49 protein-coding genes and 1 riboswitch (2 of these 50 only partly in view) are annotated in these 57,671 nt (G+C 64.4%); of the genes, 32 read left to right on the forward strand and 17 right to left on the reverse strand.

Annotated elements, in window-relative coordinates:
- The 4 genes from AC20117_RS20400 to AC20117_RS20415 all read left to right on the forward strand — a co-directional run.
- Positions 1–816: the 3' portion of an IS256 family transposase gene (locus AC20117_RS20400; protein ID WP_418202253.1), read on the forward strand. It extends 435 nt beyond the left edge of the window; 816 of the gene's 1,251 nt are visible here — the last part of the coding sequence; its start codon lies off the left edge, out of view; it ends in the stop codon at positions 814–816.
- Positions 817–897: 81 nt separating this feature from the next.
- Positions 898–1,611: a hypothetical protein gene (locus AC20117_RS20405; protein ID WP_139186824.1), complete on the forward strand. Its 714-nt coding sequence runs from the start codon at positions 898–900 to the stop codon at positions 1,609–1,611.
- A 300-nt stretch (positions 1,612–1,911) separates the two neighbouring features.
- Positions 1,912–2,115, forward strand: a complete 204-nt coding sequence (locus AC20117_RS20410; RefSeq protein ID WP_074701955.1) for a cold-shock protein — start codon at positions 1,912–1,914, stop codon at positions 2,113–2,115.
- A gap of 178 nt (positions 2,116–2,293) precedes the next feature.
- On the forward strand, positions 2,294–2,836 hold the full coding sequence (locus AC20117_RS20415; protein WP_158300491.1) for a hypothetical protein: 543 nt from the start codon (positions 2,294–2,296) through the stop codon (positions 2,834–2,836).
- A gap of 68 nt (positions 2,837–2,904) precedes the next feature.
- Here the strand turns inward: AC20117_RS20415 and AC20117_RS20420 are convergent, their stop codons facing one another.
- The 3 genes from AC20117_RS20420 to AC20117_RS23660 all read right to left on the reverse strand — a co-directional run bounded on the left by AC20117_RS20420 (position 2,905) and on the right by AC20117_RS23660 (position 5,718).
- Entirely contained in the window at positions 2,905–3,234 is a 330-nt protein-coding gene (locus tag AC20117_RS20420; RefSeq protein WP_074701953.1) for a helix-turn-helix domain-containing protein, read from the reverse strand.
- A 380-nt stretch (positions 3,235–3,614) separates the two neighbouring features.
- Positions 3,615–4,424 carry a GmrSD restriction endonuclease domain-containing protein gene (locus AC20117_RS20425; RefSeq protein WP_236777383.1) on the reverse strand — a complete coding sequence of 270 codons (810 nt, stop codon included), beginning with the start codon at positions 4,422–4,424 and terminating at the stop codon, positions 3,615–3,617.
- A gap of 316 nt (positions 4,425–4,740) precedes the next feature.
- On the reverse strand, positions 4,741–5,718 hold the full coding sequence (locus tag AC20117_RS23660) for an excalibur calcium-binding domain-containing protein (protein WP_074701951.1): 978 nt from the start codon (positions 5,716–5,718) through the stop codon (positions 4,741–4,743).
- 493 nt (positions 5,719–6,211) lie between these two features.
- Here AC20117_RS23660 and AC20117_RS20435 point away from each other — a divergent pair, with 493 nt between their 5' ends.
- From AC20117_RS20435 to AC20117_RS20450, 4 genes are all read left to right on the forward strand, one after another.
- Positions 6,212–6,466: a hypothetical protein gene (locus tag AC20117_RS20435; protein WP_074701950.1), complete on the forward strand. Its 255-nt coding sequence runs from the start codon at positions 6,212–6,214 to the stop codon at positions 6,464–6,466.
- A gap of 117 nt (positions 6,467–6,583) precedes the next feature.
- On the forward strand, positions 6,584–7,423 hold the full coding sequence (locus tag AC20117_RS20440; protein ID WP_139186823.1) for a hypothetical protein: 840 nt from the start codon (positions 6,584–6,586) through the stop codon (positions 7,421–7,423).
- 1,722 nt (positions 7,424–9,145) lie between these two features.
- Entirely contained in the window at positions 9,146–13,177 is a 4,032-nt protein-coding gene (locus tag AC20117_RS20445) for a hypothetical protein (RefSeq protein ID WP_139186822.1), read from the forward strand.
- Positions 13,177–14,595 carry a hypothetical protein gene (locus AC20117_RS20450; protein WP_074701946.1) on the forward strand — a complete coding sequence of 473 codons (1,419 nt, stop codon included), beginning with the start codon at positions 13,177–13,179 and terminating at the stop codon, positions 14,593–14,595. Before AC20117_RS20445 ends, AC20117_RS20450 begins: the two co-directional genes overlap by 1 nt.
- A gap of 94 nt (positions 14,596–14,689) precedes the next feature.
- On the opposite strand, the gene AC20117_RS23425 is transcribed toward AC20117_RS20450, so the two are convergent.
- The 3 genes from AC20117_RS23425 to AC20117_RS20455 are packed head-to-tail and all read right to left on the reverse strand — an operon-like array spanning position 14,690 to position 15,445.
- Positions 14,690–14,830 (reverse strand): low molecular weight phosphatase family protein, encoded by a 141-nt coding sequence (locus AC20117_RS23425; RefSeq protein ID WP_158300492.1) that lies wholly within the window; start codon positions 14,828–14,830, stop codon positions 14,690–14,692.
- Positions 14,831–14,845: 15 nt separating this feature from the next.
- Complete coding sequence (locus tag AC20117_RS23430; RefSeq protein ID WP_158300493.1) at positions 14,846–15,016, reverse strand: low molecular weight phosphatase family protein; 171 nt, start codon at positions 15,014–15,016, stop codon at positions 14,846–14,848.
- Positions 15,017–15,055: 39 nt separating this feature from the next.
- On the reverse strand, positions 15,056–15,445 hold the full coding sequence (locus tag AC20117_RS20455) for a MerR family transcriptional regulator (RefSeq protein WP_074701945.1): 390 nt from the start codon (positions 15,443–15,445) through the stop codon (positions 15,056–15,058).
- Positions 15,446–15,534: 89 nt separating this feature from the next.
- On the opposite strand from AC20117_RS20455, the gene merA reads away from it, so the two are divergent.
- Together merA and AC20117_RS20465 are read left to right on the forward strand one after the other, a co-directional pair.
- The gene (gene merA, locus AC20117_RS20460; RefSeq protein ID WP_074701943.1) at positions 15,535–16,926 is read left to right on the forward strand and encodes a mercury(II) reductase; all 1,392 of its coding nucleotides are present in this window, start codon (positions 15,535–15,537) and stop codon (positions 16,924–16,926) included.
- A 146-nt stretch (positions 16,927–17,072) separates the two neighbouring features.
- Complete coding sequence (locus tag AC20117_RS20465) at positions 17,073–18,281, forward strand: MFS transporter (protein ID WP_101632659.1); 1,209 nt, start codon at positions 17,073–17,075, stop codon at positions 18,279–18,281.
- Positions 18,282–18,386: 105 nt separating this feature from the next.
- Here the strand turns inward: AC20117_RS20465 and AC20117_RS20470 are convergent, their stop codons facing one another.
- The 5 genes from AC20117_RS20470 to AC20117_RS20490 all read right to left on the reverse strand — a co-directional run bounded on the left by AC20117_RS20470 (position 18,387) and on the right by AC20117_RS20490 (position 21,771).
- A complete protein-coding gene (locus AC20117_RS20470; protein ID WP_074701942.1) occupies positions 18,387–19,034 on the reverse strand; it encodes an arsenate reductase/protein-tyrosine-phosphatase family protein in 648 nt (215 codons plus the stop codon).
- Positions 19,035–19,116: 82 nt separating this feature from the next.
- Complete coding sequence (locus AC20117_RS20475) at positions 19,117–19,530, reverse strand: arsenate-mycothiol transferase ArsC (RefSeq protein ID WP_074701940.1); 414 nt, start codon at positions 19,528–19,530, stop codon at positions 19,117–19,119.
- Between the two features lie 73 nt (positions 19,531–19,603).
- Positions 19,604–20,578, reverse strand: a complete 975-nt coding sequence (gene trxB, locus AC20117_RS20480) for a thioredoxin-disulfide reductase (protein ID WP_074701939.1) — start codon at positions 20,576–20,578, stop codon at positions 19,604–19,606.
- A gap of 28 nt (positions 20,579–20,606) precedes the next feature.
- Positions 20,607–21,026 (reverse strand): arsenate reductase ArsC, encoded by a 420-nt coding sequence (locus AC20117_RS20485; RefSeq protein ID WP_074701937.1) that lies wholly within the window; start codon positions 21,024–21,026, stop codon positions 20,607–20,609.
- Positions 21,027–21,087: 61 nt separating this feature from the next.
- Positions 21,088–21,771 carry an arsenate reductase/protein-tyrosine-phosphatase family protein gene (locus tag AC20117_RS20490; RefSeq protein ID WP_074701936.1) on the reverse strand — a complete coding sequence of 228 codons (684 nt, stop codon included), beginning with the start codon at positions 21,769–21,771 and terminating at the stop codon, positions 21,088–21,090.
- A gap of 46 nt (positions 21,772–21,817) precedes the next feature.
- Here AC20117_RS20490 and AC20117_RS20495 point away from each other — a divergent pair, with 46 nt between their 5' ends.
- Both AC20117_RS20495 and AC20117_RS20500 read left to right on the forward strand, forming a co-directional pair.
- Positions 21,818–22,537, forward strand: coding sequence for an aquaporin (locus AC20117_RS20495; protein ID WP_074701934.1), 720 nt, complete (start codon positions 21,818–21,820; stop codon positions 22,535–22,537).
- A 418-nt stretch (positions 22,538–22,955) separates the two neighbouring features.
- Positions 22,956–23,369, forward strand: coding sequence for a hypothetical protein (locus AC20117_RS20500; RefSeq protein ID WP_074701933.1), 414 nt, complete (start codon positions 22,956–22,958; stop codon positions 23,367–23,369).
- 596 nt (positions 23,370–23,965) lie between these two features.
- Here AC20117_RS20500 and AC20117_RS20510 read toward each other — a convergent pair.
- Entirely contained in the window at positions 23,966–24,769 is an 804-nt protein-coding gene (locus AC20117_RS20510; RefSeq protein WP_074701932.1) for a hypothetical protein, read from the reverse strand.
- 225 nt (positions 24,770–24,994) lie between these two features.
- Between AC20117_RS20510 and AC20117_RS20515 the strand changes: the two genes are divergently transcribed.
- From AC20117_RS20515 to AC20117_RS20540, 6 genes are all read left to right on the forward strand, one after another.
- Positions 24,995–25,441, forward strand: a complete 447-nt coding sequence (locus tag AC20117_RS20515; RefSeq protein WP_074701930.1) for an SRPBCC family protein — start codon at positions 24,995–24,997, stop codon at positions 25,439–25,441.
- A gap of 645 nt (positions 25,442–26,086) precedes the next feature.
- On the forward strand, positions 26,087–26,302 hold the full coding sequence (locus tag AC20117_RS20520) for a heavy-metal-associated domain-containing protein (protein ID WP_074701929.1): 216 nt from the start codon (positions 26,087–26,089) through the stop codon (positions 26,300–26,302).
- Positions 26,299–27,270, forward strand: a complete 972-nt coding sequence (locus AC20117_RS20525; RefSeq protein WP_074701927.1) for a DUF8832 domain-containing protein — start codon at positions 26,299–26,301, stop codon at positions 27,268–27,270. Before AC20117_RS20520 ends, AC20117_RS20525 begins: the two co-directional genes overlap by 4 nt.
- 58 nt (positions 27,271–27,328) lie before the next feature.
- A complete protein-coding gene (locus AC20117_RS20530; RefSeq protein ID WP_074701926.1) occupies positions 27,329–29,650 on the forward strand; it encodes a heavy metal translocating P-type ATPase in 2,322 nt (773 codons plus the stop codon).
- Positions 29,651–29,677: 27 nt separating this feature from the next.
- Positions 29,678–29,917, forward strand: a complete 240-nt coding sequence (locus AC20117_RS20535) for a YHS domain-containing protein (RefSeq protein WP_074701924.1) — start codon at positions 29,678–29,680, stop codon at positions 29,915–29,917.
- Positions 29,918–30,202: 285 nt separating this feature from the next.
- Positions 30,203–30,403, forward strand: a complete 201-nt coding sequence (locus AC20117_RS20540) for a hypothetical protein (RefSeq protein ID WP_074701923.1) — start codon at positions 30,203–30,205, stop codon at positions 30,401–30,403.
- Positions 30,404–31,715: 1,312 nt separating this feature from the next.
- Here AC20117_RS20540 and AC20117_RS20545 read toward each other — a convergent pair.
- On the reverse strand, positions 31,716–32,423 hold the full coding sequence (locus AC20117_RS20545; RefSeq protein WP_158300494.1) for an AfsR/SARP family transcriptional regulator: 708 nt from the start codon (positions 32,421–32,423) through the stop codon (positions 31,716–31,718).
- A 267-nt stretch (positions 32,424–32,690) separates the two neighbouring features.
- On the opposite strand from AC20117_RS20545, the gene AC20117_RS20550 reads away from it, so the two are divergent.
- The 11 genes from AC20117_RS20550 to AC20117_RS20600 all read left to right on the forward strand — a co-directional run bounded on the left by AC20117_RS20550 (position 32,691) and on the right by AC20117_RS20600 (position 46,775).
- On the forward strand, positions 32,691–34,094 hold the full coding sequence (locus AC20117_RS20550) for an aspartate kinase (protein ID WP_236777384.1): 1,404 nt from the start codon (positions 32,691–32,693) through the stop codon (positions 34,092–34,094).
- 27 nt (positions 34,095–34,121) lie between these two features.
- A complete protein-coding gene (locus AC20117_RS20555; RefSeq protein WP_074701919.1) occupies positions 34,122–35,504 on the forward strand; it encodes an aspartate aminotransferase family protein in 1,383 nt (460 codons plus the stop codon).
- A 1,364-nt stretch (positions 35,505–36,868) separates the two neighbouring features.
- On the forward strand, positions 36,869–37,987 hold the full coding sequence (locus AC20117_RS20560; protein ID WP_074701917.1) for a glutamate--cysteine ligase 2: 1,119 nt from the start codon (positions 36,869–36,871) through the stop codon (positions 37,985–37,987).
- Positions 37,988–38,279: 292 nt separating this feature from the next.
- Entirely contained in the window at positions 38,280–38,624 is a 345-nt protein-coding gene (locus tag AC20117_RS20565; RefSeq protein WP_074701915.1) for an NADH-quinone oxidoreductase subunit A, read from the forward strand.
- Positions 38,615–40,126, forward strand: a complete 1,512-nt coding sequence (locus tag AC20117_RS23990) for a hypothetical protein (protein ID WP_236777385.1) — start codon at positions 38,615–38,617, stop codon at positions 40,124–40,126. Before AC20117_RS20565 ends, AC20117_RS23990 begins: the two co-directional genes overlap by 10 nt.
- Positions 40,127–40,130: 4 nt before the next feature.
- Positions 40,131–41,069 carry an NADH-quinone oxidoreductase subunit H gene (locus tag AC20117_RS20575; protein ID WP_074703363.1) on the forward strand — a complete coding sequence of 313 codons (939 nt, stop codon included), beginning with the start codon at positions 40,131–40,133 and terminating at the stop codon, positions 41,067–41,069.
- A gap of 3 nt (positions 41,070–41,072) precedes the next feature.
- Entirely contained in the window at positions 41,073–41,636 is a 564-nt protein-coding gene (locus AC20117_RS20580; protein ID WP_074701914.1) for an NADH-quinone oxidoreductase subunit J, read from the forward strand.
- Positions 41,633–41,935, forward strand: coding sequence for an NADH-quinone oxidoreductase subunit NuoK (locus tag AC20117_RS20585; RefSeq protein ID WP_074701912.1), 303 nt, complete (start codon positions 41,633–41,635; stop codon positions 41,933–41,935). Before AC20117_RS20580 ends, AC20117_RS20585 begins: the two co-directional genes overlap by 4 nt.
- On the forward strand, positions 41,932–43,845 hold the full coding sequence (locus AC20117_RS20590) for a proton-conducting transporter transmembrane domain-containing protein (protein ID WP_074701911.1): 1,914 nt from the start codon (positions 41,932–41,934) through the stop codon (positions 43,843–43,845). Before AC20117_RS20585 ends, AC20117_RS20590 begins: the two co-directional genes overlap by 4 nt.
- Entirely contained in the window at positions 43,842–45,338 is a 1,497-nt protein-coding gene (locus AC20117_RS20595; RefSeq protein ID WP_236777386.1) for a complex I subunit 4 family protein, read from the forward strand. Before AC20117_RS20590 ends, AC20117_RS20595 begins: the two co-directional genes overlap by 4 nt.
- Before the next feature lie 3 nt (positions 45,339–45,341).
- On the forward strand, positions 45,342–46,775 hold the full coding sequence (locus AC20117_RS20600) for an NADH-quinone oxidoreductase subunit N (protein WP_170837963.1): 1,434 nt from the start codon (positions 45,342–45,344) through the stop codon (positions 46,773–46,775).
- A 146-nt stretch (positions 46,776–46,921) separates the two neighbouring features.
- Here the strand turns inward: AC20117_RS20600 and AC20117_RS20605 are convergent, their stop codons facing one another.
- From AC20117_RS20605 to AC20117_RS20620, 3 genes are all read right to left on the reverse strand, one after another.
- Positions 46,922–47,824 carry a C40 family peptidase gene (locus AC20117_RS20605; RefSeq protein WP_074703361.1) on the reverse strand — a complete coding sequence of 301 codons (903 nt, stop codon included), beginning with the start codon at positions 47,822–47,824 and terminating at the stop codon, positions 46,922–46,924.
- A 4-nt stretch (positions 47,825–47,828) separates the two neighbouring features.
- Positions 47,829–48,004: riboswitch (cyclic di-AMP (ydaO/yuaA leader) on the reverse strand.
- Positions 48,005–48,507: 503 nt separating this feature from the next.
- Positions 48,508–49,065 (reverse strand): DUF305 domain-containing protein, encoded by a 558-nt coding sequence (locus AC20117_RS20610; protein ID WP_074701908.1) that lies wholly within the window; start codon positions 49,063–49,065, stop codon positions 48,508–48,510.
- 428 nt (positions 49,066–49,493) lie between these two features.
- Complete coding sequence (locus AC20117_RS20620; protein ID WP_211482314.1) at positions 49,494–50,600, reverse strand: cytochrome P450; 1,107 nt, start codon at positions 50,598–50,600, stop codon at positions 49,494–49,496.
- 599 nt (positions 50,601–51,199) lie between these two features.
- Between AC20117_RS20620 and AC20117_RS20625 the strand changes: the two genes are divergently transcribed.
- The 3 genes from AC20117_RS20625 to AC20117_RS24155 all read left to right on the forward strand — a co-directional run bounded on the left by AC20117_RS20625 (position 51,200) and on the right by AC20117_RS24155 (position 56,612).
- Positions 51,200–51,814, forward strand: a complete 615-nt coding sequence (locus AC20117_RS20625; RefSeq protein WP_074701905.1) for a recombinase family protein — start codon at positions 51,200–51,202, stop codon at positions 51,812–51,814.
- A gap of 1,184 nt (positions 51,815–52,998) precedes the next feature.
- On the forward strand, positions 52,999–53,922 hold the full coding sequence (locus tag AC20117_RS23435; protein WP_158300495.1) for a WD40/YVTN/BNR-like repeat-containing protein: 924 nt from the start codon (positions 52,999–53,001) through the stop codon (positions 53,920–53,922).
- Positions 53,923–54,566: 644 nt separating this feature from the next.
- The gene (locus tag AC20117_RS24155; RefSeq protein ID WP_158300496.1) at positions 54,567–56,612 is read left to right on the forward strand and encodes a copper resistance CopC/CopD family protein; all 2,046 of its coding nucleotides are present in this window, start codon (positions 54,567–54,569) and stop codon (positions 56,610–56,612) included.
- Positions 56,613–56,761: 149 nt separating this feature from the next.
- On the opposite strand, the gene AC20117_RS20645 is transcribed toward AC20117_RS24155, so the two are convergent.
- Positions 56,762–57,671, reverse strand: the 3' portion of a protein-coding gene (locus AC20117_RS20645) for an IS256 family transposase (protein WP_418202253.1). The gene runs 341 nt beyond the window's last position; only the last 910 of its 1,251 coding nucleotides appear in the window; its start codon lies off the right edge, out of view; the stop codon is at positions 56,762–56,764.

Below are 57,671 nucleotides of genomic sequence, written 5' to 3' on the forward strand. Positions count from 1 at the left end.
ACCATCAGCCGGATTACGGAGAAGGTCGCCGGTGAGCTGGCTGAGTGGTCCGCCCGCCCGCTGGATCCGATCTACCCGGTGATCTTCGTCGATGCGATCGTGGTCAAGGTCCGCGACGGCCAGGTACGCAACACCCCGTTCTACGTCGTCATGGGCGTGACCACCAATGGGGAGCGGGAAATCCTGGGCATCTGGGCCGGCGACGGCGCCGAAGGCGCCCGGTTCTGGCTGCAGGTCTTCTCCGAGCTGAAGAACCGGGGTGTGGAAGACGTGCTCATCGCCGTCTGCGACGGGCTCAAAGGGCTGCCGGAGGCGATCACGACCACCTGGGAGCGAACGGTGGTGCAGCAGTGCATTGTGCACCTGATCCGCAACAGCTTCCGCTACGCCGGCCGGCAGCACCGCGACGGGATCGTCAAGGCGCTCAAGCCGGTCTACACCGCACCCAGTGAGCAGGCCGCGAAGGACAGGTTCGACGAATTCAAAGCCGAGTGGGGCCAACGGTATCCAGCCATCGTGCAGCTCTGGGAATCCGCATGGGCGGAGTTTGTGCCGTTCCTGGAGTACGACGTGGAGATCCGGCGGGTGATCTGCACGACGAACGCGATCGAGTCGATCAATGCCCGCTACCGGCGGGCGGTGAGGGCGCGCGGGCACTTCCCCAACGAGGCCGCTGCTCTGAAATGCCTCTACCTGGTCACCAGGTCTCTTGACCCTACCGGCGGAGGCCGGGCACGCTGGGTGATGAGGTGGAAGCCTGCGCTCAACGCGTTCGCGATCACCTTCGCGGGTCGGTTCGAGAGAACCTCCAACTAATGAATACCGCCGGACCCCACACACCGTCTATCGGACAGTCCCTCGACGGACAGCCGGTTCGCCAGTGGACCGGGCAGTGGCATGACGTCATGGGAGAGAATGCGCTCGTGGCTGGGAGAAGAACTGAGGAAGCACCAGAAGGCTGCTGCTGAATGCAGCTCTGCAGTCGGCATGGCCGCTGCGGATCGCGCCGGTAAGCTCGCAGGTGATCTCACTGTTGTCTACGCCTTGCTTGACGATATGGCACAGTACGTAAATCTCGGCGACGAATACCGGAAAATTCTGGCCTTCGAGACGGGACTGCCGCAGAGGATTCGCTCACTGACTATGTCAACTGCCGCGGACCATGCCAAAGCAAGCCCGGGCCAGGCACTCGCACAAGCCCTTGGCTCTGCACTTGCAGCCGGGTACTGTCATCTGATTGACGGGACTGATCCCGCCAAAGCTCCCGAGAGTTGGCATGCGCTCGGCTGGACCGTGGGCCACAACGAACGCCCTATGCCCAAAGGAATCTGCGTCGGCCGCATCTACGTACATGAGGGGCGAAGCGTTGCCTTGTTCGACCCCATAAGTGCATTCAAGGTCGCCGAGGAAAAGTTTCCTGCCCTCATTCCTCCTGGCCAAAAAGGCCCCAGTTCGTGGAGGTCGATGTGGGATGAAGGCCTGATGGCTAAGGGCGTTACCAGGCAGAAGGAGCTCAACACTGCTCGACTACTGAGCATTAAGGAACGCCCCTCAGGAGTGCCAGTGGCGATCGACCTACTTCTGAACGGCGGTGAGCCTCTCGAGTCTTGATCAGGTGGCGCTGCTATCGCGCCATCGCCCACCCGTTACAGGGCGGGGCTTCCACCCGGCAACGGCACGGCAACGGGTGGAGTCTTCAGTTCCGGAGGTGCCCCCGTTACCCGGTTCATGAACTACCTTCGCGGTCGGGTGCAGGGCGCTGCTTGCAGCGCAGCGCCCTGCCCGTAATAACCCAAGTCGGTTGGCGCTTTGTCCTTGCCGTCGGCCCGGTTGACACATAGCGTTTCACCTAGGCAGCGGGAACGGTGTTTGCATATGGAACACGCGAAGCAGGCCTAGAAGGAATGCAACATGGCAACTGGCACTGTGAAATGGTTCAACTCGGAAAAGGGCTTCGGCTTCATCGCCCAGGATAACGGAGGCGAGGACGTCTTCGCGCACTTCTCGGGCATCAGCGGAGGCGGCTACAAATCCCTCGATGAAGGCCAGAAGGTCGAATTCGAAGTCACCCAGGGCCAGAAGGGCCTGCAGGCGGTCGACATCCGTCCGCTCTAGGACAAAATAATGAGAGGTGCCCGGGCGCAGCTGGCAGCAGTCAGCCCCGCCCGGGCATTCGTATGCCCGGGCATACGTACGGACAGCCGCAGCCCTGCCCCTCTCCATGCAGAGCAGGGCTATCCGCCTACCGCTTCCGAACTAGACTGAAGTGCAGGAAGCACAGGAAGAAGCGGCCGTGAACACCGAAATCCACCACCGGGAAGACCAGCCGGGAGCCAACTCAGCCGCGGTGCAGGACTCACTCGTGAACCTGCACCGCAGCCTGGACGCCATCCGCCCCGCCCTCGCCTCCCTCCCTCTGCCCGTCAGCCCCGAAGTCATGGCCGGCATGCAGGCGACCGAAAACGCGTGGCGCGCCATGGAGGCCGAATTCGGCATGCTCACTGGAAGCCAGGTCGGCGAACTGCTCGGCTCCCGGGCCTCCGGCCGCAGCTCCTACCCATCAGGCAAACGGAAGGCCGGCAAGCTCATCGGTGTCCGGCGCCGCAACGCCGTGGTTTACCCGGGCTTCCAGTTCGACCAGGATGTCGGCCGGATCCGGGACGTCATCCCCGGGCTGATCGCCGTCATCCGTAAACACGGGCGCACCGAAGAAGACCTCGCCCAGTGGCTGTGCAACCCCAGTGGCTATCTGGACGGTGACCGCCCCGTCGATCACCTGGGCGAACCAGAGCGGGTGCTGGGCGCGGCCGAAGGCCACTACGGGGTCGAGTGGTGACCTCTGATGCGTGCAGCCGGCTCGAGGGGTGCTCCAAACTCTGACGTGAACGCGCGGCGATCCGGCCGTCACTTCCGCGGCGACGGGTTCCGCCGCCTGGCCGCATACTTGGAGCCGTCCTTACCGGCCCGGACCGGCCCCTCTGGTTCCGGCGCACCCTCGCCGTACTTGTTCAGATAGCGGTACAAAGTCGCCTTCGACCAGCCTAGGGTTTTGGCGGTCAGGGCCGCGGACTTGCCTTCGGCCATCATCCGGCGCGCGTTGGCCACCCGCTCCCGGGCGATCGCCTCGTCCAGCGGGGCGGGCCCGAACCGGACCCCGCGTTTCTGGGCCGAGATCACCCCGGCCCGGACGCGTTGGATGATGAGTTCCCGCTCGTACTCGGGCAGCGCCGCCATGGCATCCCTCCATCCGGGCGTCGGAATTTCTCGAGCAGCCTTCGGTTTCAGACGTCGGGCCTACTCACTCTCGTTGCGGTTCTTGCGTGCCACGCCTCGATCACCTCGGCGAGGTCGGGCTGAGTTTTCGCTAGGGGGACCCGACCTTTCCCCAACGCAACCTCGCACCACGTCGAGTGTGACTTCGAAAAGAACGTCTTCCTGGTTGTCTTGTCAATGGCGTCTTACGTACGTGTGCGTGCACTCGCCACTGCCCATACAATTACTCCGCTGAATTCGGACTGAATTCTATAGTCCAGCCTCCCGGGACAGTTTGTCCGATGGCCTCCCCCGGTTGGGGGGATTCGCGGAAGCTGCCCGGACGACAACTGCCCACAGCGCTACTCACAGCCCACGCCGTCGCTGTCTCTGTCGAACTTGGTATCCCATCCAGGATCCCCAGCACGTATCGGGGCAGCACCAGCGGCTCGCACCGCAGAACAGTTCTGATAGAAGACGTCCGTTCCGGTCGACAGCTTAGGGACAGCAGCGTCCTGCGGTCGGGTCGGCGCTTCAGCGGCGGGGGCAGGCTCAGCCGCCACAGGAACAAGCACTCCCCCATCATCTGCAGGCACAGGCTGGTCGGGACAAGAAGCGATAAGGATCCGGCGGATCGCGTCGTGTTCCGCCTGTGTCATCCATAGCCCGTACTTGGCTTTCACTGCCGTCTGCAGACCGACATATTCGCACTGGAATGACTTATCTGATGGCAGCCAAGTGGCAGCGTCACCGTCCCCCTTGGAGCCGTTGGTTGGCCCATCGACTGCCAGCAGATTTAGAGGGTCATTTCCGAAGGCTTCACGCTGATTCGGCGCTAACTGCTGAGCGCCTTTCTGCCAGGCATCGGAGAGGGCGACAACATGGTCAATCTGCACTTTAGTACTCGTCGCGTTGCCGCGAACGAAGTTGATCGTCGTTGCTGTAAAGGGATCAGCAAGGACACCAGAAGTAACGACACAGCCCTGAGTTCCTGGCTTGTGCGCCTTTTCCGTAAGATCGCGGTTGAGCATGTCGTTGCGCGCATCGCAGCCGTTGCGGTCAGGGTCCTTCCATCCGTTGCCAAACAGGTCACGGTCGTACCCTGTCTTCGGCGCACGGCCCTTGATCGGAATTGTTTCCAGTTGGGCAAGAACAGTACCTGCCGAAGCCACAGCTGTACTGGGCTCCGCGGAAGGGCTCGGTTCCTTGGTCTTCGTCGGCTCGACATCCTCGGCTACCGGCGACGGTGTGGTGGCCGATACGGAAGGGGGCGGCGACGCGGATTGTGTGCTTTCGGCTACTAGCGGCGTTGCATTTACCGTTTGCGGTTCGCAAGCTGTGGCACCCAGCAGGACTAGGGCAGCGGTGAATGACGTTACGAGGCCATTCCGGATGTTATTCATGATGGGAGTGCTTTCCTATGCTGCTGCCTCCCGATGGCTATTGCGGATCGGGAGGCAGCTACTTCAACGGCGGGCAGGTCAGCCGCTATTCGCAGGCGACTCCGTCGCCGTCGCGGTCAAGGTGCGAGCCGTACCCGGGGCCGCCGCGGTATACGGGAGCCGCGCCTGCAGCGCGTGCATCAGAGCAGTTGGAGAAGTAAGCGGCTGGCGCTGGGGCGGGCTCTGGAGCGGGGGCTGGCTGCTCTTGGGGTAGACCGCCGGAGCTGGAGCCTGGAGAACCGCTCTCACAGCCGATGCCGTTCAGGTCGTGGTCCAAATGGGTGCCGTATCCGGGCGAGCCTGCCTGGATATTGTAGGCTCCAGCCGCTGCGGCGGCGCTGCAATTTTCATAGGCACCAGAGCCTAGATCAGTTTCCGCAGCTTCTTCTTCAGCCTTCTTCTTCGCGGCTGCCTCTTCGCGACGCTCCTTTGCCGCTTCCGCTTTCTTTGCTGCTTCTTCTTTGGCTTTCTTTTCGGCCGCGGCCTTCTTAGCTGCCTCTTCTTCTGCCTTCTTCTCAGCAACGGCCTCCTTCGCCGCTTCTTCCTTCGCCTTCAACTCCGCTGCCTCTGCTGCACGATCAGCAATGATCTTGTCGTGGGAATCTCGATCCATCCACACGAGGACTCCATCCTCGTCCTCAGTGCAGAAGAAGATTTCCGATTGGAATCCGCGCCGCATATCTTCGTCATCGCAGGAGGTCAAGGCAATGCTGCTGGCACTCGGCGACGGAGTCGCCGTCGCCGTCGCGAAAGGTTCATCTTCGTCGACAGCAGTGGCTGAAGTACCGGAAATAGCTAACCCGACGACAAGAACAACAACGCCACTCCAAATGGTCGTCTTCGCGCCCTTGCGATTCTGCAATCCAATCCAAGACCTGCGTTTGAAGATCAGCGCAAACAATCCGGTAATGAGCGCAATAATGCCCAGCAGAGTAAGGAATACGCCAAATCCACCCAGTCCCGCGGCAAACAGAAACAAGATCAACAGGAGAAAGAGGATACTCGCAGTAATCCAAAAGGACACTGTCGGAGCCCACTTCCGATACTGAATTTGGGCAGCGTAAGACTGATGGCCTGACATATTTCCCCCAACAAAGACACAAATGATGAAGCGTTTATTCGCTATGCGAATCGTAGCATCGGACTGCTCAAACTGGCACAGAGCATGCGGGAATAGAATTTATGTCGTGGTGTGGGACAGCGGCTCCTACGAGCCGCGTAAATCTCTACACGCACCACCTAGGCGATAGGGCTGGAAAGCGGCGCCCGTGACTGCGAGTGATAGTAAGTTTCGCCCTGCACGCTCCCATGACCCATGACCTATAACAACGGCGGCCGTACGGTAGTCGTCCTGTCCTCAGGACACTCAGGAAGCGATAGGCGGCCTGCCTTGGCGAGGCATTAGCTGGTTAGCCGCGTATCCGAGTTAATGTCCCTTGCACACAGATACCTGCTTGCGCCTTCCTTTCTGTAGGTTTAGTAAGGTTAGGAAACTACTACAAAAGGAATGCATCAGCATGAAGTTTGACCCCTCGGTTTCGGACAAAATCACAGCCGGCCAGTTGACGGCCCGGAAGCTGGGACACAGTGTCACGGCTGTTGAGAACGGCACTGTGATCATGGGTGAGCTGCGGGAATTAAGGTTTAGCGACCTGCGGGCCCAAGGCAAGTTCGCTGGCACCTTCAGCGTCGACTTGATGATCGGCAACTTCAGGGTCAGCGTCACCTCCGGCGACGAAGTTTGGGTGACCAAGGAACCCGTGAACGCGTAGAACATCTAGTGGGCCCGTGGCTCGCAGCTGGCATCTAGCCGGGGGGCGACATGGGTCGCTGAGCAGCTGCCGTGACGGGACCTGCCGGCTGCGCTGCGGGAGTCTACAATCCATGACATGGGGAAAATGAGCCGGATTGAGCTCGCGATGCTTGGCATCCTGGCAATCGCTGTCGGCGTTGCACTTGCATTGGGCGCGGTCTGGCTGACCAGTCCGGACGAAACGGCAAACAACCAGGCTGCGCAGACCTCGATTGAGGCTCCGGCCTCGTCGGCTCCCACTGCATCAGCAGCAGCGAAGAAGGCGACGCCGGCCCCACTAGAGTCCGGGCCGGCTGCCATGCCCGAGCAGCAAACGCCGGCGCCCGCTCCGCCAAGACAACAACATCCCGAACATGTCCAGCCGCCGCTTCCCGCACCTAATGCGCCACAGCCTGGCTCCGCCCCGTTCGAGGAGCATGCCGCTCCGGCTGATGACCCGGACCCGTTCGAGTACAACGACTGGCCGGAGATTTCATGCCCGGCCGGCCAAGCAACGCTCGTCCTGGAAGACGTCAATGTGATCGCCGAAGGCGACTCGGAAGTGACGCGCGTTGTGGAAGTCTCCGGGCATCTGACCAATGACACTGTTGCCGCCGTCGAGGCCTACCTGTGGAATTCGGTAGCCGTCATTGGAATCGACCGTGACGGTGAACGTGTGGCCAAATTCCGGCCAGAGTACAAGTACGAGACCGCGCCCGGCGAGCTGCGGCCATTCCACATCTCGCTTGAGCCCGGGGCCACCCTGCAGTTCGATTCACCGTTGGACGTCTACTCCAGTGAATGGGAGTCGATCACGCACTGGATGCTTGATCCAATTTTCACCGACCCCACCCTGCAGTTCACTGAAGATAACTTTTGCGATGCGCCGGTGGTGCTGACGGGAGAGCCTGTTCCCGCCGGCAGCCACCTCCCCTGAGTCATCCGGCAGACCGGCTGTAGCCGCAAGCCCAGGCCAAGCGAACGCGCTGGCCGAACGACGGCGATAGCCGCAGGACCGGGGTCGGAAACCAAACGGGTGTCACGGCCGCACCATCGGGAAATTTTTGTAAGCCGGAGGCAGCGAAGTCCCATATGTTAAGAGGGTTCGGCGCTGGCGCGCCTCACCCGAAAGCGAACCGTCCCGTGTTGCTGTGCGGGTCGCGATGCGTTCACCGTTGTGACTTCGCCTGGCGGCTTGTCGGCCTGTTTGGTGAACTGGCGGCTGCGCCGCCGGGTCTCCTCCGCTTTGGTCGCTGGCGCTCCCGTCGCTTTGGCGACCCCGTGCATCGTGACGCCTCCGCGCTGTGGTGACGGTTCGCTTTCTTAGCCCGCTGCGCGGGCGGTCCGCTTCGTTTCCCTTCTCGTTTCACTCCCCGGTTTGCTGTGCGTATGACGTGCGGCTGCGCCGCATGGATGCTTCCTGGTTGCCTTTGCTCCTTGCTGGCCGTGCCTGTTGTTGTCTCGGGCTTCGCGTTGATTCGGGCAGCGGCCTGCTGCGCAATTAGCGGTGCCTCTTTGTGCAGAGAGTGTCTGCACGATTGGCGTGGCTCTATTTGTCCAGACGGTGTCTGGACTATTGGCGTCCTTCTCGAATTGTCCAGAGAACTTTGGACCATTGGGCGATCCCGAAAGTGCCACGGCTTGTGGCACTTTTAGTGCCCTCGAATAGTGCAACGGCCTGTTGCACTCTTGACGGGGAATCTCCCACAACCTGTGGGACATTTACGCCGCACGTAGTGCGGTGCTTCATGGTGTCTTGCGGCTTCGCCGCAGGGTGGGTGCGTGGCCGGGAGTTGTACGCAGGTGGCAGTGTTGCACGGGGTGTTGCGTGCTCCGCACGCAGGGGACGCTGCTCGTTCCCTCATCGTGTTGCTGCGCGGTGTCACGGCGAGGCGTGCATCGACAGCTTCTGCGAAGCAATGCTGGCGGACAGACGACGATTCATTGTCGTCTGTGGGCTGCGCCCTGCCGGATCGTGATGCTGCTCGATGGCAGCCGGTCCGTCATCCGGGTCGCAGACCGTTCCGGTCGTCGATGAGACGACCCCTCACTCACGTGGCCGAAGGCCAGACAGCCAAGTGCGCTTTCCTGCAGAAGACGACCACTGCCCCGTGCACAAGTGCACCCTCTTCTCCGACTCCGTCTTGGCCGACACCCACACGCCAGGCAGGACGGAACCTGAGCGTTGCGCAGCAACCGAAGGTGCAGTCCGCCGCACAGCTGACACACCAACCAGGCCGCTTGCGGCCGGACCCACAACGGTCCCGCGGCGCAGCCGCCCTTACGGCGTAGCCGTACAGAGAAACTTTGTGCTTTACATGATGCCCAGCTGCAAGCTGGACGATTGACAGTTTGTACACCCTCCCGAAAATCCCGGACAAAGTCCGCGCAAACCCCTCCGCCCACCGCCCCGGCCGCACACACAAGATCAGAGCCCCGAAATGACCAGGCAGGGACCGCCCCCGGCAAGGTGAAGTAGGTCCTCGCGGCCGCTGCACGTGATGACAGAGAAATGCCTACTGAAGGGGCCGGGAGCACCCAAACCCGGCTTCCGGGGATTTCCGGGCCTCATATCCGGGATTCTGCCGGATTTCAGGGCGCGAATCGCCCATACGGGGTCTGCAGGGCGGGGAGACCCCGTCTACGCATGTTCAAGGGTATGGAACAGCGCATTTTCCGGATGGCCCGCGCCGGCGGGATCGACACCAACCCGACGACCTTCATGCAGCGGGCCAACACCTTCGCCTCGGCCGCCACCCAGTACGGAACCACGACCATGCTGACCCGGCGCGAGCAGACCGGGCTCAACGGGTACGTGATCATGCCAGCCGAAGCCGCCCGGGCCAGGGCCGCCCTCGCGCTGGCGCACACGGTCGGCGCCAAGTCCGAGGAGACGCAACTGCCGGACGACCTTGGCGACACCCCGGTCATCGGAACGCTGACCTTCCGCCCGTCGCCGGTGCTGCGCGAAACCCAGAACGGCATCGACCCCTCCGAGTTCCCGAAGCTGCTGGCCAACACGATGCCCGAGGGCTCATGGGTGGCGGTGTCGCTGCGCAAGCCGTCGAACAGGGAGCGCAAGTTCCACACCAAGTGGCACAACTACCGGCTGGGGAACGCGAGCCCTCAGCACCACTCCTACTCGCCGAGCGCGATCATGATTTCGGTGACCGCCGGCGGCGCCAGCCAGGACGAAGTCCGCGCACTGCTGGGCCAGTTCACCTCCGGGATGCCGGGCTTCGACCTGGACACCGACGTGCGCTTCCCGAAGACGAAGCACAGCTCCTGGCTCGGCGTCCCGGCGGGCCTGCTGCTCGCGGCCGCGACACTGTTCGGGCTGCCGCAGATCCCGCTCGACCTGCCGGCCTTCACGGCACCGTCGTTGTTCGCCGTCGCCGGGCTCCTGCTCCTCACCGGGATCGCTGGACTCACCGGCCGTATGCGCTCCCCCGACGTGAAGCTGCGCGCCAAGCTGGCGGCCGCAGGGTTCCCGCCGCCGCCGCACCGCCGGACCAAGCCACGGCCGCCGCACAAGGAAGAGACGATCAAGCGGACCATCAACGAGGGCGGCGAGAAGAAGACCGTCGAGAAGCACATCAAGGCATTCGACGGCGACTACCCGTTCGCGCCGGATGTGTTCCTGGTCGGGCCGACGGTCGTCGTCGGCATGGTCTCCCCGCACGCCGGCGCCATCTCAGGTGAGACCGTCTCGCGCGAACGCGCCACCCCGCCGGCGATGCTGCAGCCGATCGGCCCGCTCATTGGAACGAACCAGGACGGCAAAGCCTACGTCAGCGCATCAGCCCAGCTATTTGGCACGGCTATCGTCGGCAGACCAGGCACCGGGAAAGCCGAAAGCCTCGACTCCCCAATCCCGGTTCCTGTCTCCGGCAAGTTCCCTTCCAGATGGGCACTCAACCGCGAACTGTCCGTCGGCGACAAAGTGTTCACACCGTCCGGAGCCGTCACGAAGATTGCAGGATTCTCAGAGGTCTTCGATGGCGACATGTATGAGATCACGTTCAGCGACGGGCAGAAGGTCAAGACAGATGCCGGCCACCTCTGGGCCGTCTCCGACCGCGTCACCCGCCGTCGGGATGGGTCCGAGCATTCACTCGCAAAGATGGCCGACGTTGATGAACGGGCTAAGACTGAGGCTCACCGCCTCCGCGCAGTAGCCGACAACATCGAGCCGGGCACCCTGGCGACCGGAAACGACCTTAACCGGATCAGCGGCGTCGGCGTCGGAGTCCTGCTGCGCTTCGTTCGTGCAGCGGGAATTGATCCGGTGCAGGCGTCGGTAGTGACTCATGAAGGCGGCGTACGTGAGATTAGCCGGCCGCGCGTGCGCTTCGACGCAAGCGAATCACACCAAGCCCTCATGCAGATGGCGACGCACCCTTCGGCCGCGGCTGTACGCAAGCTGAATCTCACCGGACTCAAGGGTCAGGAGGGGTCCCTGCTTACCGCCAAGGAGATTCTGTCCTTTGTTGGCGTAAGTGATCCGTCCCTGATGGAATGTTCTACGATGAATGCGCGGCTGAAGCGTGCTGGCGTAGCGGGAACGCGCGACGTTGAAACGAGGATGCTCTCCACCAGGTCCACTATCCGGATCCACGATGTTTACCCGGTTCGCGAAGTGCTCTCTCGTTACGCAGACCAGGTGGAAGCTGGCAAGGACCGCGCACCCAGAGTGCAGCTGCGCACGACTGCGCAGCTTGCGCGCAAGGTCCGAGTGACTGCGGAGGGTGCAGCCAACTGGGCGGTCGACACCACTGCGCCGATCGCCGGGGCCGCGACCGATGCTCCTCTCGACCCGTATGTCCTCGGCGCCTGGCTAGGCGATGGCAACACTAACGGGCCGGCCATGACTTGCTTCGACCCAGAGATAGTCACCGAGATGACTGCAGCCGGTTATGTGCTTCGCCCGCACAAGGCTCCTGGCCGCTACGGGATTATTGGCGCCGTCGAGAAATTCCGGGCGTTGCGACTGCTCAATAACAAGCACATCCCCGCCATCTATCTCCGGGCTTCCTTCGAACAGCGGCTGTCTCTGCTGCAAGGACTCATGGACACCGACGGCACCATCGATCAGAACGGTGCCTGTGAGATCAGCCTCTGCCATGAGCGCCTCGCTAACGATGCGCTTGAGCTCATTCGGTCGTTGGGCATCAAAGCGTCGATGACCTCCGGCCCTGCCGGCTACTTGAAGAATGGCGTCCGTACCATGACCTCCACCAGGTACCGCATTCACTACACTACGTCGCTGCCTGTGTTCCGCCTGTCGCGTAAGGCTGAACGGATCCCGGCGACAACCCGGCCGACACAGGATCTTCTTTACATCGAGTCCGTGGAGCCAGCCGTGTCGGAAAAGGTTCGCTGCCTGAAAGTAGAGGCGGCTGACGGAATGTACCTCACCCACGGGTTCATTCCTACCCACAACTCGCTGCTTACCCGCACATTGTTCGGCTGGCACTGCCTGGAGCGCGTCGCACCGTCCGGCCGTCCCGGCTTCCCCGGGCGCAACAACACGCTCATCGCGTTCGAGTCCAAGGGCGACGGCGTCGCCAAGTACCGGGCCTGGGCGCACAGCATGGGCGACCGCACCCTCGTCATCGACGTCGCCGACCCGAACACCCCGGGCATCGACCTGTTCGCCGTTCCCGGCAGCAACGAAGAGAAGGCGCTCTTCTTCACCAACGCGATGACCTACACGTTCGGCAAGGACGCCATCGGCTACCGCTCGGCCACCACCCTGAAGGCGGTGCTCAACGCGGCGCTGGCCGTCAACGACGAACTCATCGAGTCCATCGAAGGCCGCAACCCGGCGGTCATCCGCACCGGCATGTCCCCGATGTACTACGCCTACCTGCTGCTCGCCGGCCGCTCCGACAAAGTCGGCGTCGAACTCGCCGAAGGCATCAAGGCGCGCGCGGTGAAGCTGCGCGAACGAGGCAACCCCGACCCGGTGATCGATGCCGGCTGGGCCGCCATCGCGTTCCTCTACGACGGCACCACACCGTCGAAACGCGCCGGCCTGACCGAAGCCCCGTTCTCCAAGATCGAAGACCTGCTCGCACTCGAACAGTGGTGGTCGCCGTCCCGCCGCAAGGTCACCTGGGACCAGATCATCGATGGCCACAAGTCCGTCGTCATCAACACCGGCACGTCAGCGACCGGCGCCGTCCTGGACGACTCCGTCAACCACGCCATCTCATCGCTGCTGATGTTCTCGCTGCAGAACGCGCTCAAGCGCCTGACGTCCGGCTGGCTCGAACAGCAGCGGTACGTGACCATCTTCGCCGACGAACTTTCGCTGCTCTCCGGCTCCAGCCCCGAGGTGATCGGATGGATCCGCGACCAGGGCCGTTCCTATGGCATCCGCGCCATCCTCGCGACGCAGCGGCCCGAGCAGCTGGGCCCGCAGCTGCGCTCCAACTTCCTCACCTACGCGACACTGATCTCGTTCTCCCAGACCGACGTCGGCACCGCCCAGGAGATCGCCGCCAACCTCGGCGGCCACGGCGAATGGACCCAGGAAGACATCCAGTTCCTTGAACCGTTCCACGTCGTCATCCGCTCCGAAGTCGACCAGAAGCGGCAGTCCGCGTTCATCGTGAAGCTGCCCAACTTCGAAGCTAACATGGCCTCCTACCCGGCGGCCCAGGGATACACGGAGGCGGCAGCCTGATGACCACCATTGCCCTCGACGGGCGCAAAGTTTCCGCGGTCGCACCGTTCCGCCGCAAGCCCGAAGGCGTGCTGCACGCCGAGATGATTCCTTCGGCCTGCCCGGATCCGGCACTAGCGATGGACTCACGCCGCGACCCGTACTGGGACCGGCTCTGGGCACCCGGGTCGCAGGCCGTCTGGACAACCGCAGCGATGGCGAAGCAGCGCATCGCCGACGGCGCCGCCGCCCTGCGCAAGGAAATGCAGCTGACCTCGCACGAAGCCCTGGAGAAAACCCTGCACGGCTACAACTGGAAGGAGAAGCTCGCCTGCTGGGCCGTGCTCGATTCCTGGCGCACCGTCACTGCCGAGCAGATGGCCGCGATCACCGGGCGAAGCTACCTCGCCGACGAGAACGGCTCCACCGTGGCGGCATCCTTCGCGCTGGGCCTGATGGACATCGGCGCGTTCCCGAATCCGCTGGCCACCCGTACCGCCCAGCGTGCAGCCGTGTACCGGCCCGGCAACTCCGAGGCGTTCGACGTCATCGCCCAGCACCTGACCTGGCCCGAACGGCTGTCCGTCACCGGCGGCCAGGAATGGTCTGCCCGCGGCCTGCACGACAGGCACAATGTGCTGTCCACCGAGCTGTGCCTGCGCGCCGCCGAATACCTGCCGCTGGGCGCGGTGCTCGGAGAAAAGTTCGCGACCACCGAGCTGCTCGCCGGCTCCGGCCTGGGCAAAGAACTCAAGGGCACCTTCAACCGGCGGGCCGACGGCGTCCTCGTCCGTGAAGACGGACTGCGCATCGCCATCGAACTCACCGCCTCGACAGGGCCGGCGTTCAAGAACAAGGTCCGCAAGTGGGCGGAGCTGATGACGCAGCGGCCGCTGGAAACCTCCGGCCTGACCGTCCTGTTCGTCGCCGCCCCGCACCCTGACCGCACCGCCGGAGGAAAAGATCCGCGCGCCGGCATCTACCGCACCCTGGCCGAAGTGCTGCGCTCCTTCCCCGGCACAGGCGAAGACTCCCCCGCTGCCCGCATCGGCGTCGCCAACTGGGAGGAATGGTTCCCCGGCCGGCACCTGATGAGCGAAGCATTCTTCACCCTGAAGGCCGACTTCGCCCTCAACGACGCCAAGGGCCCGGACAAGTGGGCCTCCCGCGAACTGCTTGGCGACTACCCGTTCACGCCCTGGGAAACCTTCGACGCAACCGCGGTCATTGAGAACGCGCCGCTGCTCGCGGCAACCCCGCACTGGATGCGGACCGGCGACCACACCGGGCTCATCGGCTCACCATCCTCCCGCGCCGGATCCCGGCTCGTGCACAAGGACCCGGCCCGGCCGGAAAAGACGAAGGGCCGGGCACTCGGCGAAGCGGTCGGCGCCGCCGGCAAGGCCAAGCTGCCGGACCGGCTGCGCATCGAGGGCTGACCGGCTTTCTCTTGACCTTCCCAAGCGCCCACGTACGGCGGTCACGGTCTGGGCACGCAGCCAAGTGCCGCTCGGGCAAAGGTACCGCCGCATATTAGGCCGACAGGTCGGCGAGCAATTCCTTGACGCGTTGGTCGAGCTGGTCCCTGATGATTAGTACATCCTGCAGGGTACGGCCTTCGGGGTCCTCGATTTTCCAGTCTTCGTATCGTTTCCCGTTAGATGGAGCAGGCATCGCCGCAACCCATGATCACCACGACGTCTGCGGCACGGACGACGACGTCAGCGGTTTGGGAAACTCGTGCTCCATATTGATGCCAAGGTCGTTCATGACGGCGGCGGCGTTTGGCAGGAGATGTTCGGCGGGCGTGGAGCCGGCCGAACTGACGTTGAAGGCTTCTCCGGCGTGATGTTGGGGCAACTAAGGCCTGAACTGAATGTGCGGCGTAGGCCCTGGTGATCAAATATAACGACAGACTTGATCAGGCCGGCACAATGACGAGTCTGGGGAGCGGCTGGATTCGTGGAGTTTCGCGACTGTTTCGCGGAGCTCCAACAGGTCGCTTATCTGACGATCGAGTTCTTTCAGCCGCTCGGTCAGGAGGGTCTCGACGTGGGCGCAGGGTGAACGCCCTTCATCGCGGAGATGAAGAATTTCAGCGATTTGGGCCAGAGATAATCCCGCGCTCTGGCCCCTGCGGACGAAATCGAGCCTCGAAACCATATCGTCAGAATATTCGCGGTATCCATTCGGGCTCCGGCGAGGCTGCGGAATCAGGCCGGCAGACTCGTAAAACCGCAGTGTTTTCGCCGTTGTCCCGGCGGCAGCGGCCAGTTCGCCAATCCTCACTAACGGTCCTCCGGTCCTTTTCGTTCTTGACCTTCCATCGTACTGGAAGGTTCATGCTGGGGTGGAGGCTGTTCGAAAGGAGCTATCCAATGGAAACGAATTACGAGTTTGACCTGGCCGTGGTGGGTTCCGGCGGGGCGGCGATGGCCGCTGCAATCACTGCCCGGCAGGCGGGCAAGACAGTGGTGCTGATCGAGCGCGGCACCGTGGGCGGCACCTGTGTAAACGTAGGGTGCGTACCGTCCAAAACACTGCTGGCCGCAGCGGGCACGCGCCATGCAGCACTAACCAACCCTTTCCCGGGAGTGCCGACTTCGGCCCAGAAAGCGGATCTGGGCTCACTTGTCAGCCAGAAGGACAAGCTGATCGACCAGCTCCGTGGAGCGAAATATGCCGATGTCGCCAAGGCCTATGGATTCGAAATCCGCAGCGGCGAAGCGTCCTTCTCGGATGCCGAGACCCTTGCGGTCGATGGTAAGGCCGTCTCGGCGCGCTCCTTCATCATTGCAGCCGGCGCGGAACCGGCAGCGCCAAACGTCGCCGGACTCACGGACTTGGATTACCTGACCTCCACCACTGCCATGGAGCTGATCCGGCTGCCAAGGTCTATGGCCATTATCGGCGGAGGCTACGTAGGCGTCGAGCAGGCACAGCTCTTCGCGCACCTGGGAACCAAAGTGACGATCATCGGGCGGATAGCGCCCTCCGCGGAGCCGGAAATGGTCGCCGTCCTGCGCTCGGTGATGGAGCAGGACGGAATCACCATGCTCGAGGAGCATGCAGTCTCCGTCACCTTGAAGGACGGCCGGACGACGGTCTCCACTGCTTCAGGTCGGAACGCCAGCGCGGAAAAACTGCTGGTAGCCACCGGCAGGACCGCCCGAACAAATGGCCTGAACCTGCCGGCAGCAGGGGTCGCCACGGATGAACGGGGATTCATCCTGGTCGATGACAGCCAGCGGACCACCAATCCTCGGGTTTTTGCTGCCGGAGACATTACCGGGGCACCGCAATACGTCTATGTGGCTGCAGCGACCGGAAAGGCGGCAGCCACCAATGCGCTACGGGACAATCTCCGTGTCCCCGCGGGCAGGGTCGATTACGCCGGTTTGCCGGCAGTCATATTCTCCTGCCCCCAACTCGCCACTGCCGGACTGACCGAGGCCGAAGGCCTCGCCGCGGGCTACCGGTGCGAGTGCCGGGTGATGAGCTTCGAGGACGTGCCGCGCGCTCTCGTCAATCAGGACACCCGGGGTGCCATCAAAATGGTCGCCGAGCTTGGCACCGGGAAAGTTATCGGCGTGAGCGCCATCGGAGACCATGCCGGGGAAATCATGCTCCCGGCCACCTACGCGATCAAGGCCGGCATGACCACCCGGCAAATCGCGGATACCTGGGCACCGTACCTGACCATGTCGGAGAGTCTGCGCCTGGTAGCGGGCATCTTTCACAACGAAATGCCAACCTCCTGCTGTGCCTGATACCGCTGCCAAACAACCTTGTCCCCGGCTGAGGAAAATGCCTGCGGGATCTGCTCATATTCGACGATCTGGTCACCGTCAGGCGTTGGCCGCAGTGGACCGAAAGAAGTGGGGCCAGCGACCATGATCCTATTCCAAGCAACCGCATGAAGTCCCGGACCTCGTTCACGTCATTGATGCGGCAGCAACCGTATCGCCGTCTGTGGATTGCGCGGACCGTTTCGCAGTGGGGGGATGCGTTCAACACGGTCGCGCTGGCCTTGCTGGTGTATTCGCTCACCGGTACGGGCCTGGGGGTTTCCGGGGTGGTGATTGCGGAGATCATTCCGGTGTTGTTGCTGGCTTCTTTTGCAGGTCCTTTGGTGGATCGGTTTCCGCGGGTGACAGTGATGATGGCTGCGGACCTTGTGCGGGCTGCTCTCGCATTTTCGCTGCCGTTCATGGCTGGAAGCGTTTTTGCCGTGTACGCTGTGGCTTTCGGTCTGTCTGCCGGCGCAGTGTTCTTTAATCCGGCGTCACAGTCGGTCCTTCCCTCCCTGGTCCGGGAACGGGACCTTGTCGCGGCCAACAGCGGGCTATGGACCGCAGCGGTAGTTTCGCAGATTGTGCTCGCTCCGCTGGCCGGCGTCGTGGTTGCCGCATTCGGCTACGACTGGGCGTTCTGGATCAACGGGGCCAGTTACCTTGCCTCTGCCGCTGTGTTGTTGCGCTTGAATGTCCCTGCCGGCATAGCTCCGGCAGGGCGTTCCTCGTGGTATAGGGAGGCAAGGGAAGGTTTATCAGTCCTTACCGGGCACCGGCTGTTGCGGGCGCTGGCCGGAGCACAGTTCCTCGGCGCGCTCTCAGCGGGAGCCACCGGGGCCCTGCTGGTTGTCCTGGCCCGGGAACATTTGCAGTTGGGCGAGGCGGACTATGGCCTTTTGCTCGGTGCCATTGGGGTTGGTGCTGCGATCGGCCCGCTCATCCTTTCCCGGCTCACGGACAACCCCCGGCAGGCAGGGTTTGTGCTGGGTCCTTTCGTACTGCGCGGAATAGTCGACGCAGCACTCGCAACGGCCGCCGGCCTTGTCCCGGCGATCGCAGCGCTGGTCGCGTACGGACTCGGGACCTCTACCGGAGCAGTCACCTTCAATTCCCTCCTGCAGGCCGAAACCCCTGAACGGCTGCGTGGACGGATATTCGCGACCTTCGACATGCTGTGGCAGTCCGGCCGTCTCATCTCACTCCTTGCCGGCGGCCTCATCGCCGACATCTTCGGCATCCGCGCCGTTTTCTACATTGGTGCCGTGCTGTTGTTTGCAGCAGCCTGGGCAGGCTGGCACGGCCTCAGAAAGGACCGCGCCAACAGGCAGTAGGCCGTCGCTCCGTCGTACCTCCAACAGCAGTTCGCATCCGACTGCCATGCGCCGCTCAGCTCCACGAATCGGCGGCCGCGTATCGGGTAGAGGTACCGCCGTAAGTCAGGCTGGCAGGCCGGCGAACAATTCCTTGACCCGGCGGTCGAGCTGGTCCCTGATGGTGAGCACTTCTTGCAGGGTCCGGCCGTCGGGGTCGTCGATTTTCCAGTCTTCGTATCGCTTCCCAGGGTAGATGGGGCAGGCGTCGCCGCAGCCCATTGTGACCACAACGTCTGCTGCGCGAACGACGTCGTCGGTCAAGGGTTTCGGGAATTCGTGTTCGAGATTGATGCCGAGGTCGTTCATGACGGCGGTGACGTTGGGCACGAGGTGCTCGGCGGGCATGGAGCCGGCCGACCGGACGTTGACGGTTTCTCCGGCGTGATGTTTGAGCAGTGCCGCGGCCATTTGGGACCGGCCTGCGTTCTGCACGCAGACGAACAGTACTTCGGGTTTGCCGCTGGGGCGGGTTCCCTGCGAATGGGCCAGGGCGGTGAGCCGGTCATAGGCGAAGTGCCGGGTAATGGAGGGCAGGTAGGTTTTGATCCGGGCGGTCCGGGCCAGAGCGGTGTAGGACTCGAAGACGTAGCGGTCCACCATTTCAGCGGTGAAGACACCGTCGAACTTGGCGGCGAGCTCCCTGCTGATCCTGCCGAGGACGTGCTCTGCGTGGTTGAGGCCGTTGGCCCGAGTGCCGTGTTCGTTATCCATGCTGTTCTCCTTTAGCTCCGATGGTTGCGCGTGCTGGCCGTGGGCTCGCTTCAGGGTGTCGCTGGGGTGGAAGCCGACCGGTTCAGGTGCCGGTGAGTTCGGCGTGGAGCGCCTTCACCCGTTGGCGGATGTCGTCGCGGACGAGGCGCATCCGTTCGATGCCTTCGATGCCGCGTTCGGAGGGCTCGTCAGTGTCCCAGTTCTCGTAGCGCGTGCCATCTGGCGCCGTGATTTTTGCTTCGCTGCCGAGGGTCACGACGACGTCGGCAGCCTGCAGCGCTTCCTCGGTGACGGCTTTCGGCTTTTCGGCGCTGATGTCGATGCCGAGCTCGGCCAGGGATTCGGCCGAGAGCGCGTTGATGGCATTGCCGGGTTTGGTACCGGCCGATTGCACCTCAATGGTTCCGCGGGCGAGATCGCGCATCAAGCCCGCGGCCATCTGGGACTTGCCGCCGTTTTTCACGCAGATGAACAAGACACGGGGTGTGGCGGGCATTTGCTGCTCCTTCTCTGCAGGGCGCCCCTGGGCCGGCCCCGACGACGGGAACTGACCGCTCCCGGCGGTGTGGTCAGGCATGGGTGCTCTCCTCAACGAGTGCGGTGGCGATGCTGTCGCTGTCTTCCAAGGCCGCGAGGTAGCGTTCGGCGTCCAGCGCCGCGGCGCAGCCAGTGCCCGCGGCGGTGATGGCCTGCCGGTAGCGGTGGTCGACGGCGTCGCCGCAGGCGAAGACGCCCGGGAGGTTGGTCACGGTGGTGGGCGCGTCGACCTTGATGTAGCCCTCCTCGTCCAGGTCGACCTGGCCCTTCACCAGTTCGGTCCGGGGCAGGTGTCCGATGGCGACGAAGATCCCGGTCGCCGCCAGCTCACGTGTAGCCCCGGTGACGGTGTCGGTCAGGGTGACGCCGGTGACCTTAGCATCGCCGTGGATGGCGGTCACGGCGCTGTTGTATTCGAACCGGATTTTGTCGTTGTCGCGGGCCCGCTGGGCCATGATCTTTGAAGCGCGCAGGGTGGCGCGGCGGACGACGACGGTGACGGTCTTGCCGAACCGGGTCAAAAAGAGTGCTTCTTCCATGGCGGAGTCGCCGCCGCCGACGACGATGATGTCCTGGTTGCGGAAGAAGAAGCCGTCGCAGGTGGCGCACCAGGACAGGCCATGGCCGGAAAATTTCTTTTCCTCGGGCAGGCCGAGCTCCTTGTAGGCGGAGCCGGTGGAGAGAATCACTGCCTGGGCTTGGTAGCTCTTGCCGGAGCCGGTGGTCACGCGCTTGGAATGTCCGGCGAGTTCGACCTCGGTGACGTCCTCGTACTCGATGACGGCGCCGAAGTTTTCGGCCTGCTTCTGCAGGCTGGCCATCAGGTCCGGGCCCTGGATGCCCTCCGGGAACCCGGGGAAGTTTTCGACTGCGGTGGTGTTCATCAGCGCGCCGCCGGCGGTGACAGACCCGGCCAGGACAAGGGGTTTCAATCCTGCGCGGGCGGCATAGATGGCAGCGGTGTAGCCGGAGGGGCCGGAGCCGATGATGATGAGCTGTTCAGGCATGGGAGGTTCTCTTTCGCGGGGTGTCGGGTTACTTGGCGGGCAGCAGCTCGGAGATGAGCTTTTCGATACGGCCCTTGATGTCGTCGCGGATCGGCCGGACGGAGTCCACGCCCTTGCCGGCCGGGTCTTCCAGCACCCAGTCCTCGTAGCGTTTGCCCGGGAAATACGGGCATTCGTCGCCGCAGCCCATGGTCACCACAACGTCGGAATCCTTGACGGCCTCGGTGGTCAGGACCTTGGGCAGTTCGGCTGAAATGTCGATCCCGTCCTCGCGCATAGCCTCGACGGCGGCGGGGTTGACCTGCTCTGCGGGCTGGGAGCCGGCGGAACGGACTTCAATGGCGCCCGTGGCCAGGTGGGTGAGGTAGGCGGCAGCCATCTGGGAACGTCCCGCATTGTGGACGCAGACGAAGAGGACGGAGGGCTTCCTGGTGGTTTCGGCGCTCATGATCGTGGTACTCCTTAGAGGGTGGTCTGATGTTGGGGCCGGGGCCGACCCGTCACGGCTTTCAGTTGGTGGAGGCCGCGGCCAGGAGCGGGGCGAAGGTCTCCACCCTGCGGCTGAGCTCCTCGAAGGCCCGGTCGAAGGCCTCGGGAGTGCCCGCGCGGACCGGATCCGGGATCGACCAGTGCAGGTCGGCTCCGAGGCCCGGCTCCTCATGGGCCCTGTCGCACACGGTCACGACCAGGTCGCTGTCACAGCGGACATCGCCGACGCGTTGGGGACGCACGCGCGGCAGAGCCAGGTGGTGACGGCCGGCTGCGGCGACGGCACCGGGGGCGATCTCCGCTGCCGGATGGGTTCCGGCCGAGACGGCCGGCACCTCGCTGGCCTGCCGCCACAGGGCCGCAGCCAGGTGCGAGCGGGCGGAATTGGCCGTACAGACGAACAGGACGCGGGCAGCCGGGCGCGGCGCCCCGGGCTGCAGCACATCCAGTGCACTGCGGATGATCTGCAGATAGGAACGCCGCCGGTCCCCCTCGGACTTGCTGCGCGTTACCAGGCCGGCGCCTTCCAGGACCTTCAGGTGGTGGGTCAGCAGGTTCGAGGGCATGGACAGCAAGCCCGCAAGCTCGGACGGCGACGCGTCACCGACCAGCAGGGTGTCGACGATGCGCAGCCGTGCCGGGTCGGCCAGCGCGGCGTGCAACGCAGCCCGCCGTTCCAGCCCATCAGTTAGTTCAATTTCCATTGAGTCAATATTGACTGAACTATCTCTTTTCTGTCAATTTGGTTCCATGACAACTTCTGAAGCGGCAGTCGTGCCCTCGCTGGCCCGGCGCCTGTTTGCGGAATTCCTGGGCACGGGAATGCTCGTGGCAATCGTAGTCGGGTCGGGCATCGCCGCCCAGCGGCTGTCTCCCTCCGACACCGGACTGCAGCTGCTGGAAAACTCGATCACGACAGCCCTTGGCCTGGCCGTACTCATCGTGGTGCTCGCCCCGGTCTCCGGGGCACATTTCAACCCCGTCGTCTCGCTGGCCGACTGGCACTTCGGGCGGCATCTGCGCCACGGCCCGACTCTGTCGGTTGCGGCCGCTTATATCGGTGCGCAGGTACCGGGCGGCGTTGCCGGCGCCTTGCTGGCGAACCTCATGTTCGACGTTCCGACAGCGATCTCCACGAAGGTGCGCAGCAGCCCCGGGCTGTTTCTGGCAGAAGCCGTAGCCACCGCCGGACTTGTCGCGGTGATCTTCGCCCTTGTCCGCACCGGCCGTCCCGGGCTGGCCGGACCCGCCGTGGGCGCCTACATCGGGGCGGCCTACTGGTTCACCAGTTCAACCTCATTCGCCAATCCCGCTGTCACCGTCGGCCGCGTCTTCAGCGACACTTTCGCCGGCATCGCCCCCGGTTCTGTCCTGCCGTTCGTCCTGGCGCAAATGCTCGGCTGCGCCATCGGGATCGCCGTTGTCGCCGCCCTCTATCCGACGCCGGCCCGGCACGCGGCAACAAAATAGCCCGCACAGGACAGTCTCCACGCGGCAATGGCGAGCCCGATATTTGACGCTAAGGCAACCGATCCTCTTCGCGGAATTCCAAGTCCAGCGTTCTCGAAATTCGTCGAAACCTTGGCGCTCCAGAATTCTTGTTGCGGTGATCGGCCCGCTCCCGTTCGTTTCCTGAAAGGCAATCCCATGTCCAAGCGTTCTGCCGCCACATTTGCCACCTCACAACGGCTTAGACGGGCGCGCTGAGGGACCGGCTATTGGGTCAGGCTAAGCCTTGGCCCCGAAGAGGCGATCCTGCCCCTGAACACTTGCGATAGGTATCTGAGATGCTCTACCTAACGAACCTATGAATAGCAAAGCTGCTGGGAGCTAAGCGGTGCGAATACTCATTGGATCTAGCAGCGCGCAAAGTCTCCATACTGTCGTTGTGACAACAGCCGTCGAAAAGGCTCCGTGGCTGACCGGGATCGCCCTTCTTCCAGAAACTCCCGACGGGATTGCGTTGTCGACCGATGCAGACTTGCTGGGCTCAGCTTCAGTGCGCCTGGCCAGTTTGAGTTTGGTGCAACTCGCCCGCGCATCGGAGTCCTCCCTGGCTGTTCCGATGGGTCCCGTTGGCGAGCAGAAGCACTTTCAAGCTCCCTTGTCGATCAGAGCACGTGAGTTTGCAGGATCTCTGCACGTCGATTTGGAGTTGCCGCGCCAAGCGGCAGGTGACAAGACTGACGAGCCAGCCTCCTGGGAGGAAGTGCCTTCAGGCGCTCATATTCTCTTAGTGGATACCCACATTATGGGCAGGGCAGAGATGCACATCTCTTGCCTGCGTTTTCGTTATGTGTGAGAGCAGTTCAGTGGCTGGCGTTGCGCCCCGGAACGTCTGTCCATTGGAGGATCCCCAAACTGGCCGGAAAGGCCCCAATGACTGCCGGTCGTGCAAAGAATCACGGCATGGATGACCAGGAGCGGCAGACGAAGGAAGAAGTGATGACCCTCGAGGCTCTTGTACAGGCGCTGGATCGGCGGGACTAGGTGTTCCAGGTGATTGAGGATTCAGAGGACATAGACGAAGCAACCGGTCGCGTGGGTCAGCTGTTGGGTGTGGGAGAAGCGAGCAGCCGGGCAGTCCTCGACCTGCAGGCCAGAAGATTCACCCGGGACCAGCGTCATGCCATGGTTTCCCAGACAGAAGAGCTTAGATCAAAGCTGCCCGATGAGCGCTGAGCTGGTTCGATCCGCTCACGGTTGCTCGTCCTGGCCGCGCTCCCCCGGTTTCGGCTCCTTGGCCTCGCGCATCTGATTCACTATGGTTCGGCGATAACCGGCTCGGTATAGCCACCCGCTATGGCAAATATGCCACGGCCTTCCTCGGCGGCGTGCCGCTGACGCAGTCTTGACGTTCCACAGCCACTGCAAATCAACAGACACGACCCAGGCGGTCTACTGCTCGGCGGCGGCCGCGTCCAGCAGCTTGGCGAATCCAAGGTAAAAATGGGAAAGCCCTATTAGGGAACTGTGAAACCGGTACTCGGACAATGCGCCTACTATCGAGTCCTGAAACAAGGCCTCGTGCTCGGCGCGTTTGTTTCCCCAGTGGATGTATTCTCCATAATTGAACAATGAGATCAGCTGAACCGGACTGTCCGCCCGCTTGATCTCGACCAGCTCAGCTGCTGCTCCGCGCGATTCCAACATCTTCGACTGTACGAGATCGTGCAGCGTGAACTGGAGGAGCTTGGCGCGTGCCCGGCTCCATTGTTTGATGTAGTCCATTCTGAGCTGGCTATGACTATCGTGGGCGGACCGTGAGGCCTTGGCCAGGATGTCTTTTGTGGCCTTGAAGCTGGCGGGGTCGTCTGAGTGCATCTGCCGGAACAGAACGGCGAAACCGCGCAAGGCCTCCTTAGGCGGGTTGTCTGTCTCTAGACGCGTCCCCTGGCCTTCTATCCAGGAGACGGTGAGCCCGCCTTTGTGATGCAGCAACGAGTAGGTGGCCAGTTCTTCACAGGCGCTCACGTATCTTCTAATGACCCCCAGCTCGTCACTATTCAGCTTTAGGGGCAGCGGCGGAAACTTATACGGGTCAGGGAGTGCAAAGGCAAATTGGATCTGGCGCCACTGGAACTGGAACGCTGTAGGATCTGCGGCGAGTTCTTCGTAAGGCGCCGTGTAGCGAAGCTGCGCTTCCTGCATGATCCGGAGGTCGTGTTCGTCGCATTCTTCTATCTGCGCAGCATCTGACATGCCGCCATATTAGCCCTCGGTTACACGTTCCAACGTGGGGACGGCAGAAGCCCCGTCTCCAAGAAGGGAAGCGCGGCTTCGGCTTGGCTTTGCCCGCCGACGCAGGCAGAAAAGACCGAGGACCGCGGTTCTGCTGGCCACCACCGGGACTGCTTCATCTTACTGTCCGGGTGTTTTAGGAGTAGGCTGCGTGCCTTGGTTCCAGACCGCCAAAGGAGCAGGGCCGTGGGCGATTCATTGATCATTACCCGGATTTTCAACGCACAGCGGGAACAAGTCTGGAAGGCGTGGACGCTGCCGGAAAATTTCGCTGCCTGGTTCGGCACCGAAGCGGTTGACGTACCGCCGGCTACGGTGACATTGGATGTACGGGCCGGTGGTTCATGGAGCGCCGACATGCACCTGCCGGAGGGTGACACCGTGCACTGGTTCGGTGAGTACACCCAGGTCGATCCCCCACAGCTCCTCGCGTTCACTATGAACGACGATGCGGCGCAGCCACCGTATCCCGAGCCCGTCGTCGTCAATCTCAGGCAGGTCGACGAAGGCACCGAGATGACGCTGACCCAGCCCCGCGGGGACTTTACCGACGAGCAGATGGAACATATGGAGGCCAGCTATCTGGCATTCTTCGAGGCGATGGAGAAGCTGCTCGCCGCGAACCAGCCCTGACCGGTCCTGCTGTTGACGCGAACCCGCCTTAGTTTCGGGCCCCATACTGGCCCGGCGCCGGCCCGCTTCCGAGATGCGCCAGTCTTGCTTGTCCTGCCTGGCCATATCGACGCCGGGGACCGGTGACAACTGCAGTGGAGCCAAGGACGCTCCACCCGATATTGGCATGAGCCGCCCGGGGTTGTCCAAAGATCGTGAGCGGGCAGCACTGCCAAGTACCCCGAAGAGCGGGCTGCACATCAAAGCTACGCAGGCAAGGCCGCTTCGTCCCAACCCTGGCTGACTGGACGAGCCGGAACAGGCCGCGAAGTATGCCCTGAGGAACTCCGCCGCCGAACCTTTGAACTCACGGCATTTGTTCGCGCACACGCGTTGCCTTGGCCAGGACCGAGATAATTCTCTACCCAATTCCACATACTGGCTCTCCATTCCACGCATATCTGCTTGGCTTCGTTCCTGCGCACCGGCTTGCACAGGTTCCGCATGCCATCAACACGTCTTTCTGCCTACTGATGGAGCCCTTCGTTCAAATGTCCGGAGCCAGAAAGTCAACGGGCACCTTGACTCTGATACCCAGAGGGGGTATATCTATACCAGAGCCATTACCCCCTAGGGGTATCAATAAGAAAAGAAGAGGGAGAGATCATGTCAGCCACTACTGAGTTCGAAGTAACGGGAATGACTTGCGGACACTGCGAGCTGTCCGTTCGCGAAGAGGTCCAGGAGATTCCCGGTGTCGAGACCGTCGAAGTAAGCGCGAAGACTGGAAAACTCGTCGTCGGCAGCGAAGGGCCTGTCGATGCGGCGGCTGTCATTGCGGCGGTTGAAGAAGCCGGTTACCAGGCGGTGAAGCAGCAGTGAATACCGCCGGCCGGCTGGGCGCTTACGGTGCGGTTCTGGCCGTGGTGTTCGCCGGAGCCTTCGCTTCCGCGGGCGCCCTCGCGCCGGCGGAGATGGCCAGCCGCTGGACCCAGTCGGCAGGGCAGGACCACGAAACAGCACCCGAAGGAGAAGAAATGAAGCAGGCGACGACCCCCAGCGGCGGCCACTCCGCCCAACCCGTGCGGGGTGTAACCGCCGAACAGGGCGGATACATTCTGCAACAGGTATCCGCACCTGCAGCCACCGGAGAACAGGGAAAACTTTCCTTCACAGTCACCGCACCCGATGGCCAGCCGGTCACAAGATTTGAGGCCTCCCACGAGAAGGATCTGCATCTGATCGTGGTGCGCTCCGACGGAACACATTTCCGCCACGTCCATCCCGTGATGGACGATGCGGGGCGCTGGTCCCTGCCGTGGCAATGGGAAACGGCCGGAACCTACCGGGTCTACGCCGACATTGTTCCCGCAGCAACCGGAGAACCGTTGACGCTGACCCGCACCGTGCATGTTGCCGGCTCCTTCGAACCGGCCGAAGCCGTGACGGTCTCCACCCAGGACGAAGTCGACGGCTACGACGTGGCCCTGGAAGGAAACATGATTGCCGGAGGCGCGTCCGCCCTGACGATCAGCGTCACCCGTGACGGACAACCTGTGACTACTCTCGAACCCTATCTGGGCGCCTACGGGCACCTGGTCGCACTTCGGGTGGGTGACCTGGCATATCTGCACGTCCACCCCGAAGGCGACAGCTCCATTGAAGGGCAAACCTCCGGGCCAACGGTTGAATTCGCTGTATCGGCGCCGAGCCCGGGGCCCTATTACCTCTACTTCGACTTCCAGGTCGACGGCCAAGTCCACACAGCCGGGTTCGTCGTCGACACCAGTGCATCTTCCGGCACCGCCACCGACGACGGCACTGCCGTCAACGGACACAGCGGCCACTGACCCGGCGTACGGTACGGCACGCATGTCGGAACCGGCTTCGAACAGAAAGAAGGAACCAATGTCTGCATCCCCGGCCCAGCCGGATGCCCCCGGCACCAGTGTCGAGCTCGAGATTGGCGGGATGACCTGCGCCTCGTGCGCCAACCGGATTGAGCGCAAGCTCAACAAACTCGACGGCGTAAGCGCCACCGTGAACTATGCGACCGAAAAGGCGCGGATCACCGTGCCGGCAGGCTATGACCCGCAGGCCCTGATCCAGGAAGTCGAGGAGACCGGCTACACCGCCGCGCTCCCGGCCGCCCGGCAGGAGCAAGCCGCACAGACCGGCGCGGAGCAGCCGGACACTGAACTGGTCTCGCTGCGGCACCGGCTGACCGGCAGCATCATCCTCTCGGTGCCGGTGATCCTGCTGGCCATGCTCCCGGCCCTGCAGTTCACCTACTGGCAGTGGGCCTCGCTGGCCCTGGCGGCCCCGGTCGTCGTCTGGGCGGCCTGGCCCTTCCACAAAGCCGCCTGGACGAACCTGCGGCACGGCACCGCCACAATGGACACCCTCGTTTCCCTCGGCACCATCGCCGCCCTGCTCTGGTCGCTCTACGCCCTGTTCCTGGGTACCGCCGGCATCCCCGGCATGACCCACGGCTTCGAGTTCTCCATCGCCCCGAGCGACGGCGCGGCCAACATCTACCTTGAGGTCGCCGCCGGTGTCACCATGTTCATCCTCGCCGGACGCTACTTCGAGAAACGCTCCAAACGGCAGGCCGGCGCCGCCCTGCGCGCCCTGCTCGAACTCGGAGCCAAGGACGTCGCCGTTATCCGTATCGGCACCGAGACGAGGATCCCCGTCGAGGAGCTGAGCGTGGGCGACGAATTCATCGTCCGGCCCGGCGAAAAGATCGCCACCGACGGCGTCATCGTCAACGGCCGGAGCGCCGTCGACCAGTCCATGCTCACCGGCGAATCCGTCCCGGTCGAGGTCGCCGACGGCGACCCGGTCGTCGGTGCCGCCGTCAACGTCGGCGGACGCCTCGTGGCCCGCGCCACCAGGATCGGCTCCGACACCCAGCTGGCACAGATGGCCCGGCTCGTCGAGGACGCCCAATCGGGCAAGGCCGAAGTGCAGCGCCTCGCGGACCGCGTCTCCGGCATCTTCGTCCCGATCGTGATCGCCATCGCCGTCGCGGCCCTCGGAGCCTGGATCGGCGCCGGCTTCCCGCTCGAAGCGGCCTTCACCGCCGCCGTGGCCGTACTCATCATCGCCTGCCCCTGCGCCCTGGGCCTGGCCACCCCGACCGCGCTGCTCGTCGGTACCGGACGCGGCGCGCAGCTGGGAATCCTGATCAAAGGCCCTGAGGTCCTTGAATCCACCCGCAAAATCGACACTGTCGTGCTGGACAAGACCGGCACCGTCACCACCGGCAAAATGACGCTGCTGGGCATCCACGCGGCATCCGGTACCGACAGTGACGAACTGCTGCGCCTCGCCGGCGCAGTCGAAGACTCCTCCGAGCATCCGATCGCCCAGGCCATCGCCAAGGGCGCCGCCGAACGCACCGGACAGCTCCCGGTCCCCGAGTCCTTCAAGAACATCGAAGGCAAAGGAGTGCAGGGCATCGTCGACGGACACCTCGTCCTGGTCGGACGCACCTCCCTGATGGCCGACTGGTCCCTGCCCATCGACGCGGACCTCGCCGCCGCAAAGGCCTACGCCGAATCGGCCGGGCAGACCGCCGTGGTCGTGGCCTGGGACGGCGCGGTACGAGGCGTCCTGACCGTGGCCGACGCAGTTAAACCCACCAGCGCCGAAGCCATCCGGCAGCTGAAGGACCTGGGCCTGACCCCGGTACTGCTGACCGGCGACAACCAGGCCGTGGCCGAACAGATCGCCGCGCAGGTCGGAATCGGGCAGGTCATCGCCGAAGTCCTGCCCCAGGACAAAGTCGACGTGGTCGCCCGGCTCCAGAAAGAGGGCAAGGTCGTGGCCATGGTCGGCGACGGCGTCAACGATGCCCCCGCCCTGGCCCAGGCCGACCTCGGACTCGCCATGGGCACCGGCACCGACGCGGCCATCGAGGCAGCCGACCTGACCCTGGTCCGCGGAGACCTGCGCGCGGCCGCCGATGCCATCCGCCTGTCCCGCAAGACCCTCGGCACGATCAAGACCAACCTGTTCTGGGCCTTCGCCTACAACGTCGCCGCGATCCCGCTGGCGGCGCTGGGACTGCTGAACCCGATGCTCGCCGGAGCCGCCATGGCGTTCTCCAGCGTCTTCGTCGTCGGCAACAGCCTGCGCCTGCGCTCCTTCAAGAGCAAGGCAACAACCCGGCAGCCGACACCGGCCGCCCCGCGCACTCCCGCGCATGAATCAATCAACGCCTGAACCACCCACCGAAAGGAAACAAACACCATGGGAAGCTGCTGCAGCTCGAAGACCAGGACTGAGGACCTGACCCTCACCGCCCGTCCCGAACAGACCGATGACGCGATCGCCCGGTGCCCGGTCATGGCCGGCACCCCGGTCGTCAAGGCCGACGCCGAAGCCAAGGGATTGTTCCGCGACTACAACGGCCAGCGGTACTGGTTCTGCTGCGCCGGCTGCGGCCCGGCCTTCGACGCCGACCCCGCCCGCTACGCCGCAACCGCCTGACAACCCTCCCGTCTGTGCCCCGGGCTCCGGCCAGGAGCGCAGACGGTAGAGAAACAGTAAGACCGGAAGCCACTATGGACTCAGCAACCGCCCGGCGACGCTGCCCACGGCTTATCTTCGACAAGGCCGCTACGCGCCCGATGCGGCGCATCGACGGGCAGGTCCGCGGCGTGGCACCACAAAAGGCCTGCAGCGAAGCTAAGGATGCTGATGGTTCAGGCGGGCAGGAGCGGTTAGCCTGGCCTTCACTTACTGCAAATCACCCTTTATGGCCGGGAGGAACCAGTGGATGATGAAGCATCAAATAAGGTCAGCCTTGCGGCTGCCGATATGGAGTCCGCGCAGTACGAGCTGGACCACGCCCGGTACGATCTGAGGGATCAGCTCTTGGCCGGGTTGGGACGGGGCGTCCCCTTAACGGACCTGGCCAGGGACACGGGGATGAGCACCCACCAAGTAGAGGCCATCATCCGGCTGCCGGACTGACCCGTCCTAATGACGCCTACAGGAAGCCATAACGATCTGCTCTAGACCAGCAGCGCGAGCCGTAGCGCCCGCCGTCCGGGAAGGACAGCAAGCCCTCCAGGGAGTGCCTGAGGACTTCGGGCGGGCTCACTTCCCAGCAGAGGAAAGAGAGCGATGACGCCGGTACCTGGCTGCATGTGCCGTTTGAACGGCAAGATGGCAGCCGGACTGCGAGGAGGGGCGTGGAGGAGGTTTTCCGGTCACATGCTACGCCCTCGACTCCGCCGCCAGGTTCGCAAGCTCACGCTACGTCTTCAGCGTAGCATGTGCGGTCAAACGATTATCCAATTGTTACACCGGGAGGGCGGGTTCCGGCGCACCCCCGGTGCACCCGCGATCGCCGCCTGGGAACGGTAAAACCGCAGGTCAGAGGCATATTCGCCCGGTTTGCGCCACTTTTCCACCCCGCGCACCGGGAAACAACGACTCCATAGAGGCAGGAGTAACAACCCCCATACGAAGACAACGGGACGGCTGTTACGGCCCGCATATGTGTAGGCAGGTGAAAACAGGTGGCCCGGGTGGCCTATACATACATATCTCTCTTAACTCATGAGAGAGGGTTGTATATAGGGGCCTTTTGCGCCCCGGCCCGGCCCGATTTCCGCACCACCCGCCGGTGGCACCAAGGTGGCCCGGGTGCACACCGGCACGCCGGCCCCTCAACACCCAGGAACACAGCCACAACCCGCCCTGCCCCTCCCCCGCTGCTGGTCCGCGGGGAGCAACCTCAACCAGGGTTTGCTCATCCGGGGAGCATGCCCCTGGCACCGAACGACTACAGGGCCAGCTGTAATGAGCGCTACCCAGACCGGGATGGGTGACAGACTCCGGCGAATGAACGGCACCCCAAGCTGAAGTCAGCTGGCGCAAGGGCCCATGCCAGGTCTCCCGATACGGGCAGTCACAGCATTATCAGGGCAAAAGCCCGGCACGCCCCTCAGGGGGCCCAGAACGCCCCCAATACCCATTTATGCCATTTGGTGGACCCTCATGCCCCTAAAGGCGCGCAGAAGGCCCTTCAGGGGCGTCCTAGGCCTATGTATCACGGAGAGGTCTGGTTCGAAACAGTTAACCGCTCTCCGCACTCCTAAAATGAGCCGGTCTCGCGGATCAAGCAGGCCGTTAGACCCGGGAGCAGCGGTCAGCGCCGGCTCACTGATGTGGCTGGCCCGCCTTTCGGACCACTACCACCGCTCTCTGGGTGCGCGCAGCCGGCGTCAGAAACTATCCGCATCAGCTGCTGCGACCGGAATGCTGTTCCCCGTCCGCTTCAGTCCACCAGGAGCGAGCTAACCAAGTCAGCAGTGAAGGGTGAAGGGTCAACCCCGAACTCCTGGCGTAGCCTGATCCGAAAAGACAGGTAGGCGCGCAGTGCTTCCGCCTGGTTTCCCTCGGCCAGGTAACACTGGAGCAACAGCCGTTGCGCGCTTTCGCGAAGCGGGTCAATAGTCGTGGCGGCACGGGCCGCTTCCACCGCCAGGTCGATCTTTCCCTGCACCAGGAATTGCCTGGCTAGCCGTTCGAGCACGGAGAGCCGCCAACGCTGCCAACGATCCTGTTCCGATATGACCCAGTCTTCATGCCAGCCAGGCAGCAGTTCAGCCTCAAGGACGGAATAGAGCACGCTCTGCGGGAGGTCCGGACCGGTCTGTTCTTCCACATCGGACGCCTGTGCCCTGATGTCCCGGATGTCAATCCGGGCCCGCTCAGCCAGATCCAAGGAATCCCGCGTCGGCACCAGGAGCTTCGGCAGATCCCGGTTCACCACGAAGACACTCTCCCGCAGATTGCCGAACGCCTGATGTTCCGGACGGTCCGGCCAAAGTAAACCGGCCAGAAACGTCCGGGGTTGCCTGCCGTACAACGCCAGCGCCGCGATAAGGCGCTGCTGGCGCAGGGCCACTGTGGCCGATTGGTCGCCGCGCCGCAGCTGCCACCCGCCCAACAGCCGCAATTTCCAAATACGATCGGTAGCCATAGCCGCAGTGTCCCCCCACAGTCCCACTCCAAAAAGAGCCAGCCGGACCGTCCGGCCGCAGCTCCCCTCGCGGGCCCCACCGCTTGGAACCTTCAGCATCGCCAAAGCGCCATTCCCTGTCAATGAGTGATGCAAGCGCATTCAGGAAAGCCCAAGGTTCAAGAAAAATCCAAGCTTTCTTGGAACTTATCCGATTTCGTGACGGCGCAGTAACAAACGGATAACAGCGGTTGCAGTCAACTGATGCTGTCAGCAAAGGGAGGCATCATGGACCGACAATCGGCCCACGGTGGGGGGATGCTGGGTCTCACCTCAACACCGCGACGGCAAATCAGCCCACTTAGGGCTTCAAGACCCCTTGAGTCATCCGATCTCGTCGTTCAGAAATTCGGAGGTTCATCCATCGCCGATGCAGACGGCATTAAACGCGCCGCACAGCGCATTCTGGAAACCCGGGCAGCCGGGCACAACGTTGTGGTGGTGCTGTCGGCCATGGGAGACACCACAGACGACCTGCTGGACCTCGCGGCCACCGTCTCACCGTCACCGGCCCCGCGCGACCTCGATTTCCTGCTTACCACCGGCGAATGCATCTCCATTGCTTTGCTGGGTATGGCCTTGGCCAATCTGGACGTTCCGTCGCAACTGTTCACCGGTCACCGTGCCGGCCTCAAGACCGACGACGTTCATGGCAAGGCGCATATTGTCGATGTAGATCCGCGGGAGCTGCGCACCGTCCTGGCCCGCGGCGAAATTCCCATTGTGGCAGGCTTCCAGGGGACGGGTGTGGGGTCGAAGGAAATCACAACCTTGGGCCGCGGCGGTTCCGACATTACCGCCATCGCTCTTGCCGCCGCCTTGGGTGCCGGTATCTGCGAAATCTACACGGACGTCGCCGGCGTCTACAGCGCCGACCCCCGCGTGGTGCCGACTGCCCGGAAACTGGAGGCCATTACCAGCGCCGAAATGCTGGAACTCGCCGCCTGTGGCGCCAAGGTACTCCAAGCACGATGTGTGGAGTATGCCCGCCGTTTCGGCGTCCTCCTGCACGTCCGCTCGTCCTTTACCCACTTGAACGGAACGCTGGTGGTCCCGGACGGGGGCCGCGTCGGCTCAGGGCCGGGGGCCTTCACCGAGCGCCCGGTGATTTCCGCCGTCGGCTTTGAAAATAGCACTGCCAGTATCCGGGTCGAGTCGGTTCCGGACGTTCCGGGCAAGGCCGCCCAGGTCTTCGCTGCCCTGTCCACCGTTGGTTCCGTTGCCGACATGGTGGGCCAGAGCGTCTCTGCCGTTGCCGGCTACAAGGACATGGTCCTGGCGCTTCCGGCGACGGAGGCGGCGGCGGCCTGCCAGGCCCTCCAGGCGGCGCGGCAGACGATCGGCTTCAGCACCCTGCACTGCGATGAGCACATGGGCAAGCTTTCCCTCACCGGCGCCGGCATGCGTCTGGACCCTGAGGTGTCCTACCGCTTCTTCAGGGCGCTCACGGATGCAGATATACCCATCAACCTGATTTCCACCTCGGACTTCACCTTGAGCGTGCTGACCCGCGCCGACCTCCTCGACACTGCCGTGGCGGCCGTCCGCCGGACATTCGGTTGGGAGCCCGCTACCGCACCGGTGACCGTCCTTGTCCCCGCACCACCTGCCGTTGTTCAACTTGCCCAGTGAAACCCTGGCCCTGCAATTGGAGCAATCATGACTCTGCAAATGGAACCTGTAAATTACACCCGCCCCTATGTTTCGGGCCCGTTGCCCGGGCCGAAATCGGCCGAACTGCTCTCCCGGCAGGAAAAGCGCGAGTCGAATGCACGCGCCTATCCCCGGCACCTGCCGATCGCGATCGCCGACGCCGCAGGATCATTTGTCCGTGACCTGGACGGGAACGTCTTCATCGATTTCCTTGCCGGTGCCGGCGTCCTCTCGCTCGGCCACAACCACCCGGAGCTCGTCGAGATCGCCAGAAGGCAACTGGGTACCTTGGCCCACGGACTGGATTTTCCCACGCCGGTCAAGGACGCCTTTATCGAAGCACAGCTGTCCATGCTTCCGCTCGGCATGCGTGAGCGCATGAAGATGCACTTCTGCGGACCGACAGGGGCCAATGCCGTCGACGCAGCGATCAAGCTGTGCAAGACAGCGACCGGACGCTCCGAAATCATCTCCTTCCAAGGCGGTTTCCACGGCAGCAGCGCCGCCGCCATGGCCCTGACCGGCCTCGTCGAGCAAAAGCGGCCGGTAGCCAACGGCATGCCCGGAGTGCACTTCTTCCCCTACTCCTACTGCTCGCGGTGCCCGGTGAACCTGAGCCCCGAGACCTGTGCCATCAACTGCATCGGCTACCTGGAGAACTCCCTCCATGACGGCAACGGCGGCATCCCGCTTCCGGCTGCGGTCATCGTGGAAATGGTTCAGGGCGAAGGCGGAGTGATCCCGGCCCGGCTCGAGTTCGTCCAGCGGCTGCGGCAACTGACGCGACAGCTGGAGATCCCGCTCATCGTCGACGAGGTACAGACCGGCTGCGGCAGGACCGGGACCTGGTTCGCTTTCGAGCAGTACGGGATCGAACCGGACGTCATCGTCGCTTCGAAAGCGCTGAGCGGCATCGGTACCCCGGTTGCCCTGATCATGTACGACGCTTCACTTGATACCTGGGCACCCGCAGCCCACACCGGGACCTTCCGCGGCAACCAGTTGGCATTCGCCACCGGAGCAGAAGCCGTCCACATCGTCCAGCGCGACAGGGTGCTGGACAACGTCTGCGAACGCGGGGAGCAGGTAGCCGGCCTGCTTGCACCGCTGGAGTCGCTGCCGTGGGTACGCGAGATCCGCGGCCGTGGACTGATGTGGGGCATCGAGCTGCAGGACCCGTCAACCGGTATGCCAGCCGGCGACTTGGCCCTCTCCGTCCAGGAACAGGTGCTTCGCCTCGGACTGATCCTCGAAACCGGCGGGCGGAACGGTTGCGTAGTCCGCATGCTGCCGCCGCTGAACGTGACAGCCGATGTGATCGAGTCTGCCTGCCGGATCCTGGTCAATGCGATCGAAGCGCTGATGCCCCGGACGCAGGAGGCAGAATGAGCGCCCCACCGAGCGACATAGCCGGCCGCCGCGCAGCTGTCCCTCTTCAATGACCCGATCCCCGTTGGATCGCTGGCCGACCCGCTTGACGGGACCGGTCCACGACCCGCCTTGGACGTCAACGCCGTCCAAGGCGGAGGTGATGGCAAAGGCCGGCGCGGGTCGAAGCTTCGAGCATTACCGATCCCAAAGCTTCCCACGGTCTGCGGCAGGAACCTGGGCGGGTTGTGGCTGTGTTCCTGGGTGTTGAGGGGCCGGCGTGCCGGTGTGCACCCGGGCCACCTTGGTGCCACCGGCGGGTGGTGCAGAAATCGGGCCGGGCCGGGGCGCAAAAGGCCCCTATATACAACCCTCTCTCATGAGTTAAGAGAGATATGTATGTATAGGCCACCCGGGCCACCTGTTTTCACCTGCCTACACATATGCGGGCCGTAACAGCCGTCCCGTTGTCTTCGTATGGGGGTTGTTACTCCTGCCTCTATGGAGTCGTTGTTTCCCGGTGCGCGGGGTGGAAAAGTGGCGCAAACCGGGCGAATATGCCTCTGACCTGCGGTTTTACCGTTCCCAGGCGGCGATCGCGGGTGCACCGGGGGTGCGCCGGAACCCGCCCTCCCGGTGTAACAATTGGATAATCGTTTGACCGCACATGCTACGCTGAAGACGTAGCGTGAGCTTGCGAACCTGGCGGCGGAGTCGAGGGCGTAGCATGTGACCGGAAAACCTCCTCCACGCCCCTCCCGCCAGCAGCCTCTGACACCTTAGCGGCTCCGGGCACAGCCACTTGCCTGCAAGAGTCATTTGGTAACAGGCCCTGCCATTCCACGGCATATTGTTTCCCGGGACCGGCACCTGGCCATACTCATGCAGGCCGACTTCGTGGTGACCAAGGATCCCGTTTCTCGTGCTGGACCGGCGGCAGCCGGCGCCCATCGGCGAAAGCGATTATCGCTAATCGGGCGGGCTCGAAGTCCGCGAACCACTTCCTGCCGGCAAGCCCGGCGGCATCTCCAGTTCCCCTGTGCAGCGACGACAGCGGTCGAATCCGACAGGCCAGACACCGCAAACTGCAGGACCGGACAGGCCTGTGCTCCAGTCGGAAAGTGGGTGCGGAAGCACTTCGAGGCCAGCCCGTTGAACCACTTCGTTTCCCCGGACGATGTCCCTGACGGAGAGTGTCCCGCAGATGCTGTACGGGGTTTAGCGGCGAAGTTACAGTAGGACCAGATCCGTTGAACATCTGATGTCGTCCCGTCGACCAGGAGTTCAAAGGGTTCGGGCACCGGTGTGCCCGGTCCGCGATGCGCCCGGTATCAGCCCTGGAGAAGCGCGGCCGCCCGCCAGAGCGGGCAGGGGCAGGAAGCACAGTGCGTACGTTCGGTGTGGAGGAAGAACTGCTGCTCGTCGATCCGGGCAGCGGGGCGGCGGTGCCCATGGCCGGGCAGGTTATGGATCTTTACGCCCGATCCGACCTATCCGGGATCGCTCCGGAAGCTGGCGTGCGGGCAGTGGCGCTGACCCATGAGTTCGTCCAGGAGCAGATCGAAACCGCTACAGCCGTGCATACCACGCTCCACGGACTTGCCGAGGACATCCTGGCCGGCCGGGCACGGGCTGATTTCCTGGCGCGCCAGGTCGGGGCCAGAGCCATAGCCCTCGGAACCGCGCCCCTGCCCGCAGAACTGCACACGGTGCGGTTGCCGCGTTTCGAAGCGATCAGGAACCAGCTGGGGCTGACCGCGGTCCAGCAGCTGACGTGCGCCTGCCATGTGCACGTCGGGATTAGATCGCCGGAGGAAGGCGTGGCGGTGCTGGACCGCATCAGGGTCTGGCTTCCGGCACTGGCGGCATTGAGTGCCAATTCGCCGTTTTGGGACGGCACCGACACCGGATACGCCAGCTTCCGCACGCAGCTCTGGGGCCGCTGGCCGACGACCGGCCCCACGGAGATATTCGGTTCCGCGGACGCCTACCGCCGGCTCGTGCGTGACCTGCTCGCGACCGGTGTCCTGCTGGATGAAGGCATGGTGTATTTTGATGCCCGGCTGTCCCGGACCTATCCGACTGTGGAGATCCGGGTCTCCGACGTTTGTCTCAACGCCAAGGATGCCGTCCTTATCGCCGCCTTGACCCGTGCACTGGTCGAGACTGCAGCAAGGCAATGGCGGTCTGGACGGCCGCCGCCGGTGATGCCCGCTCCCCTGCTGAAACTTGCAGCCTGGCAGGCCAGCAGGCACGGCATCGAAGCGGAGCTTCTCCATCCTCTGGATGCGAGGCCTTATCCAGCGGAAGACGTCATCGGTTTACTGCTCGACCACACCCTCCCGGCCCTCGCCGACGTCGGAGACGATGCATGGGCCGAAGACCTCCTTCGGGATCTCCTCCGCCGGGGCAACGGTTCCCGACAGCAGCGGAATGCCTATAGGGACACACGGTCCTTCACAGGCGTGGTGGCCGAAGCTTTGAAGCACACCGGCACCGGGTAGATCGGCCCGGCCCGCACTGTCGATCCCAGGACGGCAGCGACGGAACCATCCCGGTTCCGGCCTTGCTTTCGGGCCTGTGATGCACTGGCCAGACTTCGAATAGTAAGGGTACTGTGCGTATTGGGGCCCGGCGCCGCCGGACCGCAGCAACCGGATTGGAGCAGGACCATGAATCACATCAGCTCGATGCTCGAAACCTATCCGAAGGACCCGGGCGGGGTGGACAGGGAGAAGCTTGCCTGCGCGGACCTGGTCTCCGCACTGGGCTGAGCTTCGAGCCCCCCGTCCGCCCGTGTACTCCGGAATCGTGGCCATGGCCCTGATGGCGGTGTTCGCCGTCGTCTTCCTTTATGCGTTTCACCGCCTGACCGCTGTCGCCGCCAGGCCGGTGGAGGTTCTGCCCTTCCAGTCCGGCTGGATGCCGCAGGAGCACGCTTTGTCCCGGTTCCATGTGCGCTGGTACCTGGCCTCGATCGTTTTCCTGGCCTTCGACGTCGAGATGCTCTTCATGTACCCCTGGGCCGTGATCGTGATCGAAAGAGGGCTTTCCGCTGTCGTGGAGATGTTCCTGTTTCTCGGCGCCCTGCTTGTAGCGGTGGTCTGGGCCTGGAGGGAGGGAGCCTTTCGATGGGCTTGACCGATGCCCTCGCCCGCCTTGCCGTGCACGCTACCCGGGTCCTCATCGTGGAGGCCCCGGGACAGTGGCCGACACGGGTGGAGCTCGAGCAGCAGATGCTGCGCCGCGGGTGGCGCCCTGCGTGGACACCAGGAGACGCGGACGTGCTCGCTGTGTGCGGGATACCCGGTCCCGAACTGGCCCAACTTGTGGAACGCCTCTGGGAACAGATGCCTGGACCACGCGTACGCGCCGCCGTCACCTCGCCCACAGCTGTTACCTCCGCCCTCAACGAAGCGGCAGCCCTCCTTCTTGACACCCCCGCCCACAGGACCGACGCCCAGGAGCGGGCGCAGAAACCACAGATCCCCGCGGTCATGGACGGTGGCGGCCACAGTGGAATGGGCCACCACGGCATGGACCACGGTGGGCACGGCGGGATGGACCACAGCAGCCACGGCGACACGGACCAGCCCCGGCCAAGTGGTGAAGACCACCAAAACATGGACCACGGTGGGCATGGCGGGATGGACCACAGCAGCCACGGGGACATGAACCACGGCGACACCGACCAGCCCCGGCCAAGCGGTGAAGACCACCGCACCATGAAGCACGAAGACCACCAAAACATGGACCACAGCGGCATGAACCACGGTGGGCACGGCGGGATGGACCACAGCAGCCATGGGGGCATGGACCACGGGGACACCGACCAGGGCCGGCCAGGCGACGAAGACCACCGCACCATGAAGCGCGAAGACCACCAAAATATGGACCACAGCGGCATGAACCATGGTGGGCACGGCGGGATGGACCACAGCGGCCACGGGGGTATGGACCTGGCCCCGGAAGGTATTCCGCTGGCCCAGGGCGGGGAGGACCGCGACGGTTTGGGGGTGGATGTGCTGCATTTGCCCTTGGGCCCGGTGCTGCCGTTCTGGCCGGCTGGCCTGGTCCTGCATTGTTCGTTGCAGGGCGATGTAGTGGTTGGTGCCGACGCGGCCGTGGTGGACGGCGGGAGCCACGGGGTCGGCATCCACAGCCGGCATTCCGGCTTGGTGCCGGCTGCGGCGGTGCGGTGTGACAACCTCGTGGCGCTGCTGGCACTGGTCGGCATGCAGGACCTTGCCGCGCGTGCCCGGTCGGCAAGGGACGCGTTGTTGCGCGGTGACCGTGGCGGCTCCCGAGGAGACGTGGAGCGGTTGAACCGGGTTGTGCGCAGGTCCATCATTCTGCGCTGGTCCCTGCGTGGGGTTCTGCCGCTCACACCGGCTGACCTGGAGCGCCACAGTTTGCCGGACCGCTGTCTCGGGGATGCCTACGACCGGTTGCTGTCACTGGTGGAACGGGTCCGGGCCGAGGTGAACGGTGCAAATCCAGGGGCATCGGTTGGCGCTGGAACGGTGCCGTGGGACGTGGTGCCGCATCTGGTGACCGGGCTGGAGATCGGCACGGTGCGTTTGGCGGTGGCGAGTCTGGACCTTGACCCGCTCCCGGCCGTCCACGAGGTGGGACATGCCTGAGAGCATGCCTGAGACCGTGCTGACGACTGTTCCCGCCGGTTGGGCGGTACTGGCGGGCATCGTTTTGTGCGCCCTGGCCTTCTTCGCAGCCGCTCTCGATTCGGCCCTGTCCGCACGCGCCGAGGGTGCCGGTCGCGGAGGATGGCTGGCACCTGCGTGGTCGACGGTGCGTTTGCTGCGGCAGCGGCGGCGGACCGTCGTGACCGCGGACACTTTGTTGTTGCGGGTCGGGGCGGCCGGGATGTTGGTCGGGTCGTTCCTGATGGTCGCGGTGATCCCGCTGGGCCGGTGGACACTGGCAGATTTGGACGTTGGTGTCGTGTGGTTCAACACGGTTGATGTCATGGTCTGGGCATTGGTCTGGCTGGCGGGCTGGGGGGCGAACTCGGTCCACGGTCTGGTCGGCGGTTACCGGTTCCTGGCCCACGGGTTGGCGTATGAGCTGCCTTTGATGTTCGCGCTGGTGGCTCCGGCGATTGCGGCCGGCAGTCTCAGGGTGGGCGATGCGGCCGGCGCCCAGGACCGGCTGTGGTTCGTGGTGTGGATGCCGGCAGCGTTCGTCATCTTCCTGATTGGAGTGACCGGGTTCTCGGTGTGGGGGCCCTTTGCCGCGGCCGTCGGCGCGGATGTCGCCGGTGGTGTGCTGGCCGAACTGTCCGGGGTGGACCGCCTCGTCCTGCAGGCCGGGCGCTACGCCTTCCTGGCGGCCGGGGCCGCGTTTTCGGTGCCGCTGTTTTTGGGCGGGGGCGCCGGGCCGTTCCTGCCGGAGTGGGCGTGGGTGGTGGTGAAGACCGTCGTGGTTCTGGCGGTACTGGTGTGGTTGCGGCGGAAGCTGCCGGTGTTCCGCCCGGACCGGTTCCTGGAGTTCGGGTGGGTGGTGCTGCTCCCGGCGGCCGTGGCCCAGGACCTCGTGGTATCTCTCGTCGTCGTGTGGAAGGGCTGAGCCGTGGTGGCTGCAATCGTGTTCTGGGGATTGGCCGTGGTGGCTGTGGCCGCCGGGGTGGCGGTCTTCGTGGTGGATTCCATGGCCCGGGCTACTTATGCCCTGGCGGTGTCGTTCATTGCCGTCGGGGCGCTGATCATCCTGCTGCAGCAAAGTTATCTGGGGGTCATCACGATCCTGATGATGGTGATGGAGATGGCGGTGATGGCCGTCTACATGGTGATGTTCATGGGCATGAATCCGGCGCTGATGCCCATGGATATGACCCACGGCAAGAAGACGGCGATCGGCGCTTCCGCGGGTGTTTTCGTCCTGCTGGCCTCCGGTGCGCTGTTGATCCCGTGGCCGGAGCGCCGCGGGGTTCCGGCAGAGGACCTCACGAACGCGCTGGGAATGGAGATCATGGGCGAAAAGATGCTGGTGATGGCGGTGGTGGGCCCGGTCATGGTGGCGACCATCGTCGCCGGAGTGGTCCTCGCGGCCGGCCGCACCCGCTACGACCGTCTGGGCGATGACCTGCGCCGCCGCCCGGCGGATGACCCCCAACCCGGAGGGGTGGGCCGATGAGCCTGGACGCTGTTCTGGTCGTCGCCGCCGCGCTGTTCGCGGTGGGGCTCTACGGGGCCCTCTCGCAGCAGGTGGTGGTGATGGTGATGATGGGCCTGGAGCTGATGGTCAACGGGGTGCTGCTGGCCGCCGCCGGATTTTGGTGGTTCATGGCCCCGGCCCCCTCCGGGCAGGTGCTGCTGCTGGTGGTGCTGGCGGCGATGACCGTGGAGATGGCCATGGGTTTTGCCGTGGCCACGCTGCTGCACCGGCGGCGGCAGACGGACATGACCGACATGGCTGAGGACCTGTCCCGGTGACGGCGGTCCAGGCCGCGCTGCTGACACTTGTGCTGTTGCCCGCCGCCGTGGGTGTACTGCTGGCCCTGGTCCGAGGCGCCGAACGCGTGGCCGCGCCGGTAGCCGTCGTAACCGCCGGGCTTGCGACGGCCCTGGCGTTCGTTGTTGCCCTGGCCCGGCCAAGCCTGGTGGTTCCGTTCATGGTCGGGGCCGACTTCTCGCTGGCGGTCGACGCCCTGGCGGCACTGGTCGTGCCGGCGGTCGCCGCGGTGACTTTCCTGGTGCTGGTCTTCGCGGCCGGGAACATCCGGGAGTCCCGGGGCCGGTTCCATGGGCTGATGCTGATCTTCGCAGCGGCCGCTTTGGCCACCGCGACGGCAGCCAGTATCCCGGCGCTGTTGTTCGCGTGGGAGCTGATGGGTGCGACTTCCTACGCACTGATCGGGTTCTGGTGGCGCGACACCGACCGGGTCGCGGCCGGGCTGACGGCCTTTGTCACTACCCGTACCGGCGACCTCGGCCTGTACGTGGCCGCCGGCGCCGCCCTGGCCGGTGGGGCCGGGATGGCCCTGGCCGACCTGCCGGCAGCTACTGATCCGTGGCGCCATGTCATCGCCGCCGGGATCCTGGTCGCCGCACTGGGCAAGGCGGCCCAGCTGCCCTTCTCGTTCTGGCTCTCCGGGGCGATGAAGGGTCCCAGTCCGGTGAGTGCCCTGTTGCACTCTGCGGCGATGGTGGCCATGGGCGGGTACCTGCTGCTGCGGGTGGAGCCGTTGCTGGCAGCAACCGGCTGGGCCGGGCCGGTGGCGGCGTGGACCGGGGTGGTCACCGCGGTTCTGATGGGGGCCGTGGCCCTGGCCCAGCGTGAGCTCAAGCAGTTGCTCGCAGCCTCCACGGTCGCCCAGCTGGGCTTTGTGGTCCTGGCGGCCGGCGTGGGCGCGGTCAGCGGCGGTGCGGCCCATTTGGTGGCCCACGCCTCGACCAAGGCCATGTTGTTCCTGGCCGCCGGGGCGTGGCTGACGGCACTGGGTACCGGGGAGCTGGCCGGGCTGCGGGGCGTGGGGCGCCGGTGGCGGGTCGTCGGCGTGGCCGCCACCGTTGGTGCGCTTGCCCTGGCCGGGATTGCCCCGCTGTCGCTGTGGGCCACCAAGGACGCCGTGCTCGCCGCCGCACTCGTGGCCTCCCCGTGGCTCTACGCTGCCGGTCTCGTGGCCGCTGCGTTGTCCGCGGCCTATGCAGGGAAGGCCCTGTGGACGATCTGGCGCCGCGGGCAACGCGAGGAAGCGGAGGAGGGCGGCACCGGCGAAGTGGGGGCGCTGGAGCGGGCACCGCTGGTCGTGCTCGCGGCCGGAGCCGCGGTGCTGGGCGTGCTCGCCCTGCCGCCCATCAGCGGCACTCTCGCCGGGGCCCTCGGCGGACACGGAGAGGTTGCGTTGACCGAGTTGCTGGTTTCGGCGGGAATCGCCCTCGTGGTGCTGCTGGCCATGTTCCGGTGGCGCGCCCCGGAGCCCGGATGGGCCCGGCAGTGGCTGTGGCTGGAGGACACCGCCCACACCGTTATTGTCCGCCCCGCCCTGGCCCTCGCCAGAGCGCTGGCCCGCTTCGACGACCGGGTCATCGACCGTGCCGCACTGGCTGCCGCCAGGTCCGTGGCCGTGGCGGCCCGTGCCGCCGCGCACGTCGACGACCGCGTCCTCGACAGCGGGATCGAGGCCACGGCGGCCGCCGCCGATGCGGCCGGACGGGGTGCTGCACGTCTCGATGACGCCACGGTGGACGGTGCTGTCGAAGGCCTCGCGGGCCGGGTTCGCCGGTTGAGTGAGGCCGCCCGGGCACCGCAGACCGGGGCGGTCCACCAGTACCTTCTCCAGGCCGTCGCGGTCCTCGCCCTTGGGGTCCTCGCCTGGTCCGTCTATGCCGTGATGGGATGAGCATGCTGAGTCTGATCGTCTTCCTGCCCCTGGCCGTCGCCGCCGTCCTGGCTGCGATGCCCGCAATCGGCCCCACCGCAGGGCGGTGGATCTGGGTGGCCATGAGCGCCGCGGAGCTGGTGCTCGTGGGGGTGGTGTGGGCAGGCTACGAGGATCCTGGGCCCAGCGGGTTGGCGTTCGAGGAGCAGGTGCCGTGGATCCCAGGGGTCAACAGCAGCTACCACGTGGGCGTGGACGGTCTCTCCCTGCCTTTGCTGGCCATGACGGCCGTCGTGTTCCTGGCCTGCGCGGTCTACGCCCTGCGGGACTCCGACCGGCCCCGCGTGCAGGCGGCCCTGTTCCTTTTCCTGCAAGGGGTGAGTCTGGGGCTGTTCGTGGCGGCCGACCTCATCCTGTTCTTCGTCTTCTTCGACCTGTCCATCGTGGGCATGTACTTCGTGATCGCCGGGTGGGGCCACGGCAACGCGGCCCGGTCGGCGCTGAAGTTTTTCCTCTACACGTTCCTGGGTTCCCTGGCCCTGCTGCTGGGCTTCATCGGGCTCTATGTGGCCGCCGAACCGCATACCTTCGACATTCCCGAGCTCGTCGCCGCGGCCCCGCTCGAGGGCAGCGCCCTCACCGGTGGGCTGGTGTTGGCTGCGGTCCTGGTGGGTCTGGCCGTGAAAACCCCCACCGTCCCGTTCCATACCTGGCTCCCCCCGGCCCACACCGACGCCCCGGCCATCGGCTCGGCCGTACTGGCGGGCGTGCTGCTGAAGATGGGAACCTACGGGTTCGTGCGGATCGCCATGCCGATGCTGCCCGACGCATGGCGGGCCTGGGCATGGGTGATCGTCGTGATCGGCATCATCTCGGTGCTCTACGGAGCGTTCGTGGCCCTGGCCCAGACCGATCTGAAACGGATGATTGCCTACACTTCCGTGAACCACATGGGCTACATCGTCCTGGCACTGGGCGCAGTCGGGCTCCTCGCCGACGACGCCGCCCAGGCCCGCTCCGTGGCGGTCACCGGCGCAATGGTACAAATGGTCAGCCACGGGCTGATCACCGCAGCACTGTTCCTGCTGGCCGGGGTGATGCAGGACCGGTCGGGCACCTACGACATGGGCTCCTACGGCGGCCTCGCGGCCCCGGCATCACGCTATGCGGCGTTGTTCGCGGTCGGCGCCTTCGCGTCTCTTGGCCTGCCCGGGTTCTCCGGGTTCATCGCCGAGTTTCAGATTTTCGCCGGCAGCATCGCACTCGCCCCCGTGACCGCGGTCGCGCTGCTCGGCATCCTAGTCACCGCCGCCCTGTTCCTGCGCGCCCTGCAGCGGGTCTTCACCGGGCCCGTGGAGGGCCGCTCCCCCGGGTTCACGGATCTGCGTCCCCGGGAACTTTGGTCGGTCGCGCCGCTGCTGGGCCTGTCCCTGCTTATCGGTGTGCTGCCCCGGTTCCTGCTCGAGGTGATCGAGCCGGCCGCCTCCGCCCTCGCTACCCTGGTCAGGAGCTAGCCGATGGAAGCATCGATGCGGATGCTGCCCGCGCTGCTGCTCCCCGAGATCATCGTCTTCATCGGAGCCCTCGCGGTGCTGCTGGGAGGGTCGTTTTTACCGCGCAGGCGCCAGTGGATCGCCCGCATCGTGGCCGCCCTGGCCTTGCTGGGTGCTGCTGCCGCAGCCATTTCCGCCATGTTTGCGCCGGCGCAAACCGCCTTCAGCGGCACCTTCGCCGTTGACACCGCCACGGGCACGGCCCGTATCGTCACCGCCGTGGCTACACTGCTGGTGCTGGGTGTGGCCTCCGGGGAGATAGCCGCTTCGCCTCGGGAATCCGACACCTACGCACTGCTGCTGTTCGCCGCCACCGGGGTGATGGTCCTGGCCGGAGCCTCGGACCTGCTGGTGCTCATCGCCGGGTTCCTGCTGGCCAGCATCCCCCTGTACGGGATCGTTGGTTTGGCCGGTGGCCGGTCCGGGGCCGAAGCCGCCATGAAGACTTACCTTATGGGCGCGCTGTCGGGGATCCTGCTCATGCTCGGGGTCACCGTGCTCTATGCCTTGGCGGGCGGCACCGGTTACGCCCTGCTCCGGGAAACTCTCCCCGACGCCCCGGGGGCGGCCGTGGGGGCCGGTGTATTAGGCGTGCTGGCCGGGCTGCTCTTTAAAGCCGGCGGGGTGCCCTTCCACTTCTGGGTGCCCGACGCATCCCAAGGCACCGGGGGTACCGCCGCCACGTTCCTCACCACGGTCCCGAAAGTGGGCGCGCTGGTGGCGGTGTACAGGCTCGTCGATACGGTCTCCACCGGTGAGGACACTTTGTTGTTCGTTGCGGCGATACTGGCTACGGCGTCGATGTTCCTGGGCAACCTCGCCGCCTATTGGCAGAATGACCCCCGCCGGCTGTTGGGCTGGTCGACCGTGGCCCAGGTTGGATTCCTGCTGGTGCCCGTGGCGGCGGCCGGGCGCAGCGGCCTGGCCTTGCCCTCGCTGCTGTTCTATCTGGCCGCTTATGCCGTCACCAATGTCGCCGCCTTCGCCGTCACCGCCGCGTTGCCCCGGCACCGGGAGTTGGCGGCCTACCGGGGCCTTGTCCGGGCCCGTCCGGGGCTGGCGCTGGCCCTGCTCGTTGCGCTGCTGGGGCTGGTGGGCACTCCGCCACTGGCGGTGTTCGTCGGAAAACTCACCACCGCCACCGCCGCCTGGGACGGCGGGTACGGCTGGCTGGCCCTGGCAGTGATGCTCAACAGTCTGCTCAGCCTCTTCTACTACCTGCGCTGGTTCGCCCCCGTCTTCGCCCGCCCGCACCAAGGTGCCCTAGGGTTCCCGCAAGCGGGCGGGGCCGCCGCCTGGCCCGCGGCGACTGCGGGTGTAGCAGCGGTCTCGAGTCTGGCGCTTGGCCTCCTTGCCGGGCCCCTGTGGGCGGCCCTCGAAGGCCCCCTGGCCATGTAGGGCCGGCTGGCTGAGCGTGCCCGGCGGGAAAGCGTAGGGGGCCGGGGCAGAGATGCCACTGAAGCTGTAGTTAAAGAAGTATGCACCGTCGGCGGTTCCGACGGTGCATACTTCTATGGCTGCCGCAGATGCACGGCTGCGGGGATTTACCGGACGGTGTAGTAACCGTCTACCGGCATCCAGCTGATCGGGTGGACCAAAGTGCCATCGCCCGGATTCAGGGCGCTGACCATCTTGCCGTCGCCAAGGTAGATACCGATGTGGCCTCCACCGTTCTGGGATACCAGGTCGCCCGGCTGCGGGTTGCTGGTCGGCGTCATGGCCGCGATTTGCTGCTGGCTGGTCCGGGGAAGGTCGATGCCTGCCTGGGCGTAGACCCATTTCGTGAAGCCGGAGCAGTCCCACCCGGTGCTCGGTGAAGTTCCGCCGTAGACATACGGAGAATCCACCATGGACTTGGCGACATCGGCGATGCTGGAAGTGCTGGCGGCCGGTTCAATGTTGGCGCTTGCTGCAGCAACCGTGAAGGCTTCTTCCTTCGGCTCGGCCGGTGCCGGCGCTTCTGCCGGGGCCGGAGCGGGGGCCGGAGCAGTCTCTGCCGGTGCGGCCTGGGCCGGGGCCTGGGCAGCCGGCGCCTGCGCGGCACCGGGGAGCTGGATGATGTCACCGGGGTAGATGATCGACGTCCAGTCGAGGCCGTTGGCCGCGAAGAGCTCGTTCAGGTCGACGCCGTGCTGCGCGGCAATGTTGCCGAGGGTGTCGCCGGCCTTGACGGTGTGGGTTGCAGCGCCCTCATCAGAGGAGGCAGGAGCGGATGCCGGAGTGGCAACGGTTTCAGCTTGGGTCGATGCGGCGAAGTTACTGGAATCCACTTCTGCGGCAGCGTTGGCGGGCAGGCCGGCGCCGAGCATCAGGCCACCGGCAGCGGTGACAACTGCGGCACTGCGGCCAACGGTACCTGCGTGGGACGAAACGGCCTTCGAAACTCCGCTGAACGGGTTGCTGTGGACCGGGGTGGCACGGTGGCGTGCGTGATTGTTTTTGAACAAGGTTGTAGCCTCTCCCAATGCCTGCGAGGTAAGCTGTCGGGTTCGGATGGGAGTCACCCGGCCGCGTTCCACCTCGGAAAATCGCTCCGTGGTGCACTGCGGCTTAACCCCAAGGGCTCTGGAGGGAGCCCGGTAAACGTGGGTCCCCCGCCTCTGCCATCTGTTTGGCGAACGGACTCGGAACGGTGGCAGAGTTAGGCAAAGCCATTCCGAGGGGGCCGGCCCAGGAAGCGCCGACGTGATTGCCACCCTACATAACGAATTGGTAACAACGCAAAACGGACGCGCACCAAGGCCCGGTTACCGAGGCATGTAATGCTGATGAAGGGATGAAGCATTCCGGTTGGCGAAGCGCGGCATTCATGGCAATCTAGGTCCGCTAATCCGTGTGGAAGAAGCGTAGGAAACGGACTGAGGCTCTGCTTTTTCGTTCGCATGCAGGCTAAGAAAGACAGCTGCCGTCCCGATGCTTAAATGACCGGGCACCGACCGGACTAGGAGATTGGGAGTTACTCCTGGCCATGGCCGGTGCCCCTGTTCACTAGCACCTATGAGGCGGTTTCCACACTATCGGCACCTTATGTGCGGCAGAGCAACGTTCCCTGACCGTTGACTGAACGCCGACGATCATGCGGCAAGGGCTAGGGTAGGCAGACGTTCTGCGGCGTGATCCTGTGGCCGTACTAGGGCAAACTCAGTGCAGATGAAACGCCCTGGCAGTTCCTGAGCGCACTCACCTCGTACTCCGGTACCTGTCGGTTTTCAGCCTCGTCGGCGGTTTCCGCCGGCCCGTTCTCCGCAATGTCGTTGACGAGCCATTCCATCTCGCTGATTTCCCGCCGTTGGGCCTCACTGATGGCAACTGCCAGCTCGCACACCCGGTAGTCCTCGATCCCGGCCCGTTCCGACCGCAGGATCGCCATGGAGTGGTGGGGGATCATTGAGTTCATGAACGCGGTGTCGTCGATGGTGGCCTGGATGCGATCGAGGCTGATGGAGGTCGCGAGTACGAGCAAAGCCACCCCCACGATGGCTATGTTCACCTTCCGGTTCCGGTACATGTTCATCATCCAGCCGAGCATAACCAGGGCCATCACGCCGCCCATCGTGATCGCCATGTACATCCGGCTCTTGCTCCACCGCAAGTGTTCCAGCGCGTAGGTGTCGATGAACATGAGCCCGTACATCACGACGGTGGCGGTGGCGATCATCGCGCCGAAACGCCAATAGCTCATCTTCATCCCTCCTCCTTTGCCCTGCCCGCGGTTTGCCTGGTTCTTGTCCGTATCTGACTTCATCACGTGTCCTCTCTTTGCCAAGCACCGCGTGGTTCGGCGGGGCTGCGGGCTGTTTAAATTACGGTCAGGGTAAGATGGCGGCTTCTTCGAGGAAAGGCTGTACGGACGAGGCGAAGAGGACGATCAACTCGTCTTCGCGCATGAGGACAACCGTCGGACGGATGATAGTCACTGCGTTCTCGAATAGTCCGCATGGCTCGACCCGGTGGCGGGCTTCATCATTGCCGCCTTCGCCGTCTACGAAGGCGGGGAAGCCTGGGAAGGCGAACTTGTCGAGGACAACGCCGACGACTGAAACACGACGATGGACCCAGCTGTCCGCACCTTATGCTGCCATCCCCCAAAGGCCTCCCCGCCGGCGCCGCGGGAACTCACCCTGCCCGTAGCGGGGCCCGCGGCATGAGGACGAAGCCGCTGCCGGGTAAAGCGGGTATCCGGCGAAGGCTGATACCCAGATCCTGGACCGGCACATGGCAGTCAGTAGTAGACAGCAGGAGTGCTGCCGCCTTCACCAACTCCAGCGTGATGCGCTCCCCCGGGCAGCGATGCGTGCTCCCGGCGTCCCCGGCGCCTTGGGGCACCAAGGCATGCGGAGTGATCTCCTGGTTCCGGAAACGGTCGGGAGTAAATGCATGCGGATCCGCCCAGACCCGGCCGTCGCGGTTGGTGCCGTACAGGTCGAACAGGACCCAGGTTCCGGCCGGCAGCCTGTTGTCCCTCCAGACGGCTTCTTCGCGGGCGACTCCGCCCACAGCCGGGAAGAACGGGTAAAACCGCCTGACTTCCTGCGCAAACGCCTCCAGCTCATCAGGTCCGGACGAAACAATCTTTGAGCGCCAGCGGGGATATTCCGCCAGTGCCAGTGCAGCGAACACAATAAAGCGGCCCACAGCCACCGTCGGACGCAGCAGATTGATCAGCTCCACAGCTGCGACCTTGGCAGTCAGAAGATCGCCGTCGACATCCCTGTGGCCTGCGATCTGGGAGGCCGGGCATCCCGCTGGTGTCTTCACCGTGCCCGAACGGATCCGCTCGACCAGCTCGGTGGCCCACTTTTCCGTCCGGTTCCGGCGCAACTGAGCCCACCAGTTGCCCGGGCCCAAGGAGGCTGCTTTGTCGATCATACGGCTGAGCTCGCGGGCCAAGGTCTCGGCGCCGCGGTCGGAAACCGGCACACCCGCCCATTGACAGGCAGCCCGGGTAAGAATGAGCCGCACCTCATCATGCAGGATCACCGGTTCCTGCCACTCTTGAGCCCGGTCCAGCCAGGCGCCCTCGAAAATGTCCTTGAGACGGCTGACGGAGTCCTCAGACATGAGATCCATAAACATGGCCTTGCGGTGGCGGTGGTGACCGTCATCGAGCATCTGGACGCTGCCTTTGTCCTGGAGCAGGCGAAGGGTGTTCGGCGGCAATGCGCCCTGTCGCGTGAACTGTCCGCTCGTATACAGCAGAGCCGCTGCCTCTGCTCCGCGCATGCAGATAACTTGTCGCCCTGCTATCCGGGTCCGGAAGGCGTCAGTACCGAGCTTGTCGCAGCGGGAGGAGATGAAACTGTAGCCTTCGCGGAGAAAAGGGATCGAACTGTCAAGCGTCACAAGGCTTGGAATCATGTTGCCCTCGTTTTCCTTGGGATCGGGTGCGGAAGGTTGGAGGCAAGTGTCGCCGTAGTGCGTTCCCCATATCGTCGCCACGGTCAGTGGCAGAGTCAAGGACATGCCCGAACACAACTCATACTGGCCGCCCCCTTGCCCAGGACCGCCACTACACGGCGGAACATTTTCTCCACGTGTCCGCTGCGACAATACCGCGCTGGCTGTCAACGCCTGCTGTCGGGCAGGCGGGCGGACTACCGCTACGGCAACGATGACCGGAACATCGCCTCGCACGGGCCGGCGCTTCGCGACGGGAACGGGAACCAGACGAACGCCCCCCAGCGCAGTGTCACATAGGGGGCCCCTTGAAGGGTTTGAAAAACGTAGAATAAGCAACGGGTAAAGTGACGGTTTTTTGCAGGTATGTCAGGTCGAACACCAGTGTCACCTAAACGGCCGTATAAATGATGGAGAGCAACCGGATGCTGGTCGGCTACATGCGGGTTTCGAAAACCGATGGATCACAGACGAGTGACCTGCAGCGCGATGCTCTGCTTGCCGCCGGCGTCGACTCCGGCCAGCTGTATGAGGACAAGGCGTCCGGCAAACGCGACGACCGGCCGCAACTGGCGGCCTGCCTCAAAGCGCTCCGGGACGGTGACACCCTAATGGTATGGAAACTCGATCGGCTCGGCCGCGACCTACGCCACCTGGTCAACGTCGTCCACGACCTCACCCAACGCGGCATCGGACTCAAAGTTCTCACCGGACAGGGCGCCGCCATCGACACCACCACCGCGTCCGGGAAACTCGTGTTCGGGATCTTCGCCGCCCTGGCCGAGTTCGAACGCGAACTCATCTCCGAACGCACCCTCGCCGGCCTCGCGTCGGCGCGTGCTCGCGGACGAAAAGGCGGAAGGCCCTTCAAAATGACGCCCGCGAAAGTCCGGCTGGCCATGTCATCCATGGGACAGCCCGACACCAAAGTCGCAGACCTCTGCGACGAGCTGGGGATTACCAGGCAGACCCTGTACCGGCATGTATCACCTACAGGGGAACTGCGACCCGACGGAGCCAAACTGCTCGCGAAGAAATAGGCCGACCTCACACACGAGAGGGATGCTTCGAACAGCGGGCGTGCCAAATCTGACCGTGTACGCGGGTTCGACACCGGCTTCTGGACCAGCAATGACGTCCGGCCTACTAACGAGGACTCTTTCTCCACATCATCTGGGTGTTCCAGTTCTAAGAAGTGAGAGTGGTTCCGCATAAGCTACTAAGTGGTCTTCGCCCGCCGGCTTCTCCTCTGTACGGCGGAGCTCGCCTACCAGCTGGCCGACGGCTGGCGCGGACCTGCCCGTTTCGCGCATGAGCTGGCTGCTGCGGCTGATGTTCAAGGGGATGCCCCGTCTCCAGTAATGGCATGCCTGGTGGTCGTGGCAGTGATAAACGGAAACCAGCATTTTCTGCTGCCGACTCTTTACCATCTCCCGCCCAAGCCGACCCGCAGTTGCGGATGCATAGTCCCTGAATTACTATATAGCTTAGTAGATAAGCCCCCGGCATGGCTGACATGCACGGACAAATGTATGGACGATCACTCCGAGGGCGGAACACCCTCTGTACCCGACCGCCGAAGACGAAGGAGGAGCCCGATAAATGAAGCGCTGCTTGCGTTGGCCGTACTGCATGCCCGGTTGGCATGGGCTTGATGGTGTGGTTCATGCTGCACAGCAGGAAGCACAATTCGCCGACGGCGCCGCCTCCCCCGCCTGCCATTGAGGCCGAATTAATAAAGCTGCGCGCCGAAGTGGACCAGCAAGGGGCAGGCGGGCGGGACACCGGGCAGACCGCTCTGGCCTCGCCCTCAACGGGCATTGGTTCCCGGTGAGCGAACCCTGCATGCTTCGCACACAACGGTCCTGTTCCTGCCGCTGACCACGACTACTTCTGCCTCCGCACGATGCGTCAAGCCCGAGCACGATGGCGGGAAAACGGCACATCCGGGAGTATCAGGTGAAGGGGTAAAATCCCGCTCCTCCGTGAAAGCAGCGGCAGCCCTGCGCGGAGCCACCTACCAATCAATCCGACTAATGCCGGAACTGATCCCCATGGGTCTGTCTCCGGAGGCATCGTCGCCTTATCTAGCCGCGCCGACTGGTCGCCTCCGGAACCCGGGGGCCACTATTTGCAACCACATCACTCACCCCTGCTCGGCTAACTTCCACAGCAGCGCCTGTTGCTTCCACCCACAGCCGCATCAATGACTAAGGATCAAATCGTGAACGACACGTCCCGTACGCCCGCAGCACCAGCAGAGAAGCAAAAGAAAGACAGTGCTGGCCGGCGCCGGCGGGTAGCGGCAGCAGTAGCCGCTGCTGTTATCGCCGTCGGCGGTGGTATCGGTCTATTTGCGGCCACCGGCGGGAAAGATGCTGCTACAGAAGCATCAGGGGCTGCAACCAGTCCCTACGTTGGCGGAGATCTGCACATACTGACCTCGCTCGAGGGCCGGCTTTACGTGGGCGGCCACGACGGCGGGGCTGTTTCGACCGATGGTGGTGTCACCTGGACACAACTGCCATCACTTAAAGGGGCCGACCCGATGGGGGCGGCGGCAACAGGGGAAGTCACGCTCATCGGTGGCCACCCCGGCCTTTACCGGTCCACCGACGGCACCTCCTTCGCGAAAGTCAGCGGTGGAGGAGCGCTCGATGATGTGCATGGCCTTGGCGGCTCGGGTGAAATCTTCTACGCCAGCACGGCAGAGGGTGGGCTACAGGTCAGCGACGACGGCGGGAAGAACTGGACGACCCGTAACACTGAGATTGGTCAGTCTTTTATGGGAGTCATTTTGGTGGACCCAGCCGACCCCCAGCGACTGATCGCGACGGATATGGCCAACGGCCTCGTTACCAGTAACGATGGTGGCCGCACGTGGGAAGGCCTGGGCGGACCCGGTGGGCCGATGGCCGTCACATGGGACCCTACCAACACCGCGCGGTTGGTGGTTTCAGGTATGGCCGAAAGCGCCATCAGTAGTGATGGCGGAGAAACCTGGGCCCCTTTGACGGCACCTGAGGGTACTACCGCCACCACCTTCTCCCCCGACGGGAAGACGCTCTTCGCCGCCGTCCGCAACGGCACTAACGCCAGTGTTTACGCCAGCACCGACGAGGGCCGGTCTTGGACAAGTCTGGTTTAGGGCGGCAAAGTTTCACCCGGGCAGGGGGAACTGCCGCAAACTCGCGCCAGTTCCCCCTGCCGCCCCTGGCCCCGCGGCCGGCGCCCTCGCCCCCACTGCCATATGCCTTGATGAGTCAGTTCGGAGATGCAGCCCCGCAGGTTAGTGCTCCCGGGCTCTCCTGCTCCGCAAGCCGCTGCTGGTGTGCCACCGGAGACGATTGGCCGCGGCGCGAGCCTTATCTCGAACGGCAACGCCGGACTTAAAAAAATTCCGCGCTTGTTGCCGCATGGCAGTCAATTCGCGGGAGCCCAGCGGTTTGCGGGATGGAGCGTCACGCTATGTTCCGTCGGCCCAGAGACCTTATTCCTGTTGAGCTCCATATGCTTACCGTCCAACTGTTACCGGCAGGCATCAGCGCACCACACCAAATGACCAGCAACAGGTATCTCCATGCCGATGCCGACCAATATGACGCGTCCTCTCTAAGGTCTCGCCAAGTCCAGGCACTACTATGTTTGTTAGTATTGACGCTCGGTTCGAGTTGCATCTCCGACCCCGGCTACGCGGGACTCTTAGCGCCGTAAGTACTGGAGCCGAGCTTGGAGTGCCTGATGCTGAAGCTGGCCTCCAGATGCCTGCGCCGACGATTATGGAGAGAACTTTTGACGGATCACCAGCAGGTGGGGCTCCTGCCGCAGCCAGCCGGCACCGTATTGGACGCTGGCAAGGGAGGCAGTATTCCCGGAGATTCTGCTTGGCATTCGCGCCTGGGCTCCGCGGCCCGCAGCGGCTGGCGACTGTTGGTCATTGCAGCGCTGGCTGGCATTGCGTTGCTGGGCGGGGCCGGTCCGGCTTCTGCCCATGCCAATCTTCTCTTTACCGCTCCGGCAGCCGGTGCCGCCGTTGCCGACGCCCCGCAGGCCCTGACCCTTCTGTTCGATGAGCCGGTATCTGCCGGCGGCACGGTGGTTGAAGTGTCGGGCGGCGATGCAGGTATCGCCATGGGCCCGGCAACACTTAGCCATGAAGGCCGGGCCGTGGAAGTGCCGGTCGACGGCGTGATGGCACCGGGTGTTTATGTAGTGGAATGGCAGATCACAGCCCGTGACGGGGACGTGATGGGCGGTAGCTATCGCTTCGCTGTGGGTCCGGCCGCAGCTTCACTCGATCCCGGGCAGTCCACGCAGACGCGGGGATTCTGGATCACGGCAGGTTTGCGGTGGATCGTTTTTGCCGGCCTGGCCCTGGGCCTCGGCGAACTGGTTCAGGCCCGCCTGTTGCGGCGCGAACCGGGCGCCGGGCCGCGTACCTGGATGCTGCCGGTGCTGCTGTCGGGTTTGGCCGCGGCGGCAGGCCTGGCCCTGGTGTTGGCAGGCAACGGTTCCCTTGCTCGAGGTGTCCTCAGTCCGGATCCGGAAGCCTTGTTTTCTTCACGTCCCGGGATTCTGGCGTTGGTCACCGCCGGCGGGTTCGCTTTGGCTGTGGCAGCCGAATTCGTGTCCCGCCGCGCCTGGTTGTGGCCTGGCCTGTTCATGGTGGTCGCGGGCGAGGCCCTGCGGGCACATCCGCAGCTGGTGAATCCTGTTCTCGGTATTCCGCTGTCTGTGGTCCATCTGGCCGCCGCGGCGGCGTGGGCGGGAACGCTGGTTTATGCCCTGCGTGCTGCTGCAGCGCGGCGGCACGCACCGCGGGGTATCCGCACAGTCTTTGCGGCCTATGCGGGCCTGGCTGTGTGGCTCTTTGCCGCTGTCGCCGTGACCGGAACCGTTTCGGCGTTGCTCCTGGTGCCGCTGGATGAAATCGCCACCACGGATTACGGGCGCGCTCTGGCCATCAAACTTCTCCTTGTCGCCGCCGTCGCCGCACTGGCTTTACTGGCACGGCGGCGGCTCCGCCGCCGGGCAGCGGGGGTAAAGATTATCCGCCCGGCCCGGATGGAAGCGGTGGCGCTGCTGGTGCTCCTGGGCCTTTCGGCGCTGCTGACGGTGCTGCCGATGCCGGGGACCAAGGACGCAGCGCTGGCTTTTCCGCCGCCGGCCACGGGACCGGCAGTCATCACGGGGGCACTGGCCGGCAATGTGGGCATCACGGCGACGGCCAGCGAAGGCCAGCTCGTGGTGCAGCTGACGGCGCCGCAAACACCGGACGGCACCGGCGGCACCGATCAGCAGTACAGCTTGAGCGGGGCATTGGCGGGCCCTTCCGGCAGGACGCAGGAGCTGGACATGCGCGGCTGCGGCACCGGATGCTACGTCAGCGCCGCCACCTGGGAAAACGGGTCCAGCCGGCTGACGCTGACCGCTACGGCCGAAGGCTGGACCGGCGGCCGCGCCGGCATCACGGTCGCCTGGCCCGCATCGCCTGCCCCGGAGCTTCTCACGGAAGTCGTTTCGACGATGGCGCAAATCCCGGAATTCACGGTGCACGAAGTCGTGACCAGCGACACCACCCAGGGTCTGGGGGCCCCCGCGTCCCTGCAGGTTGAAGGCCCGAGGTTCCTTGACCGGGCCCTTTACGGGTCAGGGACGGCACCTTGGACCAACCGGTTGCCGGACGAGGACGGCCACCGGCGCCTCGCGCTGGCCTACCCCGCCGAAAACGCCTACTTCGAACTCACGCTGGCCGATGACGGCAGAATCCTCTCCGAAACGCTCGCCGCGCCCCACCACCAGGTCACCCGCACATACATCTACACCGGACATGAGTAGTGTCACCGCCCCGCCGGCCATAATCATCCTGACGCAATCCTTCCCCCGAGGAACACCGCCATGAGCACGTTACAGGTGGTGAATTTGTAGATGTAATCCCACCAGTAGGGACTGTCCGATAGACGGTGTGTGGGGTCCGGCGGTATTCATTAGTTGGAGGTTCTCTCGAACCGACCCGCGAAGGTGATCGCGAACGCGTTGAGCGCAGGCTTCCACCTCATCACCCAGCGTGCCCGGCCTCCGCCGGTAGGGTCAAGAGACCTGGTGACCAGGTAGAGGCATTTCAGAGCAGCGGCCTCGTTGGGGAAGTGCCCGCGCGCCCTCACCGCCCGCCGGTAGCGGGCATTGATCGACTCGATCGCGTTCGTCGTGCAGATCACCCGCCGGATCTCCACGTCGTACTCCAGGAACGGCACAAACTCCGCCCATGCGGATTCCCAGAGCTGCACGATGGCTGGATACCGTTGGCCCCACTCGGCTTTGAATTCGTCGAACCTGTCCTTCGCGGCCTGCTCACTGGGTGCGGTGTAGACCGGCTTGAGCGCCTTGACGATCCCGTCGCGGTGCTGCCGGCCGGCGTAGCGGAAGCTGTTGCGGATCAGGTGCACAATGCACTGCTGCACCACCGTTCGCTCCCAGGTGGTCGTGATCGCCTCCGGCAGCCCTTTGAGCCCGTCGCAGACGGCGATGAGCACGTCTTCCACACCCCGGTTCTTCAGCTCGGAGAAGACCTGCAGCCAGAACCGGGCGCCTTCGGCGCCGTCGCCGGCCCAGATGCCCAGGATTTCCCGCTCCCCATTGGTGGTCACGCCCATGACGACGTAGAACGGGGTGTTGCGTACCTGGCCGTCGCGGACCTTGACCACGATCGCATCGACGAAGATCACCGGGTAGATCGGATCCAGCGGGCGGGCGGACCACTCAGCCAGCTCACCGGCGACCTTCTCCGTAATCCGGCTGATGGTGTCCTTGGAGACCTTGGCCCCGTAAACCTCCTCGAAGTGCGCAGCGATCTCCCCGGTCGTCAAACCCCGGGCGCTCAGGGAGAGCACGATCTGA

The organism is Arthrobacter crystallopoietes, assembly GCF_002849715.1.
In the GTDB taxonomy this organism is placed as follows: domain Bacteria; phylum Actinomycetota; class Actinomycetes; order Actinomycetales; family Micrococcaceae; genus Crystallibacter; species Crystallibacter crystallopoietes.

Coding starts and splice junctions, on each gene's coding strand:
- AC20117_RS20405 (WP_139186824.1), top strand. CDS start 898: ATGACGTCATGGGAGAGAATGCGCTCGTGGCTGGGAGAAGAACTGAGG.
- AC20117_RS20410 (WP_074701955.1), top strand. CDS start 1,912: ATGGCAACTGGCACTGTGAAATGGTTCAACTCGGAAAAGGGCTTCGGC.
- AC20117_RS20420 (WP_074701953.1), bottom strand. CDS start 3,234: ATGGCGGCGCTGCCCGAGTACGAGCGGGAACTCATCATCCAACGCGTC.
- AC20117_RS20435 (WP_074701950.1), top strand. CDS start 6,212: ATGAAGTTTGACCCCTCGGTTTCGGACAAAATCACAGCCGGCCAGTTG.
- AC20117_RS20440 (WP_139186823.1), top strand. CDS start 6,584: ATGGGGAAAATGAGCCGGATTGAGCTCGCGATGCTTGGCATCCTGGCA.
- AC20117_RS20445 (WP_139186822.1), top strand. CDS start 9,146: ATGGAACAGCGCATTTTCCGGATGGCCCGCGCCGGCGGGATCGACACC.
- AC20117_RS20450 (WP_074701946.1), top strand. CDS start 13,177: ATGACCACCATTGCCCTCGACGGGCGCAAAGTTTCCGCGGTCGCACCG.
- AC20117_RS23425 (WP_158300492.1), bottom strand. CDS start 14,830: ATGCCTGCTCCATCTAACGGGAAACGATACGAAGACTGGAAAATCGAG.
- merA (WP_074701943.1), top strand. CDS start 15,535: ATGGAAACGAATTACGAGTTTGACCTGGCCGTGGTGGGTTCCGGCGGG.
- AC20117_RS20465 (WP_101632659.1), top strand. CDS start 17,073: ATGAAGTCCCGGACCTCGTTCACGTCATTGATGCGGCAGCAACCGTAT.
- AC20117_RS20470 (WP_074701942.1), bottom strand. CDS start 19,034: ATGGATAACGAACACGGCACTCGGGCCAACGGCCTCAACCACGCAGAG.
- AC20117_RS20475 (WP_074701940.1), bottom strand. CDS start 19,530: ATGCCCGCCACACCCCGTGTCTTGTTCATCTGCGTGAAAAACGGCGGC.
- trxB (WP_074701939.1), bottom strand. CDS start 20,578: ATGCCTGAACAGCTCATCATCATCGGCTCCGGCCCCTCCGGCTACACC.
- AC20117_RS20485 (WP_074701937.1), bottom strand. CDS start 21,026: ATGAGCGCCGAAACCACCAGGAAGCCCTCCGTCCTCTTCGTCTGCGTC.
- AC20117_RS20490 (WP_074701936.1), bottom strand. CDS start 21,771: ATGGAAATTGAACTAACTGATGGGCTGGAACGGCGGGCTGCGTTGCAC.
- AC20117_RS20495 (WP_074701934.1), top strand. CDS start 21,818: ATGACAACTTCTGAAGCGGCAGTCGTGCCCTCGCTGGCCCGGCGCCTG.
- AC20117_RS20510 (WP_074701932.1), bottom strand. CDS start 24,769: ATGTCAGATGCTGCGCAGATAGAAGAATGCGACGAACACGACCTCCGG.
- AC20117_RS20520 (WP_074701929.1), top strand. CDS start 26,087: ATGTCAGCCACTACTGAGTTCGAAGTAACGGGAATGACTTGCGGACAC.
- AC20117_RS20530 (WP_074701926.1), top strand. CDS start 27,329: ATGTCTGCATCCCCGGCCCAGCCGGATGCCCCCGGCACCAGTGTCGAG.
- AC20117_RS20535 (WP_074701924.1), top strand. CDS start 29,678: ATGGGAAGCTGCTGCAGCTCGAAGACCAGGACTGAGGACCTGACCCTC.
- AC20117_RS20545 (WP_158300494.1), bottom strand. CDS start 32,423: ATGGCTACCGATCGTATTTGGAAATTGCGGCTGTTGGGCGGGTGGCAG.
- AC20117_RS20550 (WP_236777384.1), top strand. CDS start 32,691: ATGGACCGACAATCGGCCCACGGTGGGGGGATGCTGGGTCTCACCTCA.
- AC20117_RS20555 (WP_074701919.1), top strand. CDS start 34,122: ATGACTCTGCAAATGGAACCTGTAAATTACACCCGCCCCTATGTTTCG.
- AC20117_RS23990 (WP_236777385.1), top strand. CDS start 38,615: ATGGGCTTGACCGATGCCCTCGCCCGCCTTGCCGTGCACGCTACCCGG.
- AC20117_RS20575 (WP_074703363.1), top strand. CDS start 40,131: ATGCCTGAGACCGTGCTGACGACTGTTCCCGCCGGTTGGGCGGTACTG.
- AC20117_RS20585 (WP_074701912.1), top strand. CDS start 41,633: ATGAGCCTGGACGCTGTTCTGGTCGTCGCCGCCGCGCTGTTCGCGGTG.
- AC20117_RS20595 (WP_236777386.1), top strand. CDS start 43,842: ATGAGCATGCTGAGTCTGATCGTCTTCCTGCCCCTGGCCGTCGCCGCC.
- AC20117_RS20600 (WP_170837963.1), top strand. CDS start 45,342: ATGGAAGCATCGATGCGGATGCTGCCCGCGCTGCTGCTCCCCGAGATC.
- AC20117_RS20610 (WP_074701908.1), bottom strand. CDS start 49,065: ATGAAGATGAGCTATTGGCGTTTCGGCGCGATGATCGCCACCGCCACC.
- AC20117_RS20620 (WP_211482314.1), bottom strand. CDS start 50,600: ATGCGCGGAGCAGAGGCAGCGGCTCTGCTGTATACGAGCGGACAGTTC.
- AC20117_RS20625 (WP_074701905.1), top strand. CDS start 51,200: ATGCTGGTCGGCTACATGCGGGTTTCGAAAACCGATGGATCACAGACG.